This is a genomic window from Pseudomonas sp. Ma2-10 (genome assembly GCF_054330215.1).
The window spans coordinates 113,148-166,780 of the sequence record NZ_JBTEYL010000009.1; the positions used below are offsets into that span (position 1 = coordinate 113,148).

General features: G+C 59.2%; 59 protein-coding genes, 1 tRNA gene and 3 pseudogenes (1 of these 63 only partly in view). 40 read left to right on the plus strand and 23 right to left on the minus strand.

The window, feature by feature from the left end:
• The 6 genes from ACXPVS_RS13630 to ACXPVS_RS13655 all read left to right on the plus strand — a co-directional run.
• Positions 1–743, plus strand: the 3' portion of a protein-coding gene (locus ACXPVS_RS13630; RefSeq protein WP_458510400.1) for a Gfo/Idh/MocA family protein. It extends 310 nt beyond the left edge of the window; 743 of the gene's 1,053 nt are visible here — the last part of the coding sequence; its start codon lies off the left edge, out of view; it ends in the stop codon at positions 741–743.
• A 156-nt stretch (positions 744–899) separates the two neighbouring features.
• The gene (locus ACXPVS_RS13635) at positions 900–1,826 is read left to right on the plus strand and encodes a sugar ABC transporter substrate-binding protein (protein ID WP_458510401.1); all 927 of its coding nucleotides are present in this window, start codon (positions 900–902) and stop codon (positions 1,824–1,826) included.
• Between the two features lie 70 nt (positions 1,827–1,896).
• Entirely contained in the window at positions 1,897–3,462 is a 1,566-nt protein-coding gene (locus ACXPVS_RS13640; RefSeq protein ID WP_458510402.1) for a sugar ABC transporter ATP-binding protein, read from the plus strand.
• A 57-nt stretch (positions 3,463–3,519) separates the two neighbouring features.
• A complete protein-coding gene (locus tag ACXPVS_RS13645) occupies positions 3,520–4,542 on the plus strand; it encodes an ABC transporter permease (RefSeq protein ID WP_458510403.1) in 1,023 nt (340 codons plus the stop codon).
• A 328-nt stretch (positions 4,543–4,870) separates the two neighbouring features.
• Entirely contained in the window at positions 4,871–5,275 is a 405-nt protein-coding gene (locus tag ACXPVS_RS13650; protein ID WP_458510404.1) for a TraR/DksA family transcriptional regulator, read from the plus strand.
• A gap of 199 nt (positions 5,276–5,474) precedes the next feature.
• A complete protein-coding gene (locus tag ACXPVS_RS13655; protein WP_458510405.1) occupies positions 5,475–7,079 on the plus strand; it encodes a methyl-accepting chemotaxis protein in 1,605 nt (534 codons plus the stop codon).
• Positions 7,080–7,142: 63 nt separating this feature from the next.
• On the opposite strand, the gene ACXPVS_RS13660 is transcribed toward ACXPVS_RS13655, so the two are convergent.
• Positions 7,143–7,382, minus strand: a complete 240-nt coding sequence (locus ACXPVS_RS13660; protein WP_033057641.1) for a DUF2789 domain-containing protein — start codon at positions 7,380–7,382, stop codon at positions 7,143–7,145.
• Positions 7,383–7,717: 335 nt separating this feature from the next.
• On the opposite strand from ACXPVS_RS13660, the gene ACXPVS_RS13665 reads away from it, so the two are divergent.
• A complete protein-coding gene (locus tag ACXPVS_RS13665) occupies positions 7,718–8,350 on the plus strand; it encodes a hypothetical protein (protein WP_458510406.1) in 633 nt (210 codons plus the stop codon).
• Entirely contained in the window at positions 8,343–8,921 is a 579-nt protein-coding gene (locus ACXPVS_RS13670; protein ID WP_458510407.1) for a hypothetical protein, read from the plus strand. Before ACXPVS_RS13665 ends, ACXPVS_RS13670 begins: the two co-directional genes overlap by 8 nt.
• A gap of 152 nt (positions 8,922–9,073) precedes the next feature.
• Here ACXPVS_RS13670 and ACXPVS_RS13675 read toward each other — a convergent pair whose 3' ends face one another.
• Complete coding sequence (locus tag ACXPVS_RS13675; protein WP_140682181.1) at positions 9,074–9,304, minus strand: hypothetical protein; 231 nt, start codon at positions 9,302–9,304, stop codon at positions 9,074–9,076.
• Between the two features lie 160 nt (positions 9,305–9,464).
• Positions 9,465–9,713 carry a hypothetical protein gene (locus ACXPVS_RS13680; protein ID WP_458510473.1) on the minus strand — a complete coding sequence of 83 codons (249 nt, stop codon included), beginning with the start codon at positions 9,711–9,713 and terminating at the stop codon, positions 9,465–9,467.
• 412 nt (positions 9,714–10,125) lie between these two features.
• Between ACXPVS_RS13680 and ACXPVS_RS13685 the strand changes: the two genes are divergently transcribed.
• From ACXPVS_RS13685 to ACXPVS_RS13695, 3 genes are all read left to right on the plus strand, one after another.
• Positions 10,126–10,596 carry a hypothetical protein gene (locus ACXPVS_RS13685; RefSeq protein WP_458510408.1) on the plus strand — a complete coding sequence of 157 codons (471 nt, stop codon included), beginning with the start codon at positions 10,126–10,128 and terminating at the stop codon, positions 10,594–10,596.
• Positions 10,596–10,802, plus strand: a complete 207-nt coding sequence (locus ACXPVS_RS13690) for a hypothetical protein (RefSeq protein WP_458510409.1) — start codon at positions 10,596–10,598, stop codon at positions 10,800–10,802. Before ACXPVS_RS13685 ends, ACXPVS_RS13690 begins: the two co-directional genes overlap by 1 nt.
• 114 nt (positions 10,803–10,916) lie before the next feature.
• Positions 10,917–11,933 carry an ABC transporter substrate-binding protein gene (locus ACXPVS_RS13695; protein WP_458510410.1) on the plus strand — a complete coding sequence of 339 codons (1,017 nt, stop codon included), beginning with the start codon at positions 10,917–10,919 and terminating at the stop codon, positions 11,931–11,933.
• 5 nt (positions 11,934–11,938) lie between these two features.
• Here the strand turns inward: ACXPVS_RS13695 and ACXPVS_RS13700 are convergent, their stop codons facing one another.
• Both ACXPVS_RS13700 and ACXPVS_RS13705 read right to left on the minus strand, forming a co-directional pair.
• Positions 11,939–14,071, minus strand: coding sequence for a TonB-dependent receptor (locus tag ACXPVS_RS13700; protein ID WP_458510411.1), 2,133 nt, complete (start codon positions 14,069–14,071; stop codon positions 11,939–11,941).
• A gap of 89 nt (positions 14,072–14,160) precedes the next feature.
• Positions 14,161–14,547: a DUF2946 domain-containing protein gene (locus ACXPVS_RS13705; protein WP_458510412.1), complete on the minus strand. Its 387-nt coding sequence runs from the start codon at positions 14,545–14,547 to the stop codon at positions 14,161–14,163.
• Between the two features lie 95 nt (positions 14,548–14,642).
• On the opposite strand from ACXPVS_RS13705, the gene ACXPVS_RS13710 reads away from it, so the two are divergent.
• Positions 14,643–15,080 carry a DUF3995 domain-containing protein gene (locus tag ACXPVS_RS13710; RefSeq protein ID WP_458510413.1) on the plus strand — a complete coding sequence of 146 codons (438 nt, stop codon included), beginning with the start codon at positions 14,643–14,645 and terminating at the stop codon, positions 15,078–15,080.
• 11 nt (positions 15,081–15,091) lie between these two features.
• Here the strand turns inward: ACXPVS_RS13710 and ACXPVS_RS13715 are convergent, their stop codons facing one another.
• The 7 genes from ACXPVS_RS13715 to ACXPVS_RS13745 all read right to left on the minus strand — a co-directional run bounded on the left by ACXPVS_RS13715 (position 15,092) and on the right by ACXPVS_RS13745 (position 22,313).
• A complete protein-coding gene (locus tag ACXPVS_RS13715) occupies positions 15,092–15,454 on the minus strand; it encodes a Na+/H+ antiporter subunit G (protein ID WP_458510414.1) in 363 nt (120 codons plus the stop codon).
• The gene (locus tag ACXPVS_RS13720; protein WP_458510415.1) at positions 15,451–15,729 is read right to left on the minus strand and encodes a K+/H+ antiporter subunit F; all 279 of its coding nucleotides are present in this window, start codon (positions 15,727–15,729) and stop codon (positions 15,451–15,453) included. Before ACXPVS_RS13720 ends, ACXPVS_RS13715 begins: the two co-directional genes overlap by 4 nt.
• Positions 15,726–16,214, minus strand: coding sequence for a Na+/H+ antiporter subunit E (locus ACXPVS_RS13725; protein ID WP_458510416.1), 489 nt, complete (start codon positions 16,212–16,214; stop codon positions 15,726–15,728). The genes ACXPVS_RS13720 and ACXPVS_RS13725 overlap by 4 nt, the downstream gene beginning before the upstream one ends.
• Positions 16,211–17,896 (minus strand): monovalent cation/H+ antiporter subunit D, encoded by a 1,686-nt coding sequence (locus tag ACXPVS_RS13730; RefSeq protein WP_458510417.1) that lies wholly within the window; start codon positions 17,894–17,896, stop codon positions 16,211–16,213. The genes ACXPVS_RS13725 and ACXPVS_RS13730 overlap by 4 nt, the downstream gene beginning before the upstream one ends.
• The gene (locus ACXPVS_RS13735) at positions 17,893–18,237 is read right to left on the minus strand and encodes a Na+/H+ antiporter subunit C (protein WP_348130662.1); all 345 of its coding nucleotides are present in this window, start codon (positions 18,235–18,237) and stop codon (positions 17,893–17,895) included. Before ACXPVS_RS13735 ends, ACXPVS_RS13730 begins: the two co-directional genes overlap by 4 nt.
• On the minus strand, positions 18,237–21,155 hold the full coding sequence (locus tag ACXPVS_RS13740) for a monovalent cation/H+ antiporter subunit A (protein WP_458510418.1): 2,919 nt from the start codon (positions 21,153–21,155) through the stop codon (positions 18,237–18,239). Before ACXPVS_RS13740 ends, ACXPVS_RS13735 begins: the two co-directional genes overlap by 1 nt.
• A gap of 153 nt (positions 21,156–21,308) precedes the next feature.
• Positions 21,309–22,313, minus strand: a complete 1,005-nt coding sequence (locus tag ACXPVS_RS13745; RefSeq protein ID WP_458510474.1) for a DMT family transporter — start codon at positions 22,311–22,313, stop codon at positions 21,309–21,311.
• 15 nt (positions 22,314–22,328) lie between these two features.
• Between ACXPVS_RS13745 and ACXPVS_RS13750 the strand changes: the two genes are divergently transcribed.
• The 3 genes and pseudogenes from ACXPVS_RS13750 to ACXPVS_RS13760 all read left to right on the plus strand — a co-directional run bounded on the left by ACXPVS_RS13750 (position 22,329) and on the right by ACXPVS_RS13760 (position 24,623).
• The gene (locus ACXPVS_RS13750) at positions 22,329–22,892 is read left to right on the plus strand and encodes a helix-turn-helix domain-containing protein (RefSeq protein WP_458510419.1); all 564 of its coding nucleotides are present in this window, start codon (positions 22,329–22,331) and stop codon (positions 22,890–22,892) included.
• Between the two features lie 3 nt (positions 22,893–22,895).
• Positions 22,896–23,024 (plus strand): annotated as a pseudogene (locus ACXPVS_RS13755) (SfnB family sulfur acquisition oxidoreductase); the annotation flags it as partial.
• 159 nt (positions 23,025–23,183) lie between these two features.
• Positions 23,184–24,623, plus strand: a complete 1,440-nt coding sequence (locus ACXPVS_RS13760) for an FAD/NAD(P)-binding protein (RefSeq protein ID WP_458510420.1) — start codon at positions 23,184–23,186, stop codon at positions 24,621–24,623.
• Between the two features lie 176 nt (positions 24,624–24,799).
• Here the strand turns inward: ACXPVS_RS13760 and ppnN are convergent, their stop codons facing one another.
• Positions 24,800–26,173: a nucleotide 5'-monophosphate nucleosidase PpnN gene (ppnN, locus tag ACXPVS_RS13765; RefSeq protein WP_458510421.1), complete on the minus strand. Its 1,374-nt coding sequence runs from the start codon at positions 26,171–26,173 to the stop codon at positions 24,800–24,802.
• Between the two features lie 211 nt (positions 26,174–26,384).
• Between ppnN and ACXPVS_RS13770 the strand changes: the two genes are divergently transcribed.
• From ACXPVS_RS13770 to ACXPVS_RS13780, 3 genes and pseudogenes are all read left to right on the plus strand, one after another.
• The gene (locus tag ACXPVS_RS13770) at positions 26,385–26,912 is read left to right on the plus strand and encodes a DUF3087 domain-containing protein (RefSeq protein ID WP_458510422.1); all 528 of its coding nucleotides are present in this window, start codon (positions 26,385–26,387) and stop codon (positions 26,910–26,912) included.
• A gap of 75 nt (positions 26,913–26,987) precedes the next feature.
• A pseudogene (locus ACXPVS_RS13775) lies at positions 26,988–27,152 on the plus strand (transporter substrate-binding domain-containing protein); the annotation flags it as partial.
• Positions 27,153–27,205: 53 nt separating this feature from the next.
• Positions 27,206–28,783 (plus strand): sensor domain-containing diguanylate cyclase, encoded by a 1,578-nt coding sequence (locus ACXPVS_RS13780; protein WP_458510423.1) that lies wholly within the window; start codon positions 27,206–27,208, stop codon positions 28,781–28,783.
• A gap of 2 nt (positions 28,784–28,785) precedes the next feature.
• On the opposite strand, the pseudogene ACXPVS_RS13785 reads toward ACXPVS_RS13780, so the two are convergent.
• Both ACXPVS_RS13785 and ACXPVS_RS13790 read right to left on the minus strand, forming a co-directional pair.
• A pseudogene (locus ACXPVS_RS13785) lies at positions 28,786–28,935 on the minus strand (LysR family transcriptional regulator); the annotation flags it as partial.
• A gap of 17 nt (positions 28,936–28,952) precedes the next feature.
• The gene (locus tag ACXPVS_RS13790) at positions 28,953–29,327 is read right to left on the minus strand and encodes a DUF2784 domain-containing protein (protein ID WP_458510424.1); all 375 of its coding nucleotides are present in this window, start codon (positions 29,325–29,327) and stop codon (positions 28,953–28,955) included.
• A 256-nt stretch (positions 29,328–29,583) separates the two neighbouring features.
• On the opposite strand from ACXPVS_RS13790, the gene ACXPVS_RS13795 reads away from it, so the two are divergent.
• From ACXPVS_RS13795 to ACXPVS_RS13815, 5 genes are all read left to right on the plus strand, one after another.
• Positions 29,584–30,282, plus strand: coding sequence for an AzlC family ABC transporter permease (locus ACXPVS_RS13795; protein WP_458510425.1), 699 nt, complete (start codon positions 29,584–29,586; stop codon positions 30,280–30,282).
• Complete coding sequence (locus ACXPVS_RS13800) at positions 30,282–30,593, plus strand: AzlD domain-containing protein (RefSeq protein ID WP_458510475.1); 312 nt, start codon at positions 30,282–30,284, stop codon at positions 30,591–30,593. Before ACXPVS_RS13795 ends, ACXPVS_RS13800 begins: the two co-directional genes overlap by 1 nt.
• A 60-nt stretch (positions 30,594–30,653) precedes the next feature.
• Entirely contained in the window at positions 30,654–30,815 is a 162-nt protein-coding gene (locus ACXPVS_RS13805) for a hypothetical protein (protein ID WP_008157331.1), read from the plus strand.
• A 210-nt stretch (positions 30,816–31,025) separates the two neighbouring features.
• Positions 31,026–31,925, plus strand: a complete 900-nt coding sequence (locus tag ACXPVS_RS13810; protein ID WP_458510426.1) for a polysaccharide deacetylase family protein — start codon at positions 31,026–31,028, stop codon at positions 31,923–31,925.
• Between the two features lie 119 nt (positions 31,926–32,044).
• A complete protein-coding gene (locus tag ACXPVS_RS13815; RefSeq protein WP_458510427.1) occupies positions 32,045–32,287 on the plus strand; it encodes a DUF1652 domain-containing protein in 243 nt (80 codons plus the stop codon).
• 27 nt (positions 32,288–32,314) lie between these two features.
• Here the strand turns inward: ACXPVS_RS13815 and ACXPVS_RS13820 are convergent, their stop codons facing one another.
• Positions 32,315–33,199, minus strand: a complete 885-nt coding sequence (locus tag ACXPVS_RS13820; RefSeq protein WP_458510428.1) for a LysR family transcriptional regulator — start codon at positions 33,197–33,199, stop codon at positions 32,315–32,317.
• 127 nt (positions 33,200–33,326) lie between these two features.
• On the opposite strand from ACXPVS_RS13820, the gene ACXPVS_RS13825 reads away from it, so the two are divergent.
• From ACXPVS_RS13825 to ACXPVS_RS13865, 9 genes are all read left to right on the plus strand, one after another.
• Entirely contained in the window at positions 33,327–34,475 is a 1,149-nt protein-coding gene (locus ACXPVS_RS13825) for a muconate cycloisomerase family protein (protein ID WP_458510429.1), read from the plus strand.
• A gap of 10 nt (positions 34,476–34,485) precedes the next feature.
• A complete protein-coding gene (gene catC / locus ACXPVS_RS13830; protein WP_458510430.1) occupies positions 34,486–34,776 on the plus strand; it encodes a muconolactone Delta-isomerase in 291 nt (96 codons plus the stop codon).
• 54 nt (positions 34,777–34,830) lie between these two features.
• The gene (gene catA, locus ACXPVS_RS13835) at positions 34,831–35,760 is read left to right on the plus strand and encodes a catechol 1,2-dioxygenase (RefSeq protein ID WP_458510431.1); all 930 of its coding nucleotides are present in this window, start codon (positions 34,831–34,833) and stop codon (positions 35,758–35,760) included.
• 106 nt (positions 35,761–35,866) lie between these two features.
• Positions 35,867–36,826 (plus strand): AraC family transcriptional regulator, encoded by a 960-nt coding sequence (locus ACXPVS_RS13840; RefSeq protein WP_458510432.1) that lies wholly within the window; start codon positions 35,867–35,869, stop codon positions 36,824–36,826.
• 168 nt (positions 36,827–36,994) lie between these two features.
• Positions 36,995–38,359 carry a benzoate 1,2-dioxygenase large subunit gene (gene benA, locus ACXPVS_RS13845; RefSeq protein WP_458510433.1) on the plus strand — a complete coding sequence of 455 codons (1,365 nt, stop codon included), beginning with the start codon at positions 36,995–36,997 and terminating at the stop codon, positions 38,357–38,359.
• Positions 38,356–38,844, plus strand: a complete 489-nt coding sequence (gene benB / locus ACXPVS_RS13850) for a benzoate 1,2-dioxygenase small subunit (RefSeq protein ID WP_458510434.1) — start codon at positions 38,356–38,358, stop codon at positions 38,842–38,844. Before benA ends, benB begins: the two co-directional genes overlap by 4 nt.
• Positions 38,845–38,854: 10 nt before the next feature.
• The gene (benC, locus tag ACXPVS_RS13855; protein WP_458510435.1) at positions 38,855–39,868 is read left to right on the plus strand and encodes a benzoate 1,2-dioxygenase electron transfer component BenC; all 1,014 of its coding nucleotides are present in this window, start codon (positions 38,855–38,857) and stop codon (positions 39,866–39,868) included.
• Between the two features lie 24 nt (positions 39,869–39,892).
• A complete protein-coding gene (locus ACXPVS_RS13860) occupies positions 39,893–40,666 on the plus strand; it encodes a 1,6-dihydroxycyclohexa-2,4-diene-1-carboxylate dehydrogenase (RefSeq protein ID WP_458510436.1) in 774 nt (257 codons plus the stop codon).
• 41 nt (positions 40,667–40,707) lie between these two features.
• The gene (locus ACXPVS_RS13865) at positions 40,708–41,406 is read left to right on the plus strand and encodes an alpha/beta hydrolase (protein WP_458510437.1); all 699 of its coding nucleotides are present in this window, start codon (positions 40,708–40,710) and stop codon (positions 41,404–41,406) included.
• A 6-nt stretch (positions 41,407–41,412) separates the two neighbouring features.
• Here ACXPVS_RS13865 and ACXPVS_RS13870 read toward each other — a convergent pair whose 3' ends face one another.
• Positions 41,413–41,775: an NUDIX hydrolase gene (locus ACXPVS_RS13870; RefSeq protein ID WP_458510438.1), complete on the minus strand. Its 363-nt coding sequence runs from the start codon at positions 41,773–41,775 to the stop codon at positions 41,413–41,415.
• Positions 41,776–41,986: 211 nt separating this feature from the next.
• On the opposite strand from ACXPVS_RS13870, the gene ACXPVS_RS13875 reads away from it, so the two are divergent.
• Positions 41,987–42,190 (plus strand): DUF2188 domain-containing protein, encoded by a 204-nt coding sequence (locus tag ACXPVS_RS13875; RefSeq protein WP_458510439.1) that lies wholly within the window; start codon positions 41,987–41,989, stop codon positions 42,188–42,190.
• Between the two features lie 135 nt (positions 42,191–42,325).
• Here ACXPVS_RS13875 and ACXPVS_RS13880 read toward each other — a convergent pair whose 3' ends face one another.
• Positions 42,326–42,565, minus strand: coding sequence for a hypothetical protein (locus tag ACXPVS_RS13880; protein ID WP_458510440.1), 240 nt, complete (start codon positions 42,563–42,565; stop codon positions 42,326–42,328).
• Positions 42,566–42,920: 355 nt separating this feature from the next.
• Between ACXPVS_RS13880 and ACXPVS_RS13885 the strand changes: the two genes are divergently transcribed.
• The 4 genes from ACXPVS_RS13885 (at position 42,921) to ACXPVS_RS13900 (ending at position 46,284) form a co-directional block, all read left to right on the plus strand.
• Positions 42,921–43,256, plus strand: a complete 336-nt coding sequence (locus ACXPVS_RS13885) for a hypothetical protein (RefSeq protein WP_458510441.1) — start codon at positions 42,921–42,923, stop codon at positions 43,254–43,256.
• A 153-nt stretch (positions 43,257–43,409) separates the two neighbouring features.
• Positions 43,410–44,333, plus strand: a complete 924-nt coding sequence (locus ACXPVS_RS13890; RefSeq protein WP_458510442.1) for an NAD(P)/FAD-dependent oxidoreductase — start codon at positions 43,410–43,412, stop codon at positions 44,331–44,333.
• A gap of 25 nt (positions 44,334–44,358) precedes the next feature.
• Complete coding sequence (locus ACXPVS_RS13895) at positions 44,359–44,913, plus strand: helix-turn-helix domain-containing protein (protein WP_458510443.1); 555 nt, start codon at positions 44,359–44,361, stop codon at positions 44,911–44,913.
• 24 nt (positions 44,914–44,937) lie between these two features.
• On the plus strand, positions 44,938–46,284 hold the full coding sequence (locus ACXPVS_RS13900; protein WP_458510444.1) for a glutamine synthetase family protein: 1,347 nt from the start codon (positions 44,938–44,940) through the stop codon (positions 46,282–46,284).
• Positions 46,285–46,554: 270 nt separating this feature from the next.
• Here the strand turns inward: ACXPVS_RS13900 and ACXPVS_RS13905 are convergent, their stop codons facing one another.
• Positions 46,555–47,187: a response regulator gene (locus tag ACXPVS_RS13905; protein ID WP_458510445.1), complete on the minus strand. Its 633-nt coding sequence runs from the start codon at positions 47,185–47,187 to the stop codon at positions 46,555–46,557.
• Between the two features lie 33 nt (positions 47,188–47,220).
• A complete protein-coding gene (locus tag ACXPVS_RS13910; RefSeq protein ID WP_458510446.1) occupies positions 47,221–48,588 on the minus strand; it encodes a cache domain-containing protein in 1,368 nt (455 codons plus the stop codon).
• Positions 48,589–48,831: 243 nt separating this feature from the next.
• On the opposite strand from ACXPVS_RS13910, the gene ACXPVS_RS13915 reads away from it, so the two are divergent.
• Positions 48,832–50,889 (plus strand): carbon starvation CstA family protein, encoded by a 2,058-nt coding sequence (locus tag ACXPVS_RS13915; protein WP_458510447.1) that lies wholly within the window; start codon positions 48,832–48,834, stop codon positions 50,887–50,889.
• A gap of 14 nt (positions 50,890–50,903) precedes the next feature.
• Positions 50,904–51,101: a YbdD/YjiX family protein gene (locus ACXPVS_RS13920; RefSeq protein WP_458510448.1), complete on the plus strand. Its 198-nt coding sequence runs from the start codon at positions 50,904–50,906 to the stop codon at positions 51,099–51,101.
• 101 nt (positions 51,102–51,202) lie between these two features.
• Here ACXPVS_RS13920 and ACXPVS_RS13925 read toward each other — a convergent pair whose 3' ends face one another.
• From ACXPVS_RS13925 to ACXPVS_RS13935, 3 genes are all read right to left on the minus strand, one after another.
• Entirely contained in the window at positions 51,203–51,916 is a 714-nt protein-coding gene (locus tag ACXPVS_RS13925; RefSeq protein ID WP_458510449.1) for a metallophosphoesterase, read from the minus strand.
• A gap of 70 nt (positions 51,917–51,986) precedes the next feature.
• On the minus strand, positions 51,987–52,196 hold the full coding sequence (locus ACXPVS_RS13930; RefSeq protein ID WP_458510450.1) for a hypothetical protein: 210 nt from the start codon (positions 52,194–52,196) through the stop codon (positions 51,987–51,989).
• A gap of 512 nt (positions 52,197–52,708) precedes the next feature.
• Positions 52,709–52,796 (minus strand) — tRNA-Ser (locus ACXPVS_RS13935).
• Positions 52,797–52,919: 123 nt separating this feature from the next.
• On the opposite strand from ACXPVS_RS13935, the gene ACXPVS_RS13940 reads away from it, so the two are divergent.
• The gene (locus tag ACXPVS_RS13940; RefSeq protein WP_223432534.1) at positions 52,920–53,591 is read left to right on the plus strand and encodes a Bax inhibitor-1/YccA family protein; all 672 of its coding nucleotides are present in this window, start codon (positions 52,920–52,922) and stop codon (positions 53,589–53,591) included.
• The last annotated feature ends 42 nt before the right edge of the window (positions 53,592–53,633 follow it).

The window sequence follows — 53,633 nt, forward strand, 5'->3', positions numbered from 1 at the left end:
CCCTGATCACCATGGCCGAGCGCCAGGGCGTGAAGCTCAGCGTCTATCAGAACCGTCGCTGGGACTCGGATTTCCTGACCGTGCGCAAACTCATCGAATCCGGTGCGTTGGGCCAGGTCACCCGTTTCGACTCGCGGATCGAGCATTACTCACCCCAGGCGGTGAACAACGGCAGTGGCGGTGGATTCCTTCGCGACTTGGGCAGTCATCTGGTAGATCAGGCGTTGCTGTTGTTCGGCCCGGTGACACGGGTCTACGCCGAACTGGATTACCTGGAAAAAGGCCAGGTCTTCGATAACGGCTTCTTTATGGCGCTGACCCATGCCAGTGGCGTGACCTCACACCTGGGCGGCAGTTGCCTGCAAAACACCCCCGGCCCGCGCTTTCGGGTGACCGGTACCCAAGGTTGTTACAGCGTCGATGGCCTGGACGGGCAAGAAGCATCGGCACTCGCCGGGCACTCGCCGAAATCCGAAGGTGAGCGCTGGGGTATTGAAGAGCATCGCCGCTGGGGCTGGTTCGAACAGGGCGAAGTGCGCGAACGGGTGCCCTCTGAGCGCGGTTGCTGGAATCAGTTCTATTTACAGCTACAAGCCGCGTTGCAGAGCGGTGGCCCACTGCCGGTGGACGCCCGAGATGCGCTGGCGACCACCCGCGTGTTAGACGCTGCGCGACTGAGTGCCGAACGGCATCAAGTGGTGGAATTGAGCCCGTTCAAGAGTCATGGAATAAAATCAGAATAAAATTCTAAAATTGGTTGATATAGAAATTATTTTCTAATAAAGTCATTTTCAGCGACCTGCCTCGCCACCTGTTTCAACCCTTTTCCCGCTGGCCTGCTTACCGAAATCGTCACGCCTCATCCATAAAACCAACAAGAATGTGGAGAAAGACTTTTCATGAAGACCAAGATCCGCTTCGCCTCACTTGCCTTGTCCCTGATGTTTGCCAGTGGCGCGGCGCTCGCCGATATGAAAATCGGCGTCAGCATGTCCCAATTCGATGACACTTGGCTGACCTACCTGCGCGAGTCCATGGACAAGAAAGCCAAGTCCTATCCCGAGGGCGTGCAGCTGCAATTCGAAGACGCCCGCAGCGACGTGGTCAAGCAGTTGAGCCAGGTTGAAAGCTTCATCAGCCAGAAGGTCGATGCCATCGTGGTCAACCCGGTGGATACCGCCGCCACCCGTAAAATCACCGAAGCCGCCGTGAAGGCCGGCATTCCACTGGTCTACGTCAACCGCCGTCCCGATGACCTGACACTGCCCAAAGGCGTAGTGACTGTCGCCTCCAACGATCTGGAGGCCGGTGAAATGCAGATGCAGTACCTGGCCGACAAAATGGGCGGTAAGGGCAACATCGTGATTCTGTTGGGCGATCTTGCGAACAATTCCACTATCAACCGCACCAAGGGCGTCAAAGACGTGCTGGCCAAATACCCGAACATCAAGATCGAGCAAGAGCAGACCGGCGTCTGGTTGCGGGACAAGGGCATGACCTTGGTCAACGACTGGCTGACACAGGGCCGCAAGTTCGACGCGATCGTGTCAAACAACGACGAGATGGCGATCGGCGCGGCCATGGCCCTGCAACAAGCCGGCGTCGAAAAGGGTAGCGTGCTGATCGCCGGTGTCGACGGTACGCCCGACGGTTTGCACGCGGTGACGAAGGGCTCCCTGGCCGTCTCCGTGTTCCAGGACGCCAAGGGCCAGGCCGACGGTTCGATCGACACCGCCGTGAAAATGGCCAAGGACGAGCCGGTTGAACAGGCCGTGTGGGTGCCTTACCGCTTGATCACCCCGCAAAACGTCGACACGTTCAAATAGTCTGTCCGTTCAATAACAACAATAAATACGCAAGGTTGCGACCGCGACCTTGCTGATGGAGTACCTGATCATGTTCGCTTCAGCGACTGCTTCGAGCACCCCGTTGGTAGGTATCCAGCCAACCGCAACACCTGTCGATGAGCCGTACCTGCTGGAGATCATCAACGTCAGCAAGGGATTTCCAGGTGTGGTGGCCTTGTCCGATGTGCAGCTTCGGATACGCCCCGGTTCCGTGCTGGCCCTGATGGGCGAAAACGGCGCGGGCAAATCCACCCTGATGAAAATCATTGCCGGCATCTATCAGCCGGACGCCGGTGAACTGCGCCTGAGGGGCAAACCGGTGGTCTTCGAAACGCCATTGGCTGCGCTCCAGGCCGGAATCGCGATGATCCACCAGGAACTCAACCTGATGCCGCACATGAGCATCGCCGAGAACATCTGGATTGGCCGTGAGCAGCTCAATGGCCTGCACATGATCGATCACCGGGAAATGCACCGCTGCACCGCGACACTGCTGGAACGCCTGCGGATCAACCTCGATCCAGAGGAACAGGTCGGCAACCTGAGCATCGCCGAACGGCAGATGGTCGAGATCGCCAAAGCGGTGTCCTACGATTCCGACATCCTGATCATGGATGAGCCGACGTCGGCCATCACCGACAAGGAAGTGGCGCATCTGTTCTCGATCATTGCCGACCTCAAGCGTCAGGGCAAAGGCATCATCTACATCACCCACAAAATGAACGAGGTGTTCAGCATCGCCGATGAAGTGGCGGTGTTCCGTGACGGCGCCTACATCGGCCTGCAGCGGGCCGACAGCATGGACGGCGACAGCCTGATTTCGATGATGGTCGGGCGCGAGTTGAGCCAGTTGTTCCCCGTGCGTGAAAAGCCGATCGGCGATCTGCTGCTGTCGGTACGCGACCTTAAATTGGACGGCATTTTCAAGGGTGTTTCCTTCGACCTGCATGCCGGCGAGATCCTCGGCATCGCCGGGTTGATGGGCTCCGGGCGGACCAACATTGCCGAGGCGATTTTCGGAATCACCCCAAGCGATGGCGGCGAAATGCGCCTGGACGGTCAAGTGGTGCGCATCACCGACCCGCACATGGCCATCGAGAAAGGTTTCGCGCTGTTGACCGAGGATCGCAAGCTCAGCGGCCTGTTTGCGTGCTTGTCAGTGCTGGAGAACATGGAAATGGCGGTGTTGCCGCATTACGCCGGCCACGGTTTCATCCAGCAAAAAGCCCTGCGCGCCTTGTGCGAAGACATGTGCAAGAAGCTACGGGTCAAAACCCCGTCGCTGGAGCAGTGCATCGACACCTTGTCCGGCGGTAACCAGCAGAAAGCCCTACTGGCGCGCTGGCTGATGACCAATCCACGGGTCCTGATTCTCGACGAGCCGACCCGCGGCATTGATGTCGGCGCCAAGGCCGAGATCTACCGGCTGATTTCCTACCTGGCCAGCGAAGGCATGGCGGTGATCATGATTTCCTCGGAGCTGCCGGAAGTGCTTGGCATGAGCGACCGGGTGATGGTCATGCACGAGGGCGACCTGATGGGCACGCTCGACCGCAGCGAAGCGACCCAGGAACGAGTGATGCAACTGGCCTCGGGCATGTCCGCGGTTCACTAATTGATGTCGGCGGTGGCTGCGGCCAGCGTGGGCGACACGATAGAAGGGTGAGTGGTTATGAACGCGATACTGGAAAACAAGCCAGCAACGGCACCGACCAAGAGTCGTCGGCGCTTTCCTGCCGAGTTGAGCATCTTCCTGGTGCTGATCGGCATCGGCCTGGTCTTTGAAGTGTTTGGCTGGATCGTGCGCGACCAGAGCTTCCTGATGAACTCCCAGCGTCTGGTGCTGATGATCCTGCAGGTGTCGATCATCGGCCTGCTGGCGATCGGCGTGACCCAGGTCATTATCACCACGGGTATCGACCTGTCCTCCGGCTCGGTGCTGGCGCTGTCGGCGATGATCGCTGCGAGCCTGGCCCAGACGTCGGACTTCGCTCGGGCGGTGTTCCCGTCGCTGACTGACTTGCCGGTGTGGATTCCGGTAATTGTCGGACTTGGGGTGGGATTGCTGGCGGGGGCGATCAACGGCAGCATCATTGCCATTACCGGTATCCCGCCGTTCATTGCCACCCTGGGCATGATGGTCTCGGCTCGTGGCCTCGCGCGGTACTACACCGAAGGCCAACCGGTGAGCATGCTTTCGCAATCCTATACGGCGATCGGAAACGGCGCGATGCCAGTGATCATTTTCCTGGTGGTCGCGGTGATCTTTCATATCGCCCTGCGTTACACCAAGTATGGGAAGTACACCTACGCCATCGGCGGCAACATGCAGGCGGCACGTACTTCGGGGATCAACGTCAAGCGGCATCTGGTGATCGTCTACAGCATCGCGGGGTTGCTGGCAGGCCTGGCGGGTGTGGTGGCGTCGGCACGGGCCGCGACCGGGCAAGCCGGGATGGGCATGTCTTATGAACTGGACGCGATTGCCGCAGCCGTGATCGGCGGCACCAGCCTGGCCGGCGGAGTAGGGCGCATCACCGGCACGGTCATCGGCGCACTGATCCTCGGGGTCATGGCCAGCGGTTTCACCTTCGTCGGCGTCGATGCCTACATTCAGGACATCATCAAAGGCGCGATCATCGTGGCGGCAGTGGTCATCGATCAGTACCGCAACAAGCGCAAACTCAAGCGCTGAGCCTCAGATAAAACAGCCAATGCGCCACGCCCAACCCGCGTGGCGCAGCCGTTTGTCTTCTATATACAGCCGCTCGACTGAATTTCTTGCTATAAACGCACTCCGATAACCATCGCAAAGACTGCCGTAGAGCACTTTCAGGGCTTTGTCGGACAAATTCGCTGTCTTTTCAGTTGCTGAGGCCTCAAGTCGGCCTTAGACTGCCGCCCCTCGTAAATTGAGTGCCGGGTGGCGCTTGGAACTAAACGGCGCCTTTCCGATGGCCAGCCCAGGTCCGCCGGAACGCTCCCTAATTCGCCTTAATGCACGTTTTTTTATAGAGATATCAATGACAAAGGACAAGTTGCTGGCCATGCCGGCGGATGACTACATGAATGCCGAGCAACATGCTTTTTTCTCTGAGCTGTTGCAGAACATGAAAATCGAAACCCATGAGCGCATCGAGCAGAACCGCATCGCCATCGAAAGCCTGGATACCCCGGCCGATCCGGCCGACGCTGCTTCTGTTGAAGAAGAGCGCACCTGGTTGGTGAACGCGATCGATCGCGATCAGCGCATGTTGCCTCAGTTGGAACAGGCTCTGGAACGCATAAAGGAAGACAGCTTTGGCTGGTGCGACGACAGCGGCGAGGCCATTGGCCTGAAACGCCTGCTGATCAGCCCGACCACCAAATACTGCATCGAAGCTCAAGAGCGTCACGAACAGATCGACAAGCACCAGCGTCAGGCCTGATTTCGTAACGCCCCGCATCGCGGGCAAGCCTCACTCCCAAGGAGCAAGGATTGCCCGCGATGCTTTTTTTCGTCTGCGAAAAACCCACGTACTTCTATTGATCTGCTGCAACGCCCACTACTAATGGACCATGGATAATGGCCTTGTAGTGGCGTTTAATGCTGATACAACAATTAGAATTATTCGTGGGGTGACGAAGATGACGCGTGACGGATCTGTGGTTGCGGCAGTGCCTGCACCCGTACTTTTGCCGAAAAACCTTTGGCTGACGCCGACCCTGCAAAGCATTGCCCTGATGCTGTTGTTGTGCGCCATGGTGTTGGGTGGCTGGTCGCTTTACCTTGGTCTGCCATTGGCAGTGCTGGTGATCTGGCTACCTCGCTTGCGCTCGCGCGCCACCCCTGAGGTAACCCCCGCCGACAGCGCCAGCGCGATTGCCGAGTTGACTCGCGATCTTTCCTACACCACCAGCCATAACGCGTTGTCTGCCGCCGGTGTGGCCTTTTCGGTCAAGCAACTGGCCGACAAACTGCAATCGCAGCTCGGTGCCGCGGCGCAGATTGTCAGCAACGCCCAAGTGATGATCGCTACCGAACAAGCCACTTCGACACTCAGCCGGGAAGCGCTCAGTGCGGCCAGCGAGGCTCATCGGAGCAGCGCGGCAGGACGTACGGAGCTGATCGAGTCGATCGCCCGTATGCATCAACTCAGTCAGCGCGCCAGTAACAGCCGTGAACTGATCGAAGCCCTGAGCCTGCGCAGTGATGATATCCAACGGGTCACCCTGGTGATCCAGTCCATCGCCAGCCAGACCAATCTGTTGGCATTGAACGCGGCTATCGAGGCGGCGCGGGCCGGGGAACATGGTCGCGGATTTGCGGTGGTGGCCGATGAGGTTCGCGGTCTGGCCGCGCGTACCGCGACGGCCACGGGCGAAGTCGGGGAAATGGTCGCTGATATTCAACACCGCACCGCGCAAGTGGTGGAGCAGATCCGTCAGCTGTCCAGCGACCTCGATACCGGTGTCGAACAGGTCGAGCACACCGGTCAGCACCTGGAGAATATTGCGCGTCTGGCCGCCGGCGTCGAAAGCCAGGTCGGGGAAATTGCCAGGGGTGCTGACACCAACCGCGAACAACTCGATAGCCTGTTTCACGCCATCGAACAGATGCGCAGCGACCTGGCGATCAGCGACCAACAGACCCAGTGCCTGGCCCAGGCCGCGGTGCAAATGGAAGGTCAGGCCGAAACCATCAGCGAACGTCTCGCCGAAGTCGGGCTGGATGACTACCACCAACGAATTTATGACCTGGCCCGCGAAGGCGCGAGTCAAATCTCAGCGCGCTTTGAAGCGGATATCGACGAGGGCCGCGTGAGCCTCGATGACCTGTTTGACCGCCATTACCAAACCATTCCCAACACCATCCCGGCCAAATACCAGACCCGCTTCGATCGCTACGCCGATCAGGTCTTGCCGGCGATCCAGGAACCCTTGTTGCCGCGTCACGAAGGCCTGGTGTTTGCCATCGCCTGTACGCAGCAGGGCTATGTGCCGACCCACAACAAGGTCTTCAGCCAACCACTGACTGGTGATGCGCAGGTCGATACCTTGCAGAACCGCACCAAACGCAAATTCGCCGACCGCACCGGGATCCGCTGCGGCAGCCACCAGCAGGCCGTACTGCTGCAAACCTACACCCGCGACACTGGCGAACTGATGCACGACCTCTCGGTGCCGATCCTGCTCAAGGGCCGGCATTGGGGTGGTTTGCGCTTGGGTTATAAACCCCAGAATCCTCGCTAACCGCGTGACGCTGGCTTTTGTGGCGAGGGAGCAAGCGTCCTCGCCACAGTCAAGATTTTTAGGCTAGTGGATCTGATGCATCCGCAGGTTCAGGTCATCGACCACCCGCGCCCAATCGGCGTCTTCACGCAATTGTTCTTTCAGGAAGCCGGCTTGCTGCGGGGTCCAGAACTCGGCATCGATGAGCTTTTTGTCGTCGGCCAGGGGTGAATGGCTGGCAATGAAATCGTCGATGGCCTTCTCGCTGGAGTCCAGGCCGAGTTGGTCGAACAAGCCTTTCAAGTCATGTGTCGGTGAATCCATATTCATCTCCTTGCGGGTCGCGTTGAGTGCCCAATCGGCAGTGCAGCGTCATTGCATCTGAGGGAACCGCGCGCCAAGAGTTCGATAGGGTTTTAGCACCTTTCTGCGGAATCGCCACGATGATGGCACTAGGCTATTGCCTGTGAGGATGCCAACGATTACGATGCCGTCGCGTTTTTGGCGTCACTGAGCCGCCATTCGAAGCGTTCGAACAAGGATGTAGGCGACACTCGGTCCTCCAGATTCTCCACCGTTAAGTGCTGAATGCCCGACCCCTTGCGCGATTTTCTTTCGAGCCGACGCACCCCCGATCCCGCATGAAAAGGATGTATGCAGTGAAACGTCTTGTTTATCTGATGGCCATCGCACTAGGCCTGTCGTTGACGGGGTGTGTGTCTTTCACCCCGCTGGGTCCCATCGGCGAACCCTTGAGCCCCGCGCCATCCACCCTTGACCGCAGTGCCGAGATCAGCGATGTGGTGATTTCCGCCCCCGAACTGGACGAGAAGGTGCGTGTCGCCGGTAGCCGGCAGTTGACCGAGCAGATCAGCACCTATGTCGATAAAAGCGATTATTTCAAGCGAATCGTAGTGTTCCCGGCCAAGGCCGGTGAGGACGACGTGGTGCTCAAGTTCAACCTGACCTCGCTGGCAGGCAAACGCACCATGCACCCGGCTTACATTCCCGGTGCGCTAGTGACCTTGACCCTGTGGATTTGGGTCGACGGTCCGATTTACGTCGATAAATACGACCTGGCGGGCGAACTGATCATCGAAGATCGTCAGGGCAAGCAACTGGCCAGGTCGGTCGAGCAGGTCAAGCTCGACAAGAATGTAGGCTTGTGGAACGCCGACTATCTCAATCCCCGCCTGGGCGGTACCCAGTTGCGTGCGTTGATCGCTCACTTGTTGGCCAGTGCCACCCCTCAATTGCGTACACCGTCAAAGGAATTGGCAGCACATGAATAAATACCTTTTGGTTTTGCTGGCGTTGGTCAGCAGCACCCTGACTGGCTGCATTTCCTACTCCCAGCATGACTTGCCGCCGGTGGATCAGTGGCCGCCGGCCCAAGCCAGGCAAGACAAGCCCAGTGCATATCTGCACGTGACTACTCAGCAGCAGTTCAACGGCGAACTCTCGGGTGGCGTGGGCAATGCGGCGCTGGTGGAAAAGAACATGCTGGAAACGTTCAAAGAGTCCGGACAGTTCAAAAACGTGACCACCGACAAAGTCGACTCGAACCTGTACGTCACGAGTACCTTGACTAACAACGAGCAGGGCAATATCGCCAGTGCCTGGCTGACGGGGTTCACGTTCTTCGTGATTCCGACGACGTTCAGCAATACCTTCACGCTGGAAACGGTGTTCAAGGATCAGGAAGGCAACGTGCTGGGTAAAATCGTCAAACAGGAGAGCACTCGCACCTGGTTGCAGATCCTGCTGATTGTCGGGTTGCCGTTCAATGAACGAGGGGACGTGCTGCTCAAGCACCTGACCCAAAGCACGCTGGATGAAGCGGTCAAGCGCAAGCTGATCTGATGGGTTGTCGATAGGAAGGCGTGCACGCCGCAGACACCTCTCGGGCCGAGGTGTCGAGCCTGCTGGGGAGGCAGGTTCTGGCTTGTTTTCACGCGCTGAGGGGCATGAAAATCGCGCGGTCCAGCGCGGTTCCCGGACGTGTCCACCGCCTCTCAGGCTTTCAATGCACCTTCGTCGACAGCAACCTTCAGCGCCTTGGCGGCATCCTGGGCGGCAACGGCGGCGACGTCCGAGGTCTTGAACCAGCGATCCTTCTCGACCTGGTGATACGTCACGGTGGTCAGCGGTGGTTTGGCGCGCATGACAATGACTGCCTGGAATTCGCCTTCAACCTCTCTGGCTTCGCCCCGGATAAAAAATTCGCCGATATCAAATTCCGTCACGTAGCAGCCTTCCCTTGAAATATTCTGTTGTTTTGAACGCCGCCCACCCTGGGGGGCGGGTTTCATTGGTCGGGCAGTATGGCAGTAGTTGCATGCCGGCGGCTGAGTTAAGTCGCCGGCATAACGAAGCGTTTATGGAAGTGGATGTGGCGGGGGACCGTCAGCCGTGTACCTCGAGTGAGCGGGCAAGGGCGCAAGCTTCGTTATGATTGCCACGGAAACCTCTGACGCGACCGGTGGAAATTTCCTTGATATGAAAAAAGGCATTGCCGGCCAGAATGACCTGAAAGCGTGGCCGGGCGAGCTCTTCGAGGTAGTATTCATGCGGTTGAAACATCCCTGGGGGCAGTAACCTCGAGCTGATCGTATTGGGCGCCTGAGGGTGAGCAAAATGTGTCAGCGTGCACATATGAAGTCCTTTTCGTTGTTTTACCGACGTGTGTATGTGGTTTTGGGTAGTCTCGATGAGCATCGCTGCTCTAGAATCGCCGTCAGCGTTTGGCGATCGATGGTCATCTAAAGCAATTTTTTGCTGGCGATATGTCGGAAAAGTGCTTTTTTTAAAGAGATTTTTCCCTAAAGTTGGTAGTCCCGTTTTTCTGGCCGTCGGAAAGGCTTTTTCCTTCAACCTCTGACGAACGCCAGGCAAGACGACGTGAGTGTTGTTCCAGTAGTCTTCTCAAACCTCGCGATGGATGAGCGCTCTGCTCGTTTCAGGATTTCAACCCGGGTCATTTGGCTACACCTTCGGTATGCCGCTTTTTTCTGCTGTGCGCTGTTTCCCTGCGTGCAGCATCATTTTCAGATGTGGGGATGTTTCCTTGGCAGTAAGTAATCTCGATATGCATGCTTTGTTCGTGTTGGGTGATTTGCGCGCAAAGCTGGTTAAACAGTTTCAGTCACGTTTTGTTTACATCACCGAACAGAACGCTGAAGGCATTTATATTGCCGAGATCGACACCGAAGAGGCGCTGGTGGTTGATGACAAACCAGGGCTTAAACTCAAGGTCGGCGATCATTTCAGCGCCTCTGTATTGCCCAGTCGCGAAGGCGGCAAGCTGGACATCAAGTTCCGCGAAATCAAATTGACGGTTTACGGCCTGGGTGATTACGCCTTCGTCACCACCGCTGATGGCCACGGGATCGTGTTCAAGGAAGGTCATAGCGTAGTGATGGTGTTCGCCGTTCACCAACAGTTGCAGGAAGGCCTGACCAAAACCCTGAAAGCCGTGACTGCCAAGGCTGCCAAGTGGCGAAAAGGGGAACTGGTTACCTTCAAGGCCAGCGAATAATGACCCTGACCCGCGCCGACTTCCACGAACAGAACCAGGCCAGCGCGCAAGCTGAAGCCCAGCGGCTGTTCGACCAGAAGTCTGTTTTGCAAGGTGCATGGCTGGGTTGGGTGGCGTCACAGATCTATACATTGCGGCCGGCGGAATACGCCAGCATGGTACGAAGAGCGTTGGCGCGCTTGCAGCCCCCCCCGAAAACTGATTGATCTCCCTCGAACGCAGGAACCTCTACTACAGTCAGTTGACTGAGTATTCAGAGGCTTTGTGGTCTTCTGCCAGGCCATCCTGCTATTGCTGTGAACAGCACGAGGTACAAAAGCATGAACGGATTTCGACGGTTGTTGGCCGCTACTCTGGCCACATTCGGTTTGTTGGCTTCACCCGGTCCGGTGTTCGCTGCCCAGGCGCCGATCCATTTCGCCGACCTGAACTGGGAAAGCGGCAGCCTGATCACCGATATCCTGCGGATCATCGTCGAGAAGGGCTACGGGCTGCCGACCGATACCTTGCCTGGGACCACCATCACCCTGGAGACCGCACTGGCCAATAATGACATTCAGGTCATTGGCGAAGAGTGGGCCGGTCGCAGTCCGGTCTGGGTCAAGGCTGAGGCCGAAGGCAAAGTCGCGAGTCTCGGCGATACAGTCAAGGGCGCCACCGAGGGTTGGTGGGTGCCCGAGTATGTGATCAAGGGCGACCCGGCAAAAGGCATCAAGCCGTTGGCGCCGGACCTGCGCAGTGTCAGTGACCTGCCGAAATACAAGGACGTGTTCCGCGACCCGGAAACCCCGGACAAGGGGCGCTTCCTCAACAGCCCGATCGGCTGGACGTCGGAAGTGGTCAACCAGCAGAAACTCAAGGCGTATGGGCTGGACGACAGCTATGTGAATTTCCGCAGCGGTTCAGGGGCAGCGCTGGATGCGGAGATCAGCTCTTCGATTCGACGCGGCAAACCGGTGCTGTTCTATTACTGGTCACCCACTCCGTTGCTCGGCCGCTTCAAACTGGTTCAGCTCGAAGAGCCGCCGTTCGACGCCGATGCCTGGAAAACCCTGACCGACGCTGACAACCCAAATCCGAAACCGACTCGTTCACTGCCCTCGAAGCTGTCCATTGGCGTGTCCACGCCATTCCAGAAACAGTATCCGCAGATTGCCGAGTTCTTTACCAAGGTCGATTTTCCGATCGGTCCGTTGAACAAGGCGCTGGCCGAGATGAGTGAAAAACACACCCGGCCGCGGCAGGCGGCGCAGGCGTTCATGAAGGCGCACCCGGACGTGTGGCAGGCCTGGGTGCCGAAGGAGGTGGCGGATAAAGTCAGCGCCGAGTTGAAGTAACGCGCTTAAAACCGAGTCTGCACCGCCAGCTCGAAGGTGCGCGGTGTACCGAGGTAATACGCCGGAGACACATGCGCGAACTCGGCATACACCTCATTGGTCAGGTTGCGCACCCGGCCGGTGACGGTGGTGTGTTGATCGACCTTGTAGCTGAGGAACGTACCGTAGAGCGTGTACGACGGTACGGTCAGGGTGTTGGCGCTGTCGGCAAACACCGAGGCCACATACCGTGCATCGACACCACCCCGCCATTGCGGCGCGAAGTCATAGGTCAGCCATAGATTACCGACTCGGTCCGGCACGTTGGTCGGTGTGTTGCCTTTGCGTGAAACCACGACACCCGCCGCATTCCTCTCGTTGAATTCGTCGTACTGCGCATCGACCCAGGCGAAGTTGCCTTCGGCCAACAGCTTGTCGGTGATCCTGAACGAACTGGCCAGTTCGATCCCTTTGGACGTCTGCTGGCCCACGGGAATGCTGCTGCTCGGATCCAGCGGATCGGTCACCGCGAAATCCTTTCGCTCGATCGTGTAAGCCGCCACCGTTGCCGAGCCGCGGCCGTCCAGATAGTCGAATTTACTGCCGACTTCCCATTGCTTGCCGGTGGACACATCGAAGTTTTGCGTGCCGTTGGGCTGTTCGGCGGCGGTGCTGTATTGCACGTAGACGTTGGCTTGGGGAATGAACTGGTAAGTCAGGCCGACCCGACCGGTCACCGGCTCCCAGCTACGCTTGAGGTGTCGGGGATTGCTGGCGGTCACGACTCGGTGGTTGGTCACGTCCAGGTCGATGTCGTCATACCGCAGGCCAGTCAGCAGCGCGAGTTTGTCGGTGAGGGCCAAACGGTTCTCGGCGAACAGGGCTTTGGTGGTGACTTCGTTGGTCTTGTCGCTGACAAACCCCGGTTTGGTGCCCGGGATGTCGTAGAAGTGACCCGGCTGAAAGTGATTCGGGTTGACGGTGCTGGCACCTTTGACGTTCAGCGGCGAATTGGTGGTCTGGTTGACCTTGTACTCCAAGCCGCCGGACCAGGTCGTGTCCAGCCCGAACAGCGTGTTGTCGTGGCGCAGTTCGAACTGGTTGCCGTTCTGCTCGCCCTGATGCCGGACCTGATACGCCGTGGAGCGATTCACCGCACTGTTGTCGGCGTTGTACTGGTAGGTTTCCAGGTTGCGGTAATCGCGCTGGCTGTCGAGGTGGTAAAGGGTGTTGCGCAGGGTGGTGCTGTCGTTGATCCGGTAGTCGATGATCGAGCGCACCCAGATTGTGCGCTGCTCGTAGCGGCCGTCCTCGACGTTGTAGTTGTTGAAGCGGTTGTGCTTGTCGATCTTCAGTTCGCCGGCCTTGGGGTTGAGCACCGGCGTGCCCCAGTAAGGGCTGTCGTCGTGTTCATCCTGATATTCCAGGGCCAGGGTGTGGGACAGGTCAGGCGTCAGGTCGCTGAGCAGCGAGAACGCCACGCTCCACGCATCACGCTCCTGGCGGTCGATGTAGCCGTTGCCGGTGGTGTGGCTGACGTCGAACCGCGCGTAGTGCTGCACGTCTGAACGTGCATCGCTCAGGGCGTGGTTGAGGCTGAATGCGGTCTCGGTGGTGTCGTAGCTGCCGTAGCTGACCCGGCCTTCGATGGCTTGCTCTTCAGGCGTCGCCAGTTTGGTCACGTAGTTCAGCGAACCGCCCACGGAGCCAGCACCATTGATCAGCGATGACGGTCCGCCCACCAGCTCCACGCGATCATAGATCCAGGCGTCTACCGGCCGGGCGAGGCCGCCGGAGACATTGATGCCGTTGAACATCTGGGTGATCTGGCTGCTGGTGAAACCGCGATAGGAGACGAACCCACCGAAGCCCGGTGGTGCGCTGGCGTTGACGCCCGGTAGGGTGTTGGCGGCGTCCTGGAAGTTCTGCGCACCGTGGCGCTCGATGTCATTGCGGTTGGCCACGGCCACCGAGGCCGGGGTTTCGCGCACGCTCAGGCCAAGCCGCGACGCCATGGCGCTGGACTGATCCAGGCTCAGCCCCGGCTCTGGCGCAGCGTCGCCATCAATGGTGATGGGCGCGAGATCGATTGTGGATTGCGCCCAAGCGTTTACAGACAGGCAGCCGAACAGGCTTGCCAGTAAAGGAATGCGTTTCATCGATGAGTCCTGAATGCTTGACTAAGAAGCAGCGCACACGCCAACGCCACGCATTGGCGAGGTGGGCTGATCGGAAAAGGCGAAGAAGGTCAGGCGACAGGCGGAGCGCGAGGATTGGCCGAGGGCCAGGTGAAGCGGGCAGGGAGGTCAGCATTGGCGACGACGGCCAAGGGCGGACTGTGTTGCTGCGGGAGGATCGCCAGGGTCAGGCTGGAGTTGAGCGTCGGGCCCATACCGCCGGTGGAGCACAACGGGCAGCCAAAGGCCTTGGACAGGGTCGGCAGTTTGTCTTCGGAGGTGTTCGACGAGGCCGGCAGTTGGCTGGCCGGGTCGACGGTACAGAACTGGCCGCCGATGCCGTTGAGCTGCATCCCGACCATTTGCCCGTGACCGATACTGCAGGCGAACACGTTGAACAGGACACAGCAATAAAGCATCCATGCTATCAATGTGCGATCAGTGCGGCCGAGTTTCATGGGGCGGCACTTTATCATCGCCGATGACGAATACCCTTACAAAATCGTTCAAGGAAGTTCATTCTGCTGCGACATTTCACGCTGGAAGTCCGAACATGAGCCTATTGATCGCGCAATGGATGGCTGCCATCTTCCTGTTGATCAGCCTGATCCACCTGTACTGGGCGGCGGGTGGCACGTTGGGTAGCGAGGCGGCGGTCCCGCGAATGTCGGCACAGGACGGCGGGGAACCCAGGCCGGCCTTCAAGCCTTCAGGCTTTGCCACGTTGCTGGTGGCGGTCGGGTTGCTGCTGATTGCGATGCTGGTGTGCTTGCGGGTCGGCCTGTATCTGCCGACGGTGGATCACTGGTCGCTGCAATGGGTGATCAGTGCGATTGCGATGCTGATGTTCGCCAGGGCGATCGGCGATTCGCATCTGATAGGGTTCTTCAAACAGGTGAAGGATTCGAAGTTTTCCAAGCTCGACACCTGGGCTTATTCGCCGTTGTGCGTGGTGTTAGGGGCGGGTTTGCTGGCCGTTGCCTGGATCTGATTTTTTGGCGCCTAACTCCCGTTTTCCGTGCGCCGACTGCTCACCTCGGCCGGCACATCATCTCCCGCCATGCGCTTGCGAAACAGCGCCGCCCGCGCTAGCAACAGCGTGGTCACCGGCACCGTCAGTGACAACAGAATCGGAATCAACCAGGCATGCAAAACCGGCCCGGACTTGAGCGCCGAAAAGTAAATGATCGAGGCCAGCGCCACGCACCAGGCACCCAATGTCGACGCCAGCGCCGGCGGGTGCATGCGCTGGAAAAAATCCTTCATCCGCACCAGGCCAATGGCGCCGATCAGTGCAAACACACTGCCGAACACCAGCAGGATCGCCACCGGAACTTCCACCCACAGAGACAGTTCCGCGCTCATTCGATCACCTCGCCACGCAGCAGGAATTTCGCCAGGGCAAACGAGCCGACGAAACCGAACAACGCAATCAGTAGCGCTGCCTCGAAGTAAGTGTCACTGGCATAACGAATGCCCAGCGTCAGCATCATCAGCATTGCGATGATGTACAGGTAATCCAGCGCCAGAACCCGGTCCTGGGCCGACGGCCCCTTGAACAGCCGGATCAGGGTCAGCAGCATCGCCAGCGAAAAGATGAACAGGCTCAGCAGGATCGCGTTCGACAGCAAGTCGCTCATTCGAAGATCTCCATCAAGCGGCGCTCGTAGGTCGCCTTGAAGTGCTGGATGAACAGCGTTTCGTCATTCAGATCGAAGATATGCAGCAGCAGAATGCTGCGGTCCAGTGCCAGCTCCGACCACACGGTGCCGGGAATCACCGTGCAGATCATCGACAACGCGGCCAGGCCATTGGCATCACGCAAGTCCAGCGGCACCTTGATGAAGCGCGAACGCGGTGGACGACGACCGGCGTTGAGCACACTCCAGGCTACGGCGAGGTTGGACACCACCACATCGCGCCCGACAAGAAAGAACAAACCTACAATCACGCCCGGCCGACGAATACGAATCGGCAGTGGCCGCAGCTTGCGCATCATCAACGGTGCGCAGAACCCCAGCACCGCGCCCAGCAGCAGATTGCCGGGGCTCATCGACAGGTTCAGCACCAGCCACAGCAACCACAGGGCCAGCGACAACCAGGGCGCAGGAAACAGACGCTTCATGGCGTGACCTCCACTACTGCGGCTCTGGCTTCCGGGCTTGGAATCGCACGGGTACCGAGCACCGCCATCACGTATTGCTGTGGGTTGTTCAAGGCTTGGGCGGCCGCCTGGGTGTAGCGCAGCAGCGGTTCAGCCTTGAAGGTCAGCGCTATGCTCAAGCCGAGCAACGCAATGATCGGCACGCATTCGAAAGGTCGCAGCAACGGCGACGGCCGCTCTTGGGGTGTCCAGAAGCGCTGGATGCCCAAACGCGAGAAGGCAATCAGCGACGCCAGGCCGGAGAGAATCAGCAGCGCGAGCAAGCCCCATGCGGCGTTCGAAATCGGCCCATCGCTGCCAGTGCCCAGGCCCAGCGGATTGAGCAGGGCGCTGAGCAAGCCCAGTTTGCCAATGAATCCCGAGAGCGGTGGCATGCCGATGATCAGCAGTGAGCAGGCAATGAAACTCAACCCAAGGAACGCCATGGTCCAGGGAATCACCTGGCCGACCACGGCTTTCTGTTCGTCATCGAGGTTGATGCCTTTGGGCGGCTGCAACGATTCCATCGGACGTGGAAGCAGGTCGCCGTCATCGAACAACGGCATTTCATTGGCCGAACGCGAACGCTCGATCAACTCGGCCAACTGGAACAACGCGCTCAACGCCAGGGTCGAGCTGACCAAGTAGAACAGCGCCGCGCCGATCAGGTTCGGCTGGGCGAAACCGATGGCCGACAGCAGAATCCCGGCCGACACCAGAATACTCAGGCTGGCCAGGCGCTCCAGTCGTTGTGCGGCGAGAATCGCCACAGCGGCGCAGACGATGGTCGCCATGCCGCCGTAGATCAGCCAGTCGCCGCCAAAGTACGCCGACGCCCCTGCCTGGCCGGAAAACAGCAAGGTCCACAGACGCAGCAAGGTATAGACGCCGACCTTGGTCATGATCGCGAACATAGCCGCCACCGGCGCGCTCGCCGCGCTATAGGCCGGCACCAGCCAGAAGTTCAGCGGCCACATCCCGGCCTTGGCCAGGAACGCCACGGCCAGAATCCCGGCGCCGGCATGCAGCAGGCCGCGATCGGCTTCGGGCACCAGCGGAATTTTCAGCGCCAGGTCGGCCATGTTCAGGGTGCCGGTGACGCCGTAGATCAGCGCCGCGCCGATCAAAAACAGTGACGAGGCCAGCAGGTTGATCGAGATGTAATGCAGCCCCGACGACACCCGCGCCCGACCCGAACCGTGGAGCATCAGGCCGTAAGAAGCCGCCAGCAATACTTCGAAGAATACAAACAGGTTGAACAGGTCAGCGGTCAGGAACGCGCCATACAGGCCCATCATCTGAATCTGGAACAGCGCGTGGAAGCTCGAACCGGCGCCGTCCCAGCGGGCCATGGCGAACAGCAGGGCGCTGACGCCGATGATCCCGGTCAGTACCAGCATCAGCGCCGACAGACGATCGACCACCAGCACGAGACCGAACGGCGCCTGCCAGTTGCCCGGAAGGTACACGCCGATGGCGCCGGGGACGCCCGTCTCCTGAGTCCATTGCAATAACAGCACGGCAATGCCCAACCCCACCAGGCTGGAAAACAGGTTGATCTTGGCCTTCAGCGGACGGTGTCTTTCCCCCAGCATCAACATGACGGCAGCGGTCAGCAGCGGCAGCAGAATCGGTGCAGCGATCAGGTGCGGCATCAGATTCATTCTTTAGGCTCCCGGCCATCCACATGGTCGGTGCCGGTCAGGCCCCGGGAGGCCAGCAGCACCACCAGAAACAGCGCGGTCATGGCGAAGCTGATCACGATGGCGGTCAGCACCAGCGCTTGCGGCAGCGGGTCGGTGTAGTGCAGCAGATCTTGCGGTACGCCGTCCTTGATGATCGGCTCCTTGCCGATAAACAGGCTGCCCATGCTGAAAATGAACAGATTGACGCCATAGGACAGCAGGCACAGGCCCATCACCACTTGAAACGTCCGTGGTCGCAGGATCAGCCAGACCCCGGACGCGGCCAACACGCCGATGGCGACTGCGATGACTTCTTCCATCAGACGGCTCCTTGAGTGGCGACGGATCTGGGCAGGGCAGCGGTCTTGTGACCCCGTACCGATTGGTGAGCAAGCGCGGTGAGGATCAACAGGGTCGAACCGACCACCACGGCGTACACGCCAATGTCGAAAAACAGTGCACTGGCGATGTGAATGTCACCGAACACCGGCAGTTCGAAATGCCAGGTGTGGGTGGTCAGGAATGGGTAACCGACCGCCATCGCCCCGAGGCCGGTAACCGTGGCGAACAGCAACCCGGTGCCCATCCAGCGCAGCGGTCGCAGGCTCATCTGCGCCTCGACCCACTGGGTGCCAGCGACCATGTATTGAAGAATGAACGCGACCGACATCACCAGACCTGCGACAAAGCCGCCGCCTGGTTGATTGTGGCCGCGCATGAACAGGTAGACCGACACCACACACGCGATCGGCAGCAGCAGGCGAACCAGCACCGCCGGCACCATCATGAAGCCGAGCGCGGTATCGCTGGCGTGACGCGGGTTGACCAAATCAGTCACCACGTCCGGTGCCAGCAGACGTTGCTGGGCTGGCAACTGCAGGCTTTCTTTTGGCGGACGGAAGCGTCGCAGCAGGGCGAATACGGTCAGGGCCACGGCCACCAGCACGGTAATTTCACCGAGGGTGTCAAAGCCGCGGAAGTCCACCAGCATCACGTTGACCACGTTGCTGCCACCGCCTTCGGGCAGCGCACGGCTGAGGTAGAACGAGGAAATATCGTTCGGGGTCTGGCGCGTCAGCATTGCGTAGGCCAGCAACGCCATGCCGCCACCGACCACGGTCGACAGCAGCAAGTCGCGGAGACGGCGGATGCGTGCCTTGCGCAGGCTGCTCGGCAACGGCGACACCTCTTCGATTCGTCGAGGTAGCCAGCGCAGACCGAGGAGGATCAACACGGTCGTCACCACCTCCACCGCCAATTGCGTCAGCGCCAGGTCCGGTGCCGAGAACCAGACGAAGGTGATGCAGGTCATCAGGCCGCAGACGCTGACCATGGTCAGGGCCGCGAGACGGTGATACTTGGCCTGCCATGCCGCGCCGAGGGCGCAGGCAATCGCCAGCAGCCAGAGGGTCACGAACACCATCGAACCCGCAATCCTCGGCCGGTCGCCCCAGCTCAGGCCGCTGTGGAGCATCGGGATCAACCCGGCCAACACGGCCGCCAGCACCACCAGGAACAATTGGGTTTGCAGGCGCTTGGTGCTGATCCGCCGCTCGAGACGACGGGCCAGGCGCATCATGATCACCAGGCTGCGCTCGAACAGGCGCTTGCCGTTGAACCGGCCAATGATCGGCGGGTACTTGAAACGCCCGTGTTTGAGCTGATTGCGCAAGAGCAGATAAAGCACGATGCCGCAGGCCATGGCGATCAGGCTCATGATCATCGGCGCGTTCCAGCCGTGCCAGATCGCCAGGCTGTATTCAGGCAAGGTGCCACCCACCACTGGCAGGGCCGCCGCGGCCAACACCGGGCCGACCACCTGCGCCGGGAAAATCCCCACGACCAGGCAGGCGAATACCAACAACTCCACCGGCGCGCGCATCCAGCGTGGCGGCTCGTGTGGGGTGTGCGGCAAGTCGGTGGCGGTCGGGCCGAAGAACACGTCGACGGTAAAACGCAGCGAGTAGGCGACGCTGAAGGTACCGGCGATGGTCGCGACGATGGGCAGCGTCATCTCGATCCAGGCCGTGGCATTGATGAACACTGTTTCGGCGAAGAACATCTCTTTGGAGAGGAAGCCGTTGAGCAGCGGCACACCGGCCATGGACGCGCTGGCGACCATGGCCAGAGTGGCCGTGAACGGGATCAGCTTGATCAGGCCGCTGAGTTTGCGAATGTCCCGGGTGCCGCTTTCGTGGTCGATGATCCCGGCGGCCATGAACAGCGAAGCCTTGAACGTGGCGTGGTTGAGAATGTGGAACACCGCGGCCACAGCGGCCAGCGGACTGTTCAGGCCCAGCAGCAGGGTGATCAGGCCCAGGTGGCTGATGGTCGAGTAGGCCAGCAAACCTTTAAGGTCGCTCTGAAACATCGCGCAATACGCACCGAGCAGCAGGGTGCAGGCACCGGCGCCGCTGACGATGTAGAACCATTCTTCACTGCCGGACAGCGACGGCCACAGCCGTGCGAGGAGAAAGACCCCGGCCTTGACCATGGTTGCCGAGTGCAGATAGGCCGAGACCGGTGTCGGCGCCGCCATGGCGTGGGGCAGCCAGAAGTGGAAGGGGAATTGCGCGCTTTTGCTCAGGGCGCCGATCAGGATCAGGGGTAGCAGAATTGGGTAGAGGGCGTGTGCGCGAATCAGATTGCCGGCGGCCAGGACTGTGTCCAGGTCATAGCTGCCGACCACATGGCCGAGCAGCATGACCCCCGCCAATAGACACAAACCGCCTGCGCCGGTGACCATCAGCGCCATATATGCACCGCGTCGCGCATCGGCGCGGTGGTGCCAGTAACCGATCAACAGGAATGAAAAGAGACTGGTCAGCTCCCAGAAAAACACGATCTGGATCAGGTTGCCGGAGATCACCAGTCCAAGCATGGCCCCCATGAACGCCAGGAAAAACGCGAAGAACCGTGGCACAGGATCGTCCGGCGACATGTAGTAGCGGGCGTACAACGAAACCAGCGTGCCGATACCCAGCACCAGCATCGAGAATAGCCAGGCGAACCCGTCCATGCGCAGGACGAAGTTCAAGCCCAGGCTGGGCAACCAGAAAAATTCTTCGCGGATCACCCCGCCATCGGCGATGTGCGGGTACAGCAGTGCGACCTGTACGGTGCCTATCAAGGCAACCAGACCCGCCAACAAAGATTCGGTGTTACGCGCATTGTGCGGCAGCAAGGCTGCCAGACAGCTGCCGATAAAAGGCAGAAGTAGTAGAACTATCAGGGACATAGGCTTCTAATCTGCGGAAGTTTGTAAAGCATCATACGTGCCAGTTCCCGGATCACCAAACGCCAAGCTGTCGCAGAGTTCTACGAGGTAGACGGAAAATTCCTATTTTTCATTGTTTCCAAGCTATCTATCAGGCGCCGCAATCACTGCGGCTTAACCTTGTGTTTCCCGCCCCAACTCTTCCTCAGCCGTAGCAGCCTTACCCTTGGTCTTCAACTCACTGACAATCACCGCCGCCACAATCAACCCCGCACCCACCAGCGCAATCGCCGGCAACCGCTCACCCGCGATCCGCCCGACAATCCCGGCCCACACCGGCTCACCGGCATAAATCAGTGTTGCCCGGGTCGGCGAAACACTCTTCTGCGCCCAATTCATCGCCACTTGAATCGCCGCACTGGCCGCGCCCAAGCCCAACGCGCTGAATAACAGCAGCAAGGAAAAGTCCTGAATCCTTTCCTGAGTCGGCACCACCATCAAAAATGCCAGCGCCGAGGTGACCGCCAATTGCACCACCGTCACCCGTCGCACATCGACCTGGCCGGCATAGGTGCTGATCAGAATGATCTCCGCCGCAATCGCCACGGCGCTGATCAACGTGGCGATTTCACCCGGGCTGAAATTGAGCGACGCGCCGGCAGGTCCTGACAGCAACATCAACCCGGTAAACGCCAACATGATCCCGATGCTCGGCATCAACCCCGGACGCCGCCCCAGCACCAGCCATTGCAGCAGCGGCACGAAGGGCACGTACAACGCAGTAATAAACGCCGACTGACTGCTGGGAATGCTCTGCAACCCGACGGTCTGCAATCCATAGCCAAGCATGATCGCCACGCCGATAAAGGCCCCAGCCTTAAGTTCGAACAGCGTCAGATCCCGCAGATGACGCCAGGAAAACAGCGCAACAATGATCGCCGCCGCGGCAAAACGCAGACCGACGAAAAACATTGGCCCGCTGACGGTCATCGCATGTTGCACCAGCAAGAAGGTGCCACCCCAGACCATGGTGATCAGCACCAGCACGCACTCGGCCTTGCTGAACCGCGAGAAACGGGAGGAAGTTTGAGGGGTATTCACCGACGTCATGACCTTGCGCGCTACCTGAGGGGGACGCACAATGCGCCGAATGTTGCGCAGTATACTGCCCAGCCCCATCAAGTGAGCAATATAGTGCACAAAGATTCTACGCCGCGGGCTTCGGTCCTCCAGCACGTCAGCCAGAACGTTCGACGCTTGCGCCACGCCGCCGACATGAGTCAGGCGACTCTGGCGCAAAGGTCCGGGGTCAGCCGCCGGATGCTGGTGGCCATCGAGGCCGGCGAAAAGAACGTCAGCCTGACCACCCTCGACCGCGTGGCCGAAGCGTTGGACGTAGCGTTCAGCGACCTGATCCAGGCCCCGGATGCACGCGACCCGAGCCGCATCAACGAAGTAGCCTGGGCCGGGACGATTCCTGGCAGCAAAGCCGTTTTATTGTCCAAAGCCTCCGCCATCCGTGAGGTGGAACAATGGGAATGGTGCCTGCAACCGGGGGAAATTTACCCGTCGCAACCGGACGCCGAGGGCTGGAGTGAGCAGATCTATGTGTTCGAAGGCTGCCTGACGCTGGTGCTGGGTGATGCATCACATGAGATCGCTGCCGGCGAGTTCTACATGTTCGCCAGCAATCAGCCCCACGCCTATCGCAACGATGGGTTGGCGGCGACGCGGTTTGTGCGAAACGTGGTGATCTAACTGATTGCGTCCGCTGCTGACTCGACCCTCGGCCAGATCCCGCAAAACCGGTTCGGCAACGCTTTCTCCGAATCAAAAAGTAAAAATGCCGGAGCCTTTGAAGCCTGTGTCCGTTTCGATAAAGACACCGCGCGCAACCTGCGCCTGCCTGGCTATCCGATTCCATCCTGCACGTCGGCGGTAGGCGGGGTATGGTGTGCTCGCCATCGGTCGGGCGGAACCTTTCGTGGGTTTGGCGCCTATTATCGTCCAGGCTCTTTTTGAGATGAAACATTGATCAGTGAGAACGCCATGACTCAAACCCAAAGCGGACAGGCCAACGACGCCATCCGCCACGCGGACATCCTGATCGTCGGCGGAGGCCTCAGCGGTGCAATGCTGGCAGCGCAGTTGCTGCACCTGCCGGGCAAACGCCAGGTGCTGGTGATCGAACCCCGCGCCGAGCTGGGACGGGGCGAGGCGTACAGCGCGGTCGAATTAGGCCATACGCTCAACGGCAATGCGGCGCGGATGAGCGTCGACCCGGACAACGCCGACGACCTGACCCAATGGCTGACCGATTACATCGCGGCCGGCGGCTGGCCGGAGTCTGACGAACAACATGTGCCGGTCAGCGAATTGTTCCCGCCTCGGGGGATTTTCGGCCTGTACGTCCAGCAGCGCCTGGCTCAGGCGCAAGCGGTGGGGGCGCTGAACGGGTCAACGGTGGAGCATGTGCGGGCTGAGGTGGTTGACCTGCAAATGCGCGACGCTGCTGTGTTGCTGACCTTGAGCGACGGGCAACACTTGCAGGGCGCTTATGCGGTGTTGGCCACGGGAATGTTTCCCGCTGCGCGTACGGCACAGACCGAGTCCAGCGGCTTGAACGCCTTCGCGCTTGATCCGTGGGACGTCGCGGCCATGCAGCAGCTCGATCCGCAGTCGACCGTGCTGATCATCGGTTCGGGCCTGACCATGGTCGATGCCGTGGTGTCGCTGGAACAGGCCGGGCATCGCGGGCCGATCGAAGTGTTTTCCCGGCATGGCTTGCTGCCTCACGTGCGTCGGCAACCTCCGGCCTGGGCAGACTTTCTCGCAGAGGACCAAAAAATTCGCACACCGCGACAACTGGTGCGCGAACTGCGTCGGCATTGCCGGGACGCCATCGCTCAAGGCATCGATTGGCAGGCGCCACTCGACACCGTGCGGGCGCACATCGGCCGCTTGTGGAATCAGGCGACGGACGTGCAACGTCGGCAGTTCGTGCGGCATGTGCGGCCGTGGTGGGAAAGTCATCACCACCGCTCGCCGCCGTTGAGTGCCGAACGGGTGGAGCGGCTGCACAAGGAAGGCCGATTGCGGATTCAGGCGGCGTCGTTCAAAGGGCTGGAGCCTTCAGCGGACGCAGCCGTGAGCATCCGCATTCGGCGTCGGGGTGAAGCAGAAACTACCATTGTCAGCGGCGCGGCATTGATCAACTCCAGCGGCATCGAGTATGACTGGCGCCGGGTCGCTCGACCGCTGCCACAACAACTGCTGGCGCGCGGACTTGTCCGGCCGGGGCCGTTGGCGCTGGGGATTGCGGCGGCGGTCGATGGCGCGGTGTTGGGCGCCGATGAACACGTCGCCAGCCGTCTGTTCGCCATGGGTCCACCGTTGCGCGGCATGTGGTGGGAAAGCACGGCGGTGACTGACGTGGCGAGCCAGGCCAAGGCGCTCGCCGCTCGCCTCACAACAACGCCGCCCCTGTAGCCGCCGCTATTACTAAGAAACCCCGGGGAGATCGGATCTCCCCGGGGTTTCTTGTTTCGGGCGGCGCAAAGTCGTTGATCAATAACGCTGATACTTCGAACCGAACTCAGGGCGGTTTTCAGCGACGTAGAGTTTGCTCGCTTGGCTGTCTTTGTGATCAATGACCTCTAGCCGAGTTACGCCACCACTTGATAACACGGCACATACGCCGCGCCACCTGGCAGTTTCATCCGGTGCTGGGCGACGAAGGCCTTCAGCAGTTGATCCAGCGGTTGCATCACCGCGGCATCGCCACGGATCTGGTACGGCCCACGTTCTTCGATCAGGCGGATGCCCTTGTCCTTGACGTTGCCGGCGACGATGCCGGAGAACGCGCGGCGCAGGTTGGCGGCCAGTTCGTGGGCCGGCAGGTTGCGGCTCAGTTTCAGGTTGGCCATGTTTTCGTGGGTTGGATCGAACGGGCGCTGGAGGCCTTCGTCGATCTTCAGCAGCCAGTTGAAGTGGAACGCGTCATTGCGCTCGCGGCGGAACTGTTTGACCGCCTTGAGGCCTTGAGTCATTTGACGCGCGACTTCGGCCGGGTCATCGATGATGATCTCGTAGTGCTGCTTCGCCGTCTCACCCAGCGTGGCACCGACAAACGCGTCCAGTTGCTCCAGATACGGCGCGGCATTTTTCGGTCCGGTGAGGACCACGGGGAAGGGCAGGCCAGCATTGTCCGGGTGCATCAGGATGCCGAGCAGGTACAGAAACTCTTCGGCCGTGCCGGCGCCGCCCGGGAAAATGATGATGCCGTGGCCGACACGGACGAAGGCTTCCAGACGTTTTTCGATGTCCGGCAGGATCACCAGTTCGTTGACGATCGGGTTGGGCGCTTCGGCGGCGATGATGCCCGGCTCGGTCAAGCCGAGATAGCGGCCGCCGTGGATACGCTGTTTGGCGTGGGCGATGGTCGCGCCTTTCATCGGGCCTTTCATCACACCAGGACCGCAACCGGTGCAAATGTCGAGGCTGCGCAGGCCCAGTTCGTGGCCGACTTTCTTGGTGTATTTGTATTCTTCGGTGTTGATCGAGTGGCCACCCCAGCACACCACGATCTTCGGCTCGACGCCGGGACGCAGGGTGCGGGCGTTGCGCAGCAGGTGGAACACGTAGTCGCTGATGCCTTGGGAGGTGCTCAGGTCGATGCGTTGGGCGTCGAGTTCGTTTTCGGTGTAGACGATGTCGCGCAGGGCGCTGAAGAGCATTTCGCGGGTGCTGGCGATCATTTCGCCGTCAACGAAGGCGTCGGCCGGGGCGTTCAGCAGTTCCAGGCGTACGCCGCGGTCCTGCTGGTGAATGCGGATTTCGAAGTCCTTGTAGGCTTCGAGGATGGTTTTGGCGTTATCGACATGGGCGCCGGTATTGAGGATGGCCAGGGCGCACTGGCGGAATAAGGTGTAGGTGCTGCCGGATCCGGCTTCGCTCAGTTGCTGTACTTCACGTTGAGAAAGGGTTTCCAGGCTGCCTTTTGGGCTGACCGAGGCGTTGATTACTTGTCGTTGGGTCATTCAATGATCCTTAAAACGATGCCGTTCATACAGGCAAATGGCATCCGAATAGTATGTATCCATGAAAGAAGATGGCACGAACTGCGCTGTATCGCCATTTCCCCGTTTGATGATGAAAAGATGAAATGGAGCCCCAGCATAGCTAAATCCCCTGCAGAGGCGATAATGCCCCGCAGCCTTTTTAGCCATGCCCTCAAGGAACCCCGTCGCGATGTTCGAAATCCAGCCGCAGAACCCCGAACGCTATCGAAGCCAGACGCGACGCAGCACGATAATCATAGCCTTGATATTCCTGGCCCTGGCGATGGTATTGTCCAGCACGGCGGTGGCGTTGTTCGGCGAACCCGGTGGCGACAATCTGCGATTTAACGTCGGCGGCGTGTTTGTGTCGGTGCTGCTGATGGCCGCGCTGATGCGCGGCACGTTCTGGACCCAGCCATGGATGGCCCCGGCGGTTTACGGCTGGCAGCTCAAGCGCAGCCTGATGAGCATCACCAACGTCATGCATCAGGTGACGGCGGCGGTGGAGAAGGAGGATCCGACGGCCATGAAGCTGTTGCGTTTCTACCATCTGGGGCTGAGCCAGATGCACGAGCTGGACGGCAACTCCAGTGATCACAGCCAATTGACCCGCGAGATGGATCAGCACAAGGCGCGGATGGAAGCGCTGGGCATCGAGACGGCTCAGACGCAACTGAATCCCGCCTGGATCGATGGCGTGAAGCAGAACTCGAAATAAAATGGAACGGGCGAAATCCTGCCGTTGGCCGATCGCACAATCCATGCGTGCCATCACGCAACAACGGCTGGGCCATGGCCATCAGGCAGCTGGGACGGCATGAACCCGGCGCTGCTGGCGCGCAAGTTCGACGCGGTGGCGTCGTCAATGACCGTGACGCCCAAGCGTCTGGAGCAGATGGCGTTCACCGACAAGGTTTCCAATGCACCGGCCCGGTTGCTCGTCAAGCGTGGATCGGGCCCAAAAAGGGCGAACGGGAAGATTCGCCCCGTGGTCAGGATTCAAGGAGCGTCATGGGTCATCCGTCCGTTAACGATCGAATTGAACAATCCCGCCATGGCGTGCCCAGGGTCGCCGAGCAAGCCGGGGTACCTCTCAAGGTTCGCTCTGCGGTGATTCTGCTGGTCGCGGTGTGTCTGTCCATGACGGCTATCGTGATTTGGGAAACCTGGAACTCGCGCCAGCTCCATCTGCACGACAAAGAAGTGGCGATGTCCAACCTTGCCCAGACCTTGGCCTCGCAAGCGCAGGCGTCGATCAAGCAGGCTGATACGCTGCTGTTTACCTTGGTGGACCGCCTCGAAAACGACGGTTTCGACCAGGCCCGGGCACCCCGGCTGGAGCGTTTGCTCAGTGCCCAGCGCGGTGAACTGAGTCAGATCCATGGCTTGTTTGTCTATGATGAAGATGGGCGCTGGGTTGCCAATTCCAACGGCGCCGTCCTGCCCAATGCCAATAATGCCGACCGCGAATATTTCATTTTCCATCGTGATCATCCCGATCGAAGGCCTCACATTGGCCCTTCGATCAAGAGCCGTTCGAGCGGTGAATGGGTCATGACGGTTTCCCGTCGGATCAATCACCCGGATGGCAGCTTTGCCGGCGTGGCGCTGGCAAGCATCTATCTCAGCCACTTCCTTGCGCTCTACGACAGCATCGACATCGGCCGTAACGGCGTAATCAATCTGATCGCCGCCGACGCCACCATCGTCGTTCGCCGGCCGTTCAAAGAAACTGAAATCGGCATCAGCGTCGCCAAGGGGGCGCTGTTCACGCAGCTGTTGCCCAAGGGCAGTTCGGGCACGGCAACGGTCACCTCCTATGTGGATGGCGTCGAGCGTGTGGTCGGTTTTCGCAGGGTCGACGGTTATCCGCTGATCATCTTTGCGGCGCTGAATAAAGATGAAGTCCTGGCACCCTGGCGTAAGGAGGTACTGTTGAGTGCCAGCATCGTCTCGTTGTTCCTGGTGTTTCTGGGTGTCCTCGGTTATCGCCTCATTCGCCTCATGAAACAGCAGAATCATGTGCAGAACGCATTGCTCGATGCGCAAGAAAAACTCATCGAGGTCAATCGCAGCCTTGAGTTGCTGGCGCTGGAGGATGCATTGACCGGGCTGTCCAACCGGCGTCAGTTCGATCTGTTCATCCTCGCCGAAATGGGCCGCGCCCGGCGTAACCAGACCCACCTCGCGCTGCTGATGATCGATGTCGATCACTTCAAGAGCTTCAATGATCTTTACGGCCATGTGGCCGGCGATGAGTGTTTACGCAACATCAGCACGATCATCAGGGACAACATCCAGCGCCCCGGCGACCTGGCTGCCCGCTATGGCGGCGAAGAGTTTGCGGTGGTACTGCCCGGGACCGACTACGTGGGAGCGTTTCTGGTGGCGGAAAAAGTCCGCCGAGCGGTTCAGCAGGCCGGCATCCAACACAGTGAGGGGGCGGGAGGCACGGTGACGGTCAGCCTGGGGGTCGCCGCTTACAATCCGGCGTCACAAGCCCAGCCCAACGACCTGGTGGGGGCCGCGGACAAGGCGCTCTACGTGGCCAAGGCCAGCGGCCGGAACATGAGCGTCATTGCCAACTGAATTCAAACAAACGGGTCACTGCCCTGAACCCGTTGGGTGGACAGGTACGATTGCTTGAGCTTTTTCAGTCACCAGCCCAAGGCGCGGCCGTCATGATCGCCACGCCAGCCGGCATACACGATATTCGGCTCACGCGGATCGGCCAATGGTCTGAATCCTCGAATCGGGTTCAGGTTGCCCGACGTAACTTCCATAGCCTGATCAACCGAAGGTAGACCAGTACATTGATCGCCAGCAGCACGCTGCCCAGTCCCAGCTGAATCGCCGGTGTCAGGCCCGCCGGGTAAATGACCGGCCACACGTACTGCTCGATGAAACCGCCGCCATAACCGGTTTGCCCGGCCGCGTTGCGCATGAGGTTTTCCCACTGCGTCAGCGGGCAGGTCAGGTGGAAGACTTCCACCGACACGCCCCACGCAGCCGCAGGCAGGTGCCACCAGATCAAGGGGCGCCATTTGAGCACCAGCAGCCCGCCGAACAGCACGAACAGAATGAACAACAGGTGGAACAGGACTAGCCCGTCGGCGGCGACTCGGTAAAGCATGTCGACTCCCTGACGCGTTATGCGAATCGTTCCATGGTACTCGGGCTGGTTGCTGGCGCTCTATCGATTGTTTACGGTTCAGCGTTGCGGGCATGAGGAGGCAACAGGCAGGGCCGACCTGTGTGCGATTACTGTAGTGAATCAAGCGCGCAGTCGATGAATGGAACAAGTGCACGGCACAAGTTCGCAAGATTGTTCAAGTCAGCGGCCACAACTGCTGGCACAGTCTGAGGTCTTTCCCTGGTTGAAGAGCGTTATGTCCAATTCACTCATGCCGCGCAGTGCCTTTCTTCGCGGCGCTGCAGCGATCATGCCGTTGTCCCTGGCCACCGCGCCGTGGGGGCTGCTGGCTGGCTCCATGGCCATCGAGGCCAATCTCACGCCCCTGCAAGGCCAGGGTTTGTCGAGCATCGTATTCGCCGGTGCCGCGCAATTGGTGGCGATCGGCATGCTCAAGGGCGGTGCCGGGATTTTTTCGATTCTGCTGACCACATTGCTGCTGACCTCCCAACATTTGCTGTACGGGATGAGCATGCGTTCGGTGATTTCACCGTTGCCGGGCCGCTGGCGTGTGGGGCTCGGGTTTTTGCTCACCGACGAGCTGTTCGCCCTGACCAGTGCGCACGACAAACAACAGTTCAACCGCTGGTACGCGTTGGGTGTCGGCCTGACGTTTTACATCGCCTGGAACCTCTTCACCCTGGCCGGCATCGTGCTGGGCAGCAGCATTCCGGGGCTGGAACATCTGGGGTTGGACTTCTCGATCGCGGCGACCTTTATCGCCCTGATCACCCCGGTGGTGCGGAACGTGCCGACCGTAGTGTGCGTGGCGGTGTCGCTGTTCTGCTCGGTACTGTTCAGCTACTGGCAATGGGGCTCGGCGCTGGTGCTGTCGGGGTTGGCGGGCATGACCGCTGGCTTTATCTGCAACAAATTCTACGGTGAACGCACATGATGGTCTGGACGGTAATTTTAGGCATGGGGCTATTGGTGTTCCTCAACCGCTATGTGTTTCTGGAGCCGCGGCTGCCCGTGCGTTTGAGCAGTAATGCGCGCCAGTTCCTGGGTTTTGCGGTGCCTGGCATGCTGACGGCGATCTGTGGGCCGATCGTGTTCATGCCGGACAAGCAACTGAATCTGCAGTGGGATAACCCTTACCTGATCAGTTCGCTGGTGGCCGTGGGGCTGGTGCTTTACACCCGCAATACCTTGCTCAGCATGTTGTTGAGCATGGGGTTTTTCTTTTTGCTGCGTTGGTGGCGCTAAGTCGTTCCCGTCGAAATTGTTCTACGCTTAAAGGGGACCCCTACAGGAAGAGAGGTGAGCATGGCTAATGATCCGAAGCGTCCGTACCCGGATGAAGATGTGGATGACGAACCCACGGAAGAAGAGATTGAGCGACAGAGGCGCTCGACGCCGGACTGGAAGCACCCCGACGACGGTAAAGAGCTGTCAGATCGCGACCAGGAACGTCCGTTGAAGCCTTGACCGTGCGGCACCTACAAAAAGCCCCGCACTATCCATGGCCTTGAGGTAACCCAGCACAGGGGCTCGCCGGGCAGCACTGGAACCAAACACTGTGTACCCTTATCCAACCTCGCTCGGCCTGCAGCGACCTGCGGGCTGACGAAAGATGAACGGGCGAAGATTTTTGCCCTTTGACGTGCCGGACCATAACAGTGCGGCCCAAGGCAAAACATGAAACAGCGGTTCAAGGTTCTCTCTGCACTCATCATCGCCACCGGCCTGGTTGGGTGCATCGCTTCTCCTATCGAAATGACGCCGCAGACCGAGCAGCGTCTGAGCGCGCAACCGCCGATCCGTTTTCTGCTGACCTTCGACGACGGTCCCAGCGCTTCGAGTTTCTGGAATCCGACGATGACGGTGCTCGACAGTTTGGCCACTAACCCGGTGCAACCGAACCTCAAAGCGGTGTTCTTCGTGCAGACCCGTGCCTCACGGGCGGGCGGCAGTGAAATAGGACGCCAAGTCATGCACCGCGAACAGGCCGAAGGTCAGATCCTGGGCTTCCACACGGCCACGTCCGGGCACTCGAATCATCGCTCCCTGGACCCGCAAGAATTGGAACAGTCCCTCACCAGCGGCAGCGCTGATATTGCCGCGATTACCGGGGCGCTACCGACCCTGGTGCGCCCGCCATTCTGGAACTACGACAAGCGCACTTTCGCGGCCTATCAGCAACACGGCATGCACGTGCTGTTGACCGACCTGAGTGCCAATGACGGCAAGATCTGGGGCTTCAACGCCAGTCCCCGGCGGCGGTCCCACTTCGTGCGCACAATGTCCGAAGTGCGCGAGCGCATCGCCCTCGGCGAGTTACCGGTGGTGGACGGGGTGATTCCGGTGGTGGTGACCTTCCACGACCTCAATCGCTACACCGCGCGGCATACTCGCGAATACCTGCAAATCCTTCTCGACAGCGCGCAGGCGACCGGTGTGAAAACCGCACAGAAGCCGTTTTACGACGACACCGCAGCGCTGCAACGGGCCGCCATGGCGCGTACCGTTCGCGACAGTTTTCAACCGGTTAAATTACCGGGGCTCTGGAATCGGATTTGGGGTGGGGACGCTCACTGACATGTCGCCAAAGTGAGAAACAGTTAACACTTATTCTGAGCATTGGCGGGCGCAGGATTGGAAAAGCGCATCTATGCTGAGCAAGTTGGATCCGATTAACTGCCACGGAGGCGCCAGTCATGGTTTCAGTTCCTGAGCTTTGCCGCATCGTTGAGTCCGGTTTTCAACCGCTTTCCTGTGCCTGCGCGGAGAATCCGGACGGAACGTTACGGATCAAGGTCTACGAACCCGCCACCGGGCGAATTGATCTGTTGATTACCGGAGTATCACCCGAGCGGCTGACCAGCGTTCGCGATATCTCCAATCTGATTGGCGAGTTGCGCATCGAGATGCGCGCCGGTCGTCGGGCGTTTGCCGGTTGAAGTGGATCTATGTAGCAGGCACTCGGGTCAGGCCCGTGGCTGCAGTTCGTCAATCATCTGCAAGCAATGATTCAACCCCGGCGATACGTCGCCCACGCGTCGGCTGAGAATAATCGGCGAGGTGGCGTTATCTTCCAGCAGTGGCGTGAAACCAATGTCGTCGCGGTGCAGCAATTGCACCGAGGCCGGCACCAGGGTGACGCCGATTCCCGCTCCCACCAGACCGATAGCTGTTTGCAGCTCGTTGGTCCATTGCGCCACGTGGATGCTCACGCCATAGGATTCGAATAACGCGATCACATGGTCGGCGTAGCTCGGGCGAGGGTTGCCGGGGTACAGCACAAAAGGTTCTTTCGCCAGTTCGCGAAGGCTGATTGGCCCGGCCAGTAATGGGTGCCCGGCGGGGAGGGCGGCGACCAGTCGATCTTCGGTCAAAACAGTCTGGGTGATCGCCGGGTCGTCGATGCGGATTCGCCCGAAACCGATATCGATGCGCCCGGCCTTGAGCGCCTGCACTTGCTGCAACGTGGTCATTTCCGAGAGCCCCAGTTCAAGCTCCAGGGGCTCGCCGCTGCGCAAACGGCGAATCAGTTCCGGCAGCACGCCGTAAAGCGTCGACGGGGCAAAACCGATGCCCAGCCAGGTTTTTTCGCCCAGACCGATCCGTCGCGTGTTGTCGCACACCTTGTTCAGTTGCTCGAGCAGGGCGGTGGAGTGCTCATGGAAAAACCGCCCCGCATCGGTCAGCTTCAGCGGTCGCCCGCGTTCCAGCAACAACACCCCGAGTTCATCCTCCAGTTGCTGCATCTGCCGGCTCAGGGGTGGCTGGGCGATGTGCAGCCGTTCGGCGGCACGGGTGAAATTGAGGGTTTGAGCCAATACCTGAAAATACCGCAGGTGACGCAGTTCCATGGGGCCTCCAGATGCACGTCGGTTACATACCTTAAAGGTATCAAGTCAGACCAATTCTATATTGGCTTCCCGAAAAAAGCCGTACCAGAATCGGTTCCAGAACTTTAAGAACCTGACAGGTATCGACATGCGTGCAACAGCCATTGAATCGATCGAGACGATCATCGTCGATCTGCCGACCATCCGCCCGCACAAGCTGGCGATGCACACCCTGCAGAACCAGACCCTGGTGATCATTCGCGTGCGCTGCGCCGATGGCATCGAAGGCATTGGTGAGTCGACCACCATCGGTGGCCTGGCCTATGGCAACGAAAGTCCTGACAGCATCAAGACCAACATCGACAAACACTTCGCGCCGCTGTTGCTGGGCCAGGACAGCGCCAATGTGAATGCCGCGATGTTGTGCCTGGAGCGCAGCATTCGCGGCAACACCTTCGCTAAATCAGGTATCGAAACCGCCTTGCTCGACGCTCAGGGCAAACGCCTTGGGCTGCCGGTCAGCGAGTTGCTGGGCGGCCGCGTTCGCGATGCCCTGCCAGTGGCGTGGACCCTGGCCAGTGGCGACACCGACAACGACATCGCCGAAGCGGAAAAAATGCTCGATCTGCGCCGCCACCGGATTTTCAAACTGAAAATTGGTGCCGGCGAAGTCAACCGCGACCTGGCTCACGTTATTGCAATCAAGAACGCCCTGGGCGACCGCGCCAGCGTGCGGGTCGATGTCAATCAGGCCTGGGATGAAGCGGTCGCACTGCGCGCCTGCCGGATCCTGGGCACCCACGGCATCGACCTGATCGAACAGCCGATCTCGCGCAATAACCGCGCCGGCATGGCGCGCCTTAACGCCATGAGCCCTGCGCCGATCATGGCTGACGAATCCATCGAATGCGTGGAAGACGCCTTCAACCTGGCCCGTGAAGGCGCAGCCTCGGTGTTCGCCCTGAAGATCGCCAAGAATGGCGGCCCGCGTGCCGTGCTGCGAACCGCAGCCATCGCCGAAGCCGCCGGTATCGGCCTGTATGGCGGCACCATGCTCGAAGGTGGCATCGGCACCCTGGCCTCGGCCCATGCTTTTGTCACGCTGAACAAACTGGCGTGGGACACCGAGCTGTTCGGCCCGTTGCTGCTGACTGAAGACATTCTCAGCGAGCCGCTGGACTATCGCGATTTTGAGTTGCACGTGCCGAAAACGCCGGGGCTGGGGCTGAACCTCGATGAAGAACGTCTGGCGTTCTTCCGTCGTGACAAAACGTCAACTGCCATTCATCAAGCCTGAGGAGAGCATTATGCTGTTCCACGTAAAAATGACCGTGAACCTGCCGGTCGATATGAATCCGCAAGCAGCCGCCAAATTGAAGGCTGACGAAAAAGCCCTGGCCCAGCGCCTGCAAGAGCAAGGCAAGTGGCGTCACCTGTGGCGCATCGCCGGGCACTATGCCAATTACAGCGTTTTCGACGTCGACAGTGTGCAGGAACTGCACGACCTGCTCATGCAATTGCCGCTGTTTCCGTACATGGCTATCGAGATCGACGCGATATGCCGGCATCCTTCTTCCATCCGCGAGGATGACCGCTGAACCCAGCCTGTTCAGTTCGCTACGCTAATAATTACAAGATGAGGACCCACCCAAATGAACGTCAAGATTTCCCACACTGCCAGTGTCCAGAAGTTTCTCGAAGAGGCCAGCGGTCTGCTCAACGACGCCGGCGACCCACGGGTCAAGGCCCTGGTCTACCGCATTCTGCGTGACTCGGTGAACATCATCGAGGACCTGGCGGTGACGCCGGAAGAATTCTGGAAAGCCGTCAACTACCTCAACGTGCTGGGTGCGCGTCAAGAGGCCGGGTTGGCGGTGGCCGGGCTCGGCCTGGAACATTACCTGGATCTGTTGATGGACGCTGAAGATGAACAGGCCGGCAAGGCTGGCGGCACACCGCGGACCATCGAAGGCCCGCTGTACGTGGCGGGTGCGCCGCTGTCGGAAGGCGAAGCGCGACTGGATGACGGCGTCGATCCGGGTGTGGTGCTGTTCATGCAAGGCCAGGTCAAGAACACCGCCGGCGAACCGTTGGCCGGCGCGGTGGTGGATGTCTGGCACGCCAACACCGGCGGCACTTACTCCTACTTTGATTCCACCCAGTCGGAGTTCAACCTGCGTCGTCGTATCGTCACCGATGCCGAAGGTCGTTATCGCTTGCGCAGTATCGTGCCGTCGGGCTATGGCTGCCCGCCGGACGGTCCGACCCAGCAACTGCTCGATCAACTGGGCCGTCATGGTCAACGGCCGGCGCACATTCACTTCTTCATCTCTGCGCCGGATCACCGTCATCTGACCACCCAGATCAACCTCGATGGTGATCAGTACCTGCACGATGATTTTGCCTACGCCACCCGTGACGAGCTGATTGCCAAGATCACCTTCAGCGATGATCCACAGCGCGCAGCGGCGTATGGTGTCAGCGGTCGTTTCGCCGAAATCGACTTCGATTTCACCTTGCAGGCCTCCGCACAACCCGACGAGCAGCAACGCCACGAGCGGGTCCGCGCACTCGAGGACTGATATCCTCGAACAACGGAACCGGACCACGAGATTACCAACCGTCTCGTGGTCTTCGGCGTTTCTGGACCGGCCCGACGCAACCTATAACAACAATGAGAATGACCCGATGATGCAAGCGCAACTGTTGAGTCAGCGCAGCACCGTATTCGACCACGCCGACCCTTACGCGGTGTCGGGGTACGTCAATCAGCATGTCGGTAACCATTGCATTCTGATGCCCCGGGCCGGGCGACCGCTGGCCAGTCTCAGTCACCGCAAGTTTGCCAGCCTCGACCTGTGCCGCATCAGCTATGGCGGCAGCGTAAGGGTCACTTCCGGTGCGCTGGAAAGCATCTATCACCTGCAAGTGCTGCTGCGCGGCAACTGCCTGTGGCGCGGTCATGGCCAGGAACACTACTTCGCGCCCGGCGAATTGCTGCTGATCAATCCCGACGATCCGGTGGACCTGACTTATTCCGACGATTGCGAAAAATTTATCCTCAAAGTCCCCACTCCGTTACTCGAATCCGTATGCGATGAGCAGCGCTGGCGGTATCCGGGGCAGGGTGTGCGGTTTCTGGAAAACCGTTATCAGCTCGATGAGCTGGAAGGCTTTGTCGGTCTGCTGGCGATGATTTGCCAGGAAGCCGAGGCCACCGAGCAGATTCCCAAGGTGCAGGAACACTACGCGCAAATCATTGTCAGCAAGATGCTCAGCCTGATGAAGACCAACGTCAGCCGGGTCAGTCTCGGCTCACAGACGGCCACGTTCGAGGTGATTGCCGACTACATCGCAGGCCACCTCAAACAAGACATCGACAGCGAAGAACTGGCACGCCAGGCGCGGATGAGTCTGCGCTCGTTGTACGGATTGTTCGAACGCAACGCCGGCACCACGCCGAAAAACTACATCCGGCAAAAACGCCTTGAGCGCATCAACGCCTGCCTGAACGACCCGACCTGCAACGTGCGCAACGTTACGGAGGTGGCGATGGATTACGGCTTCCTGCACCTGGGCCGGTTCTCCGACAGCTACCGTAAACAGTTTGGCGAGTTGCCGTCCGACACCCTCAAGCGTCGCCACTGAAACATCGCAAAGCACCTGTAGCAGCCTCGCAAGCTCGACAGCTGCTACGTGTACGTGCGCATCTGCTGCTGCACTAAACGGATAAAGGTCTGCACCCAGCGGATAGTCCGTCACTTCCCCCCGTCCTAGCATGGCCCTGCCTGAATAAAAACAATGGAGGCGGCGGCCATGTCCCTGCGACCCGAATACCTTCACTCCCTGCTCGAAGATGACAAAGAACAGGGCATCTATCGCTGTAAGCGCGAGATGTTCACCGACCCGCGGCTGTTCGATCTCGAGATGCAGCACATCTTCGAAGGGAACTGGCTGTACCTGGCCCACGAAAGCCAGATCCCCAACAAAAACGACTTCTACACCACCAGCATGGGGCGCCAGTCGATCTTCATCGCGCGCAACAAGGACGGTGAGCTCAATGCGTTCCTCAACGCCTGCAGCCATCGTGGGGCGACACTGTGCCGGCACAAGTCCGGCAACAAAAGTTCGTACACCTGCCCATTTCATGGCTGGACCTTCAACAACTCCGGCAAGTTGCTCAAGGTCAAGGATCCGGCCGAAGCGGGCTACCCGGCGAGCTTCAACTGCGAAGGCTCCCACGACCTGACCAAAGTTGCGCGTTTCGAGTCTTATCGCGGCTTCCTGTTTGGCAGCCTCAAGGCTGATGTCGTGCCGTTGGTTGAACACCTGGGCGAGTCGGCAAAGATCATCGACATGATCGTCGACCAGTCCGTCGATGGCCTGGAGGTGTTGCGCGGTTCCTCCAGCTACATCTACGAAGGCAACTGGAAACTCACCGCCGAAAACGGCGCCGACGGCTATCACGTCAGCTCTGTGCACTGGAACTACGCCGCCACCCAGAACCAGCGCAAGCAGCGCGAGGCCGGCGATTGCAACCCGACCATGAGTGCTGGCAGCTGGGCCAAGCAGGGCGGAGGTTTCTATTCCTTCGACAAGGGCCACATGTTGCTCTGGACCCGTTGGGCCAACCCTGAAGATCGTCCGCTTTACGAGCGTCGCGATGAACTGGCTCAGGACTTCGGTAAAGCGCGCGCCGACTGGATGATCGAGAACTCGCGCAACCTGTGCCTGTACCCGAACGTGTACCTGATGGACCAGTTCAGCTCGCAGATCCGCATCGCCCGGCCGATCTCGGTCGACCGCACGGAAATCACCATTTACTGCATCGCCCCCAAAGGCGAAAGCGACCAGGCCCGTTCGAGCCGGATTCGTCAGTACGAGGACTTCTTCAACGTCAGCGGCATGGCCACCCCGGACGACCTGGAAGAGTTTCGCTCCTGCCAGACCAGTTATCAGGGCAGCGTGACTGCCTGGAACGACATGTCCCGTGGCGCCGAACACTGGATCGAAGGTGCCGATGAGGCGGCCAAAGAAATCGATCTGCATCCGCTGCTCAGCGGTGTGCGCACCGAAGACGAAGGCCTGTTCGTGCTGCAACACAGGTATTGGCAGCAGACCATGCTCAAGGCTTTGGCCGCCGAGCAGTCCGACCTGATTCCTGTGGAGGCCGTGCAATGACCATCACCTATGACGTCGTACGCGATTTTCTGTTCCGCGAAGCGCGCTACCTCGATGACCGTCAATGGGACGAATGGCTGGAGTTGTATGCCCCGGACGCGACGTTCTGGATGCCGTCCTGGGACGACAACGACGAGTTGACCGAAGACCCGCAGCGGGAAATTTCGCTGATCTGGTACGGCAACCGCACCGGTCTGGAAGACCGCGTTTTCCGGATCAAGACCGAACGCTCCAGCGCGAGCATTCCGGACACCCGCACCTCGCACAACATCAGCAACATTGAGTTGCTCGAACAGGCCGACGGGCTGTGCAACGTGCGCTTCAACTGGCACACCCTGAGCTTTCGCTACAAAACCGTCGACAGCTATTTCGGCAACAGTTTCTACACCCTCGATGTGCGCGGTGAAAACCCGCTGATCAAGGCCAAGAAAGTGATCCTGAAGAACGACTACGTTCGCCAGGTCATCGATGTCTACCACTTGTGAGGCAGCGGTCATGACTCATTCCATTGCATTCAATTTCGAAGACGGCGTCACCCGGTTCATCGACGCCAACGCCGGAGAAACCGTGGCCGATGCTGCGTATCGCCAAGGCATCAACATTCCACTGGATTGCCGCGACGGCGCTTGCGGTACTTGCAAATGCTTCGCCGAGGCCGGCCGTTATGATTTGGGCGAGGAGTACATCGAAGATGCGCTCAGCGTTGAAGAGGCCGAGCAAGGTTTTGTCCTGACCTGCCAGATGCGCGCCCAGAGCGATTGCGTGGTGCGCGTGCCGACCTCATCTGAGGTGTGCCGCACCCATCAGGCCAGCTATGACGCCACCATCAGCACCGTGCGCCAGTTGTCCGACAGCACCATCGCGCTGTCGATCAAGGGCGAAGCCCTGAGCAAACTGGCGTTCCTGCCGGGGCAATACGTGAACCTGGGGATTCCCGGCAGCGAGCAGACCCGCGCCTATTCGTTCAGCTCGTTGCAGCGCGACGGCGAAGTCAGCTTCCTGATCCGCAACGTGCCCGGTGGCTTGATGAGCAGCTTCCTCACCGGCATGGCCAAGGCCGGCGACAGCATGAGCCTGGCTGGGCCGTTGGGCAGTTTCTACCTGCGCGACATTCGCCGTCCGTTGTTGCTGCTGGCCGGCGGTACGGGGCTGGCACCGTTCACGGCGATGCTGGAAAAAATCGCCGAACAGGGCAGTGAGCATCCGCTGCATTTGATCTACGGCGTGACCAACGATTTCGATCTGGTGGAACTCGATCGACTCGAAGCCTTCGCCGCGCGAATCCCGAATTTCAGTTTCAGTGCCTGCGTCGCCAACCCGGACAGTCAGCACCCGCTCAAGGGCTACGTGACTCAACACATCGAGCCGCAGCATTTGAACGAAGGCGACGTCGATGTCTACCTGTGCGGCCCGCCGCCGATGGTCGAGGCGGTCAGCCAGTTCATCCGTGAAAAAGGCATCGCGCCGACAAATTTTTACTACGAGAAATTTGCCGCCAGTGCGGCCTGAACCGTGCTGTTGTGGGAGAGAGACATGAATAGATTCCACGAAAAAGTCGCGCTGATCACCGGCGCGGCCCAAGGCATCGGTCGGCGTGTTGCCGAGCGCATGGCGGCGGAAGGTGCGCGGTTGATTCTGGTCGATCGCTCCGAGTGGGTGTTCGAGGTTCAGCAGCAATTGGGGCAGGACAACGAGGTGCTCGCGCTGACCGCCGATCTTGAGCAATACAGCGAATGCAGCCGCGTCATGCAAACCGCCGTCGAACGTTTCGGGCGTCTGGATGTGCTGGTCAATAATGTTGGCGGGACGATCTGGACCAAGCCTTTTGAGCATTACGAAGCATCGCAGATCGAGGCTGAAGTGCGCCGTTCACTGTTCCCGACACTGTGGTGCTGTCATGCCGCGCTGCCATTTATGCTTGAACAGGGGAGTGGCGCCATCGTCAACGTTTCGTCCATCGCCACGCGCAGTGTCAATCGCGTGCCGTACGGTGCGGCAAAGGGCGGGGTCAACGCGCTGACCGCTTGCCTGGCCTTTGAAACCGCCGGGCGCGGGATTCGGGTCAATGCCACCGCGCCCGGTGGCACCGAAGCGCCGCCGCGGGTCATTGCGCGCAACAGCGCCGATCAGAGCGAGCAAGAGAAGGTCTGGTATCAGCAGATTGTCGACCAGACGCTCGACAGCAGTTTGATGAAGCGCTATGGCACGCTGGATGAACAGACAAGCGCTATTCTGTTTCTGGCCAGCGACGAAGCGTCCTATATCACCGGCATGATCATGCCGGTCGGTGGCGGCGACCAGGGCTGACGATTCTTGCAATCAACCCATCCATAAAGGGAGTCATCGTGATGAGCGACAAACCCACGATTGTGCTGGTCCATGGTTTTTGGGGCGGTGCTGCCCACTGGAACAAGGTCATCGCCGAGTTGATTCACAAGGGCATTACGAACATCCGCGCGGTGGAGATGCCGCTGACTTCATTGGCCGACGATGCAGAGCGCACGCGCAAGATGGTCGCCCAAGTGTCGGGGCCCGTGTTGCTGGTGGGGCACTCCTATGGCGGCGCGGTGATTACCGAGGCCGGCGATCAACCGAACGTGGTGGGGCTGGTGTACATCGCTGCCTTTGCGCCGGACGTCGGTGAAAGTCCTGGTGGCATCACGCAACGGCATCCACCCGCAGCGGCGGCCAACCTGGCTCCCGACAGCGATGGTTACCTGTGGGTCAAACCTGAGCTCTATCACAAAAGCTTTTGCCATGACCTGCCCGCAACCGAAGGTTTGGTGATGGGCATCACCCAGAAAGCGCCGCTGGCCAGCACCTTCGGCGACATCATTACCACGGTGGCGTGGAAGAAGAAGCCGTCGTGGTATCAGGTTTCTATGGATGACAGGATGATCTCGCCACAAAACCAGCAATGGATGGCGGGGCGGCTAAACGCCAGAGAGATCCTGACCCTGAAAGCCAGCCATGCGTCCCTGGCTTCGATGCCGGTCGAGATTGCGGCGTTCATCGATAAGGCCGCGACGGCATTGGCCGCAGGATAGAGTGCCTTACAAGCGACGCTGAAATGCTCTGATAATTCTGAGCGTGGCGTCGCTTGTGTTCAGGTTCTGGACCGCGTCCAGCGGATACCAGATGCAATCAAAAATTTCGTTTTGCGGGCGGGCTTCATTCGGGTTCTCGACAAAGGCCTCGTACACATGGTGTCGAGTGCTGGCTGTTTGCAACTCCATCAAGTACAGCAACCCGTCGACCCCAAGCCCTGTCTCTTCCTGAAGCTCTCGCGTGGCGGCGTCAGCAATGGTTTCGCCGCGCTCAACCTTTCCGCCGGGCAGCGTCCAGCGACTCCTTGGCTTGCGCACCAGAAGAATGTGCCGGTCCTGCTCGCAAATGACGGTTGCGCGTACTTTCATGTGTTACCTGAATGCCGTTTGTCATGAAATAGTCATAAAAATGCAATATTCGAGCCGGGGCTCCAGTCTCAAGGGTTGGAGTGATGGACGAGGTGAAAGTGCATCCCGGTGCCGAAATCGCTGGCGCGACGTCTGGTCGGCACTTCATGGAAGGTCGGGTGTAAGGTGTTCAGGTGAATCCAGGATCATCACTGCCGAAATGGAGGTGACTATGAGCGTTCCGATGCTGACCAAAATGCACATGAACGGTTATGACGTACTCAGCGTGAACAACGGCCCATGGCGGGTGTGCACCAAAGGTGACCGGCTGGGAACCTTTGGCAGTAGAGAGGAAGCATTGGCCTTTGCGGCCGCTCTTCCCGGCTACAAGGCCAGAGCAAGTCGGCTTGCACGCAGTCAGAAATCAGATAAATAGCGCACTTGCAGCCCCGGTTCGCCGGGGCTTTTCTTTATTGGGCGCTGACGTCCCGGGCTAATAACTGCCGCCGGAAGCCTCGCGGCCAGTACAGCGGCCAGCGCGTATAGAGGCTTGTGCATGGCAGTGCTCCTGCTATAGAGCTTTCGTGCGAGTGATCATCTTGGCTTTCACTTCCTCGGCATAGCCCTTCAGTCGTTCTTCGTCTCCTTGAAACAACTCGCACAGCTTTAGGGTTGCTTGCGCATCCACATCATTGCCGGCCAGGCGTAACTGCTCTGCGATGCGCAAAAGCTCTACCGCTGACCATCTCAAGTCCGACGCAAGACCTTGCAGGTCACGCCGAAGTTCGTTTTCAGATTCGTTAAGCCACATGATGACCTCCTGCCAATCTCTGCTATGAAATTTTAGTCCCATTTTCCGGGGCAGGGCGTTTCGTTCGTCTGAGCCTTTGGTACGGCCTTTTGTCGGGAAAATGAACGCGAACCTGCAGATCTGATGTCGTAGTGAGGTATCGAATTTTTGCTAGGGCGAGGCAACTTCAAATGACGGCTACTGATGACTTTAGATTTCATGCCCATGAACTGATGGTTGATCTGGATGATTTATCTGAACGAGAGGTCGTATCCCGATCCCGGCGATCACAACGCCCTTTGCTGAGTTCAGTGCAACGGATGGATGTCGGGACAGCGACACGCTACATTGCCCTTTTTCGGGATAAGGAAGCGTCATGCGCAAGTTGATTGGGGGAGTAGGGTTGGCGTTGCTGGCGGGCTGTTCGTTGCCCGCGTCCCTGGTGCCAGGTGAGCCCAATGTCAGCAAGTACAGCGACAAGGCGCCGAAAGACTATGCCGCGTGCGTTCTGCCGGCGTGGCAGCGGGAGGTACCCCACACGGCCCAATCGGCGATTTCCAATGGCTACAGGATCATCGCGCCGAGCATCATCACGGCCGACGAGATCGTGGATATCGTGAAATCGAAAGGTGGCAGCCACGTATCGCTTTATCAGGGGCCTCCTTGGGCGAAATCAGGGGCGTTGCGTCAGGCAGTGCGTGATTGTCTGTAAGGTTCAGTCGGTGATATCGGTCACCTGGATGCTTAGAAAAAATCCCGCCCGGGTTCTTGGGCGGGTTTTTTTTTGCGCCTTGGACGGTTGCGGCTGTGAAATTTAACGTGTATTTTTTCATGAAATTATAAGTATAAAAGTTCACGAGGCTGCATGTTTCAGCAATCTACCCAGCACGTCGCCAGTTATTACGCCCACACCTGCGCCGATCGTCTGTTCGATCGAGCCGCGTTGGAGGGCGAGCAGGACACCGACGTGTTGATCATCGGTGCCGGCTTCAGTGGATTGCATACGGCGTTGCGTCTGGCGCTGGCCGGTAAGCGCGTGACGTTGCTCGAAGCCAGTCGCGTGGCCTGGGCCGCCTCGGGTCGCAATGGCGGTCAAGCCATTCTCGGTTGGTCGTGTGACATGCCGCTGTTGGAGGCGGCGCTGGGTTATGAGCGCGCGCGCCAGTTGTGGGACAGCATGCGCTGGGCTGCAGGGGCGTTGCGAGATTTGCCCGCGCGCCACGATTTCGATTGTGACTATCGGTCCGGCCACCTCTGGACGTCGGTGATGCCGCGTCGGGTGAATCTGCTCAGAGACTGGCAACACGAGGCCAGCCACAAGTGGGGCCACGATGGTTTGCAGTTCATTTCGCGCGCGGCGCTGCCTGATTGGATCGCCAGTGAGCGTTACCAGGCCGGCCTGTTTGATCCTGAAGGCGGGCATTTGAATCTGCTGAAACTGGCGCTCGGCCTGGCCGCTGCGACACGGCCCTATCTGGAGCGCGTGTTTCCCCAGCTCAAGGGCGTCGAACTGGACTTTACCTGGGGAGGACACATCGATCTGACCCTCAAGCGCACGCCTGACATCGGTCGACGTGGCGATCTGTACTGGCTGCAGGGATACTCAGGTCATGGTGTGCTACCGACATTGGCCGGGGCGCGTGCCGTGTCCGACGCAATACTCGGCCGGCCGGAGAACCTGGCGTTGTATCAGGGTTTGGTCAACGGCAGTTTCCCCGGGGGGCAGTATTTGGCAGCACCGCTGGAAGCCATCGGCAAGGCCTGGTATCGGCTGCGCGACAGCATTTGAAGCCTCAATTTCTGGAAGCCTTTAGATGGACATGCAAGAAGAAATCTCGGCGCTGGCGATCCTGATCCAGGACCTGCGCAAACACAAAAAATACACGCTCAAAGACCTGGCGGACAAAATCGGTCGTTCGGTCGGGTTTCTGTCGCAAGTCGAGCGGGGGTTGTCACGTCCCACGGTGGCGGACTTGACCGCCATCAGCGAAACATTCGGCGTGCCGACCACCTATTTCTACAGCTTGCCCAAGCCCATGGCATTGCCTTGGGTGACCCGCCCGGATGAGCGACGCACGCTGTATTACGCCGACGGGATTACCGACATCCTTGTCTCTCCGAAGATGAGGGCGTCCTTTTCAATGCTTGAAAGCCAACTGGAGCCTGGCGCCAGCAGTGGTGATCGGCACATGAACGACAGCTCGGAGCAAGGTGGCTATGTCCTCGAGGGTGAGCTGACGCTGTGGCTCGATGACGATAAACCGGTGACATTGCGTACCGGCGACAGTTTTCAGCTGGCCAGTCACACGCATTGTCGCTACGGCAACCTCTCGGATCAGCTCGCCCGGGTGCTTTGGGTTTACACCTGATAAAAACAACAAGGAACACTAACGATGGATGCTGTCTGCTCTGATCTGGTTGCTGAGGTTCGCGCGTTTCGTCAGCGCTTCCCGCAGGTGCGTTACGTTGACCTGATTTCCCTGGACATCCCCGGGCATTTTTACGGCAAACGCTACCCGATAGAAATGCTCGAGAAGGTCGCCGCAGGCAGCGCGCTCAAGCTGCCGCAAAACTGTGTGTTGCTGGGTACGCAGGGCGGTCTGTTCAAAATCGGCGACTACTGTTTCAACGACGGCGACCCGGATGCTCCACGTCGGCTGGTGCCCGGTACGCTCAAGCCCGTGAACTGGGAAAAACAACTGCTGGGGCAAATGCTGATTACTTCAAGCGGTACTGAAACGCCTATCGTTTTCGAGCCGCGAGAAGTGTTGGCGCAGGTGCTCGAGCGCCTCGGCCGAAAAGGGATTTTCCCTGTGGTCGCGTTCGAGCTGGAGTTCTATCTGTTCGATCGCCAGCTACGTGAAGGCTTGCCACAGTTCCCCCGCGATCATCTGACGGACGATGCCGATGATCAGCCGAATATGCACATCGAACGGCTGTCGAGATTTTCACCGGTACTCGATGACATGGTCGAGACGGCGCGGGCGCAAGGCATCGATGCCACGGTGATCACTGCGGAGTTGGGCCCGGGCCAGTTCGAAATCAATTTCGGTCACCTTGACGACGGCCTGCGTGCGGCCGACTGGGCGGCCCTGTTCTGCCGCAGCACACGGGGCGTGGCCCTCAAGCACAACCACCGCGCCAGCTTCATGGCAAAACCCTACCTGCAGCACCCCGGTAGCGGCATGCATGTGCATGTGAGCCTTTACGACGAGGCGGGAAACAACCTGTTGGCGGCAAACGATCAGCAGGCGCTGCGCCATGCAGTGGCCGGTTGTCTTGAAGTGTTGCCGCATTGCATGCCGATTTTTGCACCGAATCACAACGCAATGCGACGCTTGAGCGGCACGGTGAATGTCGCAACGCGCGCCAGTTGGGGTTTTGAAGATCGTGACGCCTGCCTGCGGGTGCCTGAGTCGGACGCTAAAAATCTGCGCATCGAACATCGCCTGTCGGGCGCGGATGCCAATCCATATCTCGTGTTGGCGGCGATTCTGGTCGGGCTGGAGCAAGGGCTGGAAGTGGGTCGTGAACCGATTGCATCCCTCAACGAAGATCGTGGCAGCGGAATCGACTTCCCGCTGGAGATGCTGGAGGCCGTGCGTTCGATGCAAAGCAACGTGCAGCTGCGCGAGGGTTTGGGCGCAGAGTTTGTAGATGTCTACTGCGAAAACAAGCGTCAGGACCATTTGGCATTCCTGCAGGACATCAGTGCGCGAGAGTATCGCTGGTACCTCTAAGTCTGCTCTTGTCGTGGTTCATCCATAAAAAATATGTGGATATTTAATGAGTTAGAATATTTAGTAACTGGATAGTTAATCAAAATATCTTGTTACACGCAGAAATATTAAGTAATATTCGCCCCGCGTTCACCACCACGGTTTATGCATTTTGAGTCCCAGGCGTCCATCAGCTGCCTGGGATTTTTTTTGCCTGAAATTCGCCCCGGTGCGCCCAATCTGACCCGGTGCATCAAGACCACCATCACAGCGACAAATGATGTATATCGGCTACCGCGAGATGATCCCGTGATCGATCGCGTATTTGACCAGGGCCGCCGGTTTGTCGATGTTGAGTTTGCGGCGGATGCTCAAGCGATGGGTTTCTACCGTGCGAACGCTGATGTCCAGTTCGCGGGCCATCTCCTTGTTGTTCAACCCTTGAGCCATCTTGTACAACACTTGGCTTTCGCGCGGTGTCAGCTCGTTGTCGGTATTTTTATCGGCGATGAGCCGCTGGGCGATCTCGGCGCTGTAGAACGTGCCGCCACTGGCGATGGCTTCGATCGCCGCGATGATTTCTCGCGACGGTGAGTTCTTCAATACATAGCCGCTGGCTCCCGCGCGAACGGACTCACTCACGTATTCATTATTGTCGTACATGCTGAGCACCAGCACCTTGAGCGACGGGTACTGGTTGCGCAACACCCGGGTCAGCTCGAGCCCGTTCATGTCCCGCAGGCTGATGTCGACCAGCAACAGGTCCGGCTGGCAGCGTCCGACCATTTCAATGGCATCCGCGCCACTCTCGGCTTCGCCCACCACTTCCAGGGGGGGCATGACCGCCAGCAGTGCTTTGATCCCGTCGCGGACCAGGGCGTGATCGTCGACCAGGGCGACGCGGATCGGGTAGGGCAGGTTCATCGCGGGTATTCACTCTTGTTGTCAGGGGGCGAGTCAGCGTGTTGTACCGGGTATTTTCATTGGCAGCCAAACGTCCAGCTCGCTTCTTCCCGGCATCGAAATCAGGTCGAATCGTCCACCAAAATGTTCGACTCGCTCACGGATATTACGCAGACCAATGCCCGCGTGACGACGTTCGACCTGGGCGACGTTGAAGCCGATACCGTCATCGACCACTGTCAACCGTATGGAATCTTCGGACCCGTGCAAGGAAATGGAGACGTTTTTAGCCTGGGCATGTCGTTCAATATTAGTCAGGCCTTCTTGCACGATGCGAAACAGCGAGACCGCTGCCCCATCGACTAAATGACAATCGAATTCGTTGTCGTTATAGGTCACCACCAGGCCGCTGCGCTGCTCGAATTCTGCGGCGAGTTGACCGATCGCCGCCGGCAGGCCCAGGGTGTCGAGCAGCGAGGAACGCAGGTCGTGGGAGAGGCTGCGAACCTCTCCAATTGCTTCTCCCAGGCGTTCCGTAGCGTCCCTTAGTGTGCTCAAACCCTTATCGTGTGTTTGCCCATTGTCGAGCAGATGGCTGGCCAGTTCGAACTGAAACTTGATAGAGACCAGTAGCTGGCTGATGCCGTCGTGCAGTTCGCGGGAAACCCGTGAGCGCTCTTCTTCTTGCAAACTGACGATACGCTGAGTCAGGCGCTGAAGTTTTTTGTCGGCCAGACGATGCTCGCTGACGTTCAGCGTCATGCCGCTGGCGAAGACAAACAACACCGCCACGAGGGCCACCGCGGCAATTGCCAGCATGGTCTTACGAATGCCCTGGGCCACTTCGTCACGCGCCTGCTGGGTCGCGCGCTCAACGTCTTCAAGGTAGATGCCGGTGCCGAGCATCCAGCCCCAACGATCCAGCATCACCACATAGGCCAGCTTGTCGGTCACCTGGCCGGAAGAGGGTTTGTTCCAGGCATAGCGCTGAAAGCCTTCACCCGATTGCGCACTTTTGAGCAACGCCTGGATCACAGGCAAACCATGAGGATCCTTCATGTCCCACAGGTATTTGCCTACCAGATCCGACTGGCGCGCGTGCATCAGGCTGCGTCCTTCGTGGTCGTAGACGAAGAAGTAGCCATTGATGCCAAAGCTGAGCTTGCGCAGTTCTTCCAGCACTTGTTGCTGTGCGTGTTCGTCACCGTGGCCGTCGTCGTACAGCGGCTCGATCAGGCTTTGCGCCATTTCGACGTAGTTCTTAAGTTCTGCGCGCTTGCTCGCCAGAATGCTGTCTTCGATCAGTTGCGCCTGTTGTTCACCCAGTTGCCGGTTCATGGAAATCACCAGCGCGCAGATGACGGCGATGGCCAACATCAGAGGCAGAATTCCGAGCGCGACGATTTTGTGTTTGAGCTGCATCTCTGCTCCTGTCCGGACCGAGGGAAGGCGAAGGCCCGGCATCATATGCCAAAGATACGCGCGTCCAGTAGCGGTGCTGGACGGAATGACAAGCCGTCTACGTAGAACTACGTAGACGCCACGTACGTAGTAACGCGGATTTATTTGTAGACGGCATACGGGGATATTGGGCCAGCTCCGCACAGCGGACACAATTATAAAAATTACCGCCGCAGTCCACTGGCTGTCGGCAGGAGACACGCTATGCCCCGTCTGGCTAAACACCTCGCCTGGTTTGCCGTGGCTGTCCTGGGAGCGTTTGCGCTAAGTGTCGTGGCCCTGCGCCGCGGCGAAGCGATCAACGCCCTCTGGATCGTAGTCGCAGCAGTTGCTATCTATCTCGTCGCATACCGCTACTACAGCCTGTTCATCGCCACCAAGGTGATGCAACTCGACCCTAATCGTGCCACGCCGGCTGTCGTTAACAATGACGGCCTGGACTACGTGCCGACCAACAAACACGTACTCTTCGGTCACCACTTCGCAGCCATCGCTGGCGCTGGGCCGCTGGTCGGTCCGGTCCTGGCGGCGCAGATGGGTTACCTGCCCGGTACGCTGTGGCTGATTGCCGGCGTGGTGCTGGCCGGTGCTGTTCAGGACTTCATGGTCCTGTTCATGTCCACCCGCCGCAACGGTCGTTCCCTGGGCGACATGGTCCGTGAAGAAATGGGCCGCATCCCCGGCACCATCGCGCTGTTTGGCTGCTTCCTGATCATGATCATCATCCTCGCGGTGCTGGCGCTGATCGTGGTCAAGGCCCTGGCCGAAAGCCCGTGGGGCATTTTCACGGTGATGGCGACCATCCCGATCGCGATGTTCATGGGCATTTATATGCGCTACATCCGCCCGGGTCGCATCGGCGAAATCTCCGTTATCGGTGTGTTGCTGCTGCTCGGTTCGATCTGGCTGGGCGGGCAAATTGCCGCTGACCCGTTCTGGGCCAAGGCTTTTAGCTTCACCGGGATTCAGATTACCTGGATGCTGATCGGCTACGGTTTCGTCGCCGCGGTATTGCCGGTGTGGCTGATTCTGGCACCGCGGGACTACCTGTCGACCTTCCTCAAAATCGGCACCATCGTGGCGTTGGCGATCGGCATCCTGATCACCATGCCCGACTTGAAAATGCCGGCGCTGACCCAGTTCATCGACGGCACCGGGCCGGTGTGGAAGGGTGGTCTGTTCCCGTTCCTGTTCATCACCATTGCCTGTGGTGCCGTGTCCGGGTTCCATGCGCTGATCGCTTCCGGGACTACACCGAAACTGTTGGCTAACGAAGGCCATGCCCGTTACATCGGTTACGGCGGCATGCTGATGGAGTCCTTCGTCGCCATCATGGCCATGGTTGCCGCGTCGGTGATCGAGCCAGGCGTGTACTTCGCCATGAACAGCCCGGCGGCAATCGTCGGCGGTGACGTGGTGGCTGTGGCACAAACCGTTAGCAGCTGGGGCTTTGCGATTACCCCGGAAGCCTTGCAAGCGGTGGCCAAGGACATCGGTGAAACCACCATTCTGGCCCGTGCCGGCGGTGCGCCAACCCTGGCGGTCGGTATCGCGCAGATCCTGCACAGTCTCCTGCCGGGTGAAAACACCATGGCGTTCTGGTACCACTTCGCGATCCTGTTCGAAGCGCTGTTCATTCTGACGGCTGTGGATGCCGGTACCCGTGCTGGCCGTTTCATGCTGCAGGACTTGCTCGGCTCCTTCGTGCCATCCCTGAAGCGCACCGATTCCTGGACCGCCAATCTGATTGCAACCGCCGGTTGTGTGGCGATGTGGGGTTATCTGCTGTACCAGGGCGTGATCGATCCGTTGGGTGGCATCAACACCTTGTGGCCGCTGTTCGGTATCTCCAACCAGATGCTCGCCGGTATCGCGCTGATGTTGGCGACCGTCGTGCTGATCAAAATGAAACGCCAGCGCTACGTTTGGGTCACCATGCTGCCCGCCGTGTGGTTGCTGATCTGCACCACCGCCGCAGGCTTCATCAAGCTGTTCGATGCCAACCCGGCGATCGGTTTCCTGGCCTTGGCCAAGAAGTACAGCGATGCCCTGGCCAACGGTCAGATCCTCGCCCCGGCCAAGAGCATCGACCAGATGCAGCACGTGATCTACAACGCCTACACTAACGCCACGCTGACCGCGCTGTTCTTGCTGGTGGTCTTCAGCATCCTGTTCTTTGCACTCAAGGTCGGCATCGCCGCTTGGGGCACTAAAGAACGTACGGATAAAGAAGCGCCATTCCAGGCTCTGCCGGATGCGTAATCGAGGATTGCAGTATGTTCAATGACCTGAGTCGCCTCGGTAAATACCTCGGTCAGGCTGCGCGCCTGATGGTCGGCATGCCCGACTACGACAATTACGTCGAGCATATGCAAACCAAGCACCCGGACAAACCGGTGATGACCTACGAGATGTTCTTCCGGGAACGCCAGGAGGCTCGTTACGGAAGCAAGGCTGGGCCGAAGTGCTGTTGATGGTGGGTGGCCGTGATGCCACCTAACATAGCTAAATAAAAAACCCGGCTGATGAGGCCGGGTTTTTTTTGAGTGAATGGCATTGGCCGATCCGTGTTGAGTCAGCTTGCCGGGATGGTTTCGAGTGTTTCGAGATCCAGCAGGGTGAAATAACCACGGTCCGGCCTCCAGCCCCCCGTATCGATGTGGATCACATTACCAAGGCTGAGGGGCATATAAAGCGGCGTATGCCCTACCACCAGTGCGCGCAGGCCTTCAACGCCATGCGTCTCCAACTGATCGATCCGCCTTCGTGACCACATGCAGTAGTGCTGCACCTCCTGCAGACGCCTGTTGCTTTCCGGCGACTCCAGTTCCTTTCGCAGTTGCTGCCATGATGGAAATGGACAATCGGCGTGTACGATGCCGATCAGGCCGTATGCTGTTTCGACTTCAATCGCGATAGGGAGCGTGGCGAACTGCGCCGCGAATGCTTGCTTCTCGAACAGCGACAGGCCCACGAACCACGAACCGCCGTTGTCGATCCAGCTGTCGACGTCGCAGGTATCGAAGTACACCAGGTAGTCGTCATGGTTGCCTCGCACCGGGTGGAACCATGCCTTGTCCAGCCAATCGAGTGCATCATGGCACTCGGGCCCACGGTCAATCAGATCGCCAACACTGAACAGGCGATCTACCAAGCGATTGAACCCGGCGGCTTCCAGAGCGTCCTGCAACCGAGTGAAATGGCCATGAATGTCACCGACCGCGAAATCTCGACCGGCAACGTTTGCGGCGAAGCGCTTAACACGCGACATCTCTAAAGTTTCGAGCATGGGAATGCCACTCCGGCAGCTCCCCAACGGGCTAGTCAGTTGAGTTTAGGCCAAGAAGTGATACTCAACCTTACCGCGCCGGCAAGTAGGCCGTTGCTTGCCCGAAATGGTTGTCCTGCACTCCGGCGATAAGGTGCAGAGGCATGTGTTGCGCATCCATGGATGGAACTTCGAAACTATTCACAATCTGGGTGTGACGCTCACTCAGTCCGGTCGACTCTTCGACAAGAGCCTTAGCCATTCTCGCGTGGTTCGCTGCGATTTCATTGAGAGTTGACACGTTACATCTCCCGGTGACTGACCAAGCGCATCGCTGGCGTCCTAAGCGTTAATTAAAGTGCTGCCGCGTCAGAATTACGTCGTTGCGGGGCTGCTACGAGCGTCTTTTGCAAACCTCACGCCAGGGATAGTCAAAAAATCACGCAGCGCTGCTGGTGCGACGAATGGTTGTGCCGCCTGATTGGGGCTGTGAACTGACGGCCGCAAGAACAGCGATAGGTCCAGCCAGTGCTCCGCACTTATTACAGGTCGCTGGGTGCCCCTTGTATTCGTCCTCGTTTACTCTTTTCTGAAGCTCTCGCTTGCCTGTGAGCACGTATGAATGGGGTATCGCAACCCCTCGGTTTTGAGGGTCGCGTAGCATCACGTTACATGAAGGATGTTTAACGATCGGCAGGACGCCGGTGGAGGGTAAAAAAGGGCTAGTTATGGAGCACATCCCGGGCGTCGAGATTTTCACCAACCCCCAGAAACGACAAAGCCCTGAATAATCAGGGCTTTGTCGTACATAGATGGCGGAGGCGATGGGATTCGAACTCATGGACCTGTTACAGTCGACGGTTTTCAAGACCGTTGCCTTAAACCACTCGGCCACACCTCCGTTTGCGTTGCGGGCGCCATAATACCTGAATGAAACACACTGTCAAACTCTCTGCATAGCTTGTTACAGAGCGTCTGTTATGATCTTTGCGACTGAACGTTTCAAACCAACAGGAGTGTCGCCATGCGCGAACAGGATTACGCAGTTAATAACAGCGTGCAGGCTGAGCAGCTAGAGGTTAGCCGCGTCCTGCGCAACACTTACGGCTTACTCGCTCTCACCCTCGCATTCAGCGGCGTGATGGCGTTTGTCGCTCAGCAGATGCGTGTCGGCTACCCGAACATTTTCGTAGTGCTGATCGGTTTCTACGGCCTTTTCTTCCTCACCAACAAACTCCGTGATTCGGCTTGGGGGCTGGTGTCGGCATTTGCCCTGACCGGTTTCATGGGGTTCCTGCTCGGCCCGATCCTCAACCGTTACCTGGGCATGCAGGGCGGCGCCGAGGTGGTTAGTTCGGCCTTCGCGATGACTGCGCTGGTGTTCGGCGGTCTGTCGGCCTACGTGCTGATTACCCGTAAGGACATGAGCTTCCTGGGTGGTTTCATCACCGCAGGCTTCTTCGTGCTGCTGGGGGCGACGCTGGCGAGCCTGTTCTTCCAGATCAGCGGTCTGCAATTGGCGATCAGCGCAGGTTTCGTGCTGTTCTCCTCGGTCTGCATTCTGTTCCAGACCAGCGCCATCATTCACGGCGGCGAGCGCAACTACATCATGGCGACCATCAGCCTGTATGTATCGATCTACAACCTGTTCATCAGCTTGTTGCAGCTGTTCGGCATCATGAGCCGCGATGATTAATCGTCAGCCTTGAGGAAAAACCCGCTTCGGCGGGTTTTTTCT

Excerpts from the sequence above, each read along its gene's own strand:
- ACXPVS_RS13725 (WP_458510416.1), bottom strand. The coding sequence starts at position 16,214 with ATGAAGCGTCTGTTTCCTGCGCCCTGGTTGTCGCTGGCCCTGTGGTTG.
- ACXPVS_RS13735 (WP_348130662.1), bottom strand. The coding sequence starts at position 18,237 with ATGGAAGAAGTCATCGCAGTCGCCATCGGCGTGTTGGCCGCGTCCGGG.
- ACXPVS_RS13715 (WP_458510414.1), bottom strand. The coding sequence starts at position 15,454 with ATGAGCGCGGAACTGTCTCTGTGGGTGGAAGTTCCGGTGGCGATCCTG.
- ACXPVS_RS13910 (WP_458510446.1), bottom strand. The coding sequence starts at position 48,588 with ATGCAGCTCAAACACAAAATCGTCGCGCTCGGAATTCTGCCTCTGATG.
- ACXPVS_RS13875 (WP_458510439.1), top strand. The coding sequence starts at position 41,987 with ATGAGCGTTCCGATGCTGACCAAAATGCACATGAACGGTTATGACGTA.
- ACXPVS_RS13700 (WP_458510411.1), bottom strand. The coding sequence starts at position 14,071 with ATGAAACGCATTCCTTTACTGGCAAGCCTGTTCGGCTGCCTGTCTGTA.
- ACXPVS_RS13905 (WP_458510445.1), bottom strand. The coding sequence starts at position 47,187 with ATGAACCTGCCCTACCCGATCCGCGTCGCCCTGGTCGACGATCACGCC.
- ACXPVS_RS13890 (WP_458510442.1), top strand. The coding sequence starts at position 43,410 with ATGTTTCAGCAATCTACCCAGCACGTCGCCAGTTATTACGCCCACACC.
- ACXPVS_RS13760 (WP_458510420.1), top strand. The coding sequence starts at position 23,184 with ATGACTCAAACCCAAAGCGGACAGGCCAACGACGCCATCCGCCACGCG.
- ACXPVS_RS13815 (WP_458510427.1), top strand. The coding sequence starts at position 32,045 with ATGGTTTCAGTTCCTGAGCTTTGCCGCATCGTTGAGTCCGGTTTTCAA.
- ACXPVS_RS13880 (WP_458510440.1), bottom strand. The coding sequence starts at position 42,565 with ATGTGGCTTAACGAATCTGAAAACGAACTTCGGCGTGACCTGCAAGGT.
- ACXPVS_RS13720 (WP_458510415.1), bottom strand. The coding sequence starts at position 15,729 with ATGAGCGACTTGCTGTCGAACGCGATCCTGCTGAGCCTGTTCATCTTT.
- ACXPVS_RS13860 (WP_458510436.1), top strand. The coding sequence starts at position 39,893 with ATGAATAGATTCCACGAAAAAGTCGCGCTGATCACCGGCGCGGCCCAA.
- ACXPVS_RS13705 (WP_458510412.1), bottom strand. The coding sequence starts at position 14,547 with ATGAAACTCGGCCGCACTGATCGCACATTGATAGCATGGATGCTTTAT.
- benB (WP_458510434.1), top strand. The coding sequence starts at position 38,356 with ATGACCATCACCTATGACGTCGTACGCGATTTTCTGTTCCGCGAAGCG.
- ACXPVS_RS13635 (WP_458510401.1), top strand. The coding sequence starts at position 900 with ATGAAGACCAAGATCCGCTTCGCCTCACTTGCCTTGTCCCTGATGTTT.
- benC (WP_458510435.1), top strand. The coding sequence starts at position 38,855 with ATGACTCATTCCATTGCATTCAATTTCGAAGACGGCGTCACCCGGTTC.
- ACXPVS_RS13870 (WP_458510438.1), bottom strand. The coding sequence starts at position 41,775 with ATGAAAGTACGCGCAACCGTCATTTGCGAGCAGGACCGGCACATTCTT.
- catC (WP_458510430.1), top strand. The coding sequence starts at position 34,486 with ATGCTGTTCCACGTAAAAATGACCGTGAACCTGCCGGTCGATATGAAT.
- ACXPVS_RS13800 (WP_458510475.1), top strand. The coding sequence starts at position 30,282 with ATGGTCTGGACGGTAATTTTAGGCATGGGGCTATTGGTGTTCCTCAAC.
- ACXPVS_RS13805 (WP_008157331.1), top strand. The coding sequence starts at position 30,654 with ATGGCTAATGATCCGAAGCGTCCGTACCCGGATGAAGATGTGGATGAC.
- catA (WP_458510431.1), top strand. The coding sequence starts at position 34,831 with ATGAACGTCAAGATTTCCCACACTGCCAGTGTCCAGAAGTTTCTCGAA.
- ppnN (WP_458510421.1), bottom strand. The coding sequence starts at position 26,173 with ATGACCCAACGACAAGTAATCAACGCCTCGGTCAGCCCAAAAGGCAGC.
- ACXPVS_RS13885 (WP_458510441.1), top strand. The coding sequence starts at position 42,921 with ATGCGCAAGTTGATTGGGGGAGTAGGGTTGGCGTTGCTGGCGGGCTGT.
- benA (WP_458510433.1), top strand. The coding sequence starts at position 36,995 with ATGTCCCTGCGACCCGAATACCTTCACTCCCTGCTCGAAGATGACAAA.
- ACXPVS_RS13730 (WP_458510417.1), bottom strand. The coding sequence starts at position 17,896 with ATGAATCTGATGCCGCACCTGATCGCTGCACCGATTCTGCTGCCGCTG.
- ACXPVS_RS13740 (WP_458510418.1), bottom strand. The coding sequence starts at position 21,155 with ATGTCCCTGATAGTTCTACTACTTCTGCCTTTTATCGGCAGCTGTCTG.
- ACXPVS_RS13790 (WP_458510424.1), bottom strand. The coding sequence starts at position 29,327 with ATGCTTTACCGAGTCGCCGCCGACGGGCTAGTCCTGTTCCACCTGTTG.
- ACXPVS_RS13915 (WP_458510447.1), top strand. The coding sequence starts at position 48,832 with ATGCCCCGTCTGGCTAAACACCTCGCCTGGTTTGCCGTGGCTGTCCTG.
- ACXPVS_RS13640 (WP_458510402.1), top strand. The coding sequence starts at position 1,897 with ATGTTCGCTTCAGCGACTGCTTCGAGCACCCCGTTGGTAGGTATCCAG.
- ACXPVS_RS13645 (WP_458510403.1), top strand. The coding sequence starts at position 3,520 with ATGAACGCGATACTGGAAAACAAGCCAGCAACGGCACCGACCAAGAGT.
- ACXPVS_RS13680 (WP_458510473.1), bottom strand. The coding sequence starts at position 9,713 with ATGTGCACGCTGACACATTTTGCTCACCCTCAGGCGCCCAATACGATC.
- ACXPVS_RS13825 (WP_458510429.1), top strand. The coding sequence starts at position 33,327 with ATGCGTGCAACAGCCATTGAATCGATCGAGACGATCATCGTCGATCTG.
- ACXPVS_RS13810 (WP_458510426.1), top strand. The coding sequence starts at position 31,026 with ATGAAACAGCGGTTCAAGGTTCTCTCTGCACTCATCATCGCCACCGGC.
- ACXPVS_RS13820 (WP_458510428.1), bottom strand. The coding sequence starts at position 33,199 with ATGGAACTGCGTCACCTGCGGTATTTTCAGGTATTGGCTCAAACCCTC.
- ACXPVS_RS13670 (WP_458510407.1), top strand. The coding sequence starts at position 8,343 with ATGAATAAATACCTTTTGGTTTTGCTGGCGTTGGTCAGCAGCACCCTG.
- ACXPVS_RS13895 (WP_458510443.1), top strand. The coding sequence starts at position 44,359 with ATGGACATGCAAGAAGAAATCTCGGCGCTGGCGATCCTGATCCAGGAC.
- ACXPVS_RS13710 (WP_458510413.1), top strand. The coding sequence starts at position 14,643 with ATGAGCCTATTGATCGCGCAATGGATGGCTGCCATCTTCCTGTTGATC.
- ACXPVS_RS13690 (WP_458510409.1), top strand. The coding sequence starts at position 10,596 with ATGACCCTGACCCGCGCCGACTTCCACGAACAGAACCAGGCCAGCGCG.
- ACXPVS_RS13795 (WP_458510425.1), top strand. The coding sequence starts at position 29,584 with ATGTCCAATTCACTCATGCCGCGCAGTGCCTTTCTTCGCGGCGCTGCA.
- ACXPVS_RS13840 (WP_458510432.1), top strand. The coding sequence starts at position 35,867 with ATGATGCAAGCGCAACTGTTGAGTCAGCGCAGCACCGTATTCGACCAC.
- ACXPVS_RS13655 (WP_458510405.1), top strand. The coding sequence starts at position 5,475 with ATGACGCGTGACGGATCTGTGGTTGCGGCAGTGCCTGCACCCGTACTT.
- ACXPVS_RS13940 (WP_223432534.1), top strand. The coding sequence starts at position 52,920 with ATGCGCGAACAGGATTACGCAGTTAATAACAGCGTGCAGGCTGAGCAG.
- ACXPVS_RS13925 (WP_458510449.1), bottom strand. The coding sequence starts at position 51,916 with ATGCTCGAAACTTTAGAGATGTCGCGTGTTAAGCGCTTCGCCGCAAAC.
- ACXPVS_RS13660 (WP_033057641.1), bottom strand. The coding sequence starts at position 7,382 with ATGGATTCACCGACACATGACTTGAAAGGCTTGTTCGACCAACTCGGC.
- ACXPVS_RS13865 (WP_458510437.1), top strand. The coding sequence starts at position 40,708 with ATGAGCGACAAACCCACGATTGTGCTGGTCCATGGTTTTTGGGGCGGT.
- ACXPVS_RS13900 (WP_458510444.1), top strand. The coding sequence starts at position 44,938 with ATGGATGCTGTCTGCTCTGATCTGGTTGCTGAGGTTCGCGCGTTTCGT.
- ACXPVS_RS13650 (WP_458510404.1), top strand. The coding sequence starts at position 4,871 with ATGACAAAGGACAAGTTGCTGGCCATGCCGGCGGATGACTACATGAAT.
- ACXPVS_RS13770 (WP_458510422.1), top strand. The coding sequence starts at position 26,385 with ATGTTCGAAATCCAGCCGCAGAACCCCGAACGCTATCGAAGCCAGACG.
- ACXPVS_RS13920 (WP_458510448.1), top strand. The coding sequence starts at position 50,904 with ATGTTCAATGACCTGAGTCGCCTCGGTAAATACCTCGGTCAGGCTGCG.
- ACXPVS_RS13695 (WP_458510410.1), top strand. The coding sequence starts at position 10,917 with ATGAACGGATTTCGACGGTTGTTGGCCGCTACTCTGGCCACATTCGGT.
- ACXPVS_RS13745 (WP_458510474.1), bottom strand. The coding sequence starts at position 22,313 with ATGGGGCTGGGCAGTATACTGCGCAACATTCGGCGCATTGTGCGTCCC.
- ACXPVS_RS13780 (WP_458510423.1), top strand. The coding sequence starts at position 27,206 with ATGGGTCATCCGTCCGTTAACGATCGAATTGAACAATCCCGCCATGGC.